The following is a 57,671-nucleotide window of genomic DNA, read 5'->3' as shown; positions in this document are numbered from 1 at the left end:
ATTGGGATTGACATCTGCACTTTGTGCCGGTTTCTTTTCCGTGTTCAATGCAAAACTCGCTGAAGAAGTTCCTTCCTCCGCCATCACACTTCACGAAATGGGGATCGGATTGGTCTTTCTTTCCGGGATGCTTTTGTACAATGGAAAGCTGGACGGGAATCTTTTCAAGATGTCGGGTAGTGATTTTGCCTGGCTTTTGTTTTTAGGAATTTGTTGTACCTCCTTCGCATTCATTGCCACCATTGAAGTGATGAAGAAACTGGGTGCTTTTACGGTTTCCTTAAGTATCAACCTGGAACCAGTGTACACGATTCTTCTGGCTATCCCGATTTTACACGAGGATGAATTGCTGAATGGAAACTTCTATGCCGGTTCTGCCATGATCATTTTGGTGGTGATTGCCAATGCGATCTACAAATCCAGACAGCGCGAGCGCGAGTTGAAAAGACTTAATTCATAATCCACAAAGGCTTCCGGATGCACTGTGTTTTTCTTTACCGCTGATGCACTGATTTTTTGCTCGGCTACCGCACTCGCTTCTTGGTTTTACCAACTACAAATTTCATAATTCACAAGAAAAAAGGCGACTGGTAAGCGCCTTAATATCTGTGCATCTGTGGGAATTTAGTTACACAGGTGTCCAAGAAGAATGGGTTTAGGGTCACCTTCCTAAGAACAAACGCCACTCTTTTGCCTGATGCTCATTCATCACACGTGGAAATTTATTCTGAGAACCCAGTTTCCCGCGCTCTTCCATGAATTTATAGAAATTTTTTACGTCCGTCTGATAAGAAATGGGCAATTTCAAGGTGTCATATTTCCGGGCAGAAGCATAATCATCATTGAGTTCACACAAAAATTCATCCACCGTTTTCATAACCAGATCCGTGTTTTCCAAAGGGGTTTCTGTCCCGAAACACCAATAATGGCGCTGTTCTCTTGCATCAGCATACAGGCAGAATTCCGGAATAGCGACGTTCAGTTTTTCCCCTGTTTTCATGATCGCCATATTGATATTGTCAAGCGACAAGTGTTCCCCGACTAAACTCAGGTATTGTTTGATTCGACCACTGATACGAATTTCACGGCGTTCCAAATCCACAAATTGTACGAGATCTCCCACCAGGTAACGCCACAAACCTGCATTCGTTGAAATCACTAAGGCGTAATCCTCTTTTTCTATTACCTCATCTACCGTTAAGGCCTTTGCTTCCGGTTTCAGATTTCCATACTCGTCAAAATTATCGCGGTTGAACGGAACAAATTCAAAGAAAATACCCGACTTAAGAAGCAGCTGCATCCCATTGCTTTCTGCTCTTTTCTGATAGGCAAAATATCCTTCGGAAGCCAAATAGGTGTTGAGAATGTGAACTTTTTTGCCACACACTTTTTCGAAGCGTTTCAGATACGGTTCCACATATACTCCACCGGATAGATACAATTCCAGATTAGGCCAAATATCATGGATCGAATCTACCTTATATCTTTCGATGATGCGTTCCATAAGCATGATACACCAGCTTGGAATCCCGGCGATCGTGCTGATATCCCATTCCGGTGCTTTTTCCACCATCCGATCCAGCTTCTTATTCCAGTCCTTGATAGCTGCAGTTTCTGCATCCGGTTTCGTCAATGGAAGCAATACAACAGATGTATGCTTTTTCAAAATTCCGGACAAATCTCCTTCGTAGTGATTTCCCTTCTTTTCCGGTTTGGAGGAGCCACCAACTGCTATCAATGATTTTTGATAAAATCCGTCTGATAAATTCAAGTCTGCCGTTGCCGTAAATTGCTTCAGTGTATTTCTTTGAAACGAACGGATAAACTGTTTTGTAACAGGAATTCGTTTACTCGGCGAGCCGGTTGTTCCGGAAGAAAGTGCAAAATATTTAATCTTTCCAGGCCAAATCACATCTGCTTCCCCATCCAGGCAGCGGTGCAACCAGGTTTGATAGAACTGATCGTAATCGCGGATCGGAATTGCTTTCTGAAATTCTTCCACCATGTTTTCCGAGTCCAGAATGGACTGAAAGTCATAGTGATAGCCAAATTTTGTTTCTTGAGCAAATTTCAAAATCTTTGAGAGAACTTTTATCTGATCTTTGAAATCAAGTCCCTTCAACGCATTTCTACGCGCCGAAAACTCGGTAGTCTTTTTAAGTAATTTCCCGATTATTGGCATTTCCTTTAATTTTTTTAGTAACCACAAAAGTAGTCGAATCCAAGCAAAAGTGAGAAAAAACAACGACTTATTGTTTTATTAACGTCTTATTTTTAATATTGATTTAAGAAATGGATTCTTGCTTCTAAAGCTTTGATTACATTTGCACTACTATATAAAACCCACAAAAGCTCCTTATGGAAAAAAAGACCATTATTGTTCCCCATGATTTTACACCAGTTGCAGAAAATGCTCTGAATCATGCTATTAATACTGCTAAAAGGACTGGTGCTGAAATTTTGCTTTTACATGTTGTGGCAAAAGAGAAGGCAGTTGGTGAAGCTGAGGAAAAACTGAATGCTGTTGTTGAACAACATAAAAATGAAATAAAAATTACTCCTTTTATCCGCGTTGGAAATATTTTTGATGATATCGGTGACTTTGCATCCGAAAATCATGCTGAATTGATTTTCATGGGTACTCACGGTCAAACCGGATGGCAATACATCACCGGAAGCAATGCCTTGAAGGTTATTACACATTCAACGGTACCTTTCATTGTCGTTCAGGAAAAGCCGATCAAAGAAACGGGTTATGATGATATTGTCGTTCCTTTGGATTTGAACAAGGAAACAAAACAAAAGTTGGTGTATGTGGCAAACATTGCTACTTACTTCAAGTCGCGTGTGCATATCATCACTCCGGATGAATCAGATGAATTCCTACGTCACCAGGTAAAGGCGAATATCCAATTTGCAGTGCGTTTTTTCCATGAAAGAGGAATTGATGTGACGACAAAGGTTGTTCCAACGGGTGGATTTGATAAAGAGGTGGTGAAACACGCTGTTTCCCTTGATGCGGATTTGATCGCTATCATGAACCTGAACCGAAACAATATGTTGGGAGTTATCACAGCAAATCACGAGCAGTACATCCTGACAAATGATGCACAAATTCCCACACTGATTGTAAACCCTGTTGCCGGAAAATACGGAAGCAGCGTTTTATTCAGCTAGACATAAGATTGATTGATTAAAAAAGCACCGACACTTCGACTCCGCTCAGTGATTGGTGCTTTTTTGTTTATTGTCTTAAAAAACGATAGACATATCCACCAACCCGGTCTTCCTGAAGCCACAGGGTATCCGCTGAACGATTTAACATAAATCCATAGGGAATCCCACTCAGGTCCATGATCCACTTATTCGTTCCCAACGTTGCAGATTCCTTAATTGCATAGAGGTAGATTCCACTGTAATACACCGTATCATTTCGTTTCCACTCGATGTTCTTATAATCTATGAGATTCAGGATCTGATTGTTTGAAGAGCTTGCCGTATCTTCATAAAAGGTGGAATCCTTCGCTGTAGAAATCCAGGTCCATGTTCCTTCAATATTATTGTGTGGTACAAAATCCTCTTCCTTTTTACACGCAATCAGCACCAATACAAGTACTCCCCAAAAACCGATTTTCATTGTCAAATTTTTTTCAAAAATAAGCTTGTTTTTTTATTCCACCTAACCGAATGGTTCGGATCAATCTTTGTATTCATTCCGAGCCAATCGCTCTTCCACTTCCTTCAGGTTTTGCATTTTCTTCGTTTGTCTGCTGGCAATTGCCGTCGGAGTGAAGTATTTATGCATATTCAGGAATGCTACCTGCATATTGTCCCATTGGCGATCACTATTTATCTTTCCATGTTCACGTAGCTCTCTTCTCAATCTATCGGCAATTTCATGGAAATCATCTCTTCCCAGGTAATCCAAATCCGCATCACAAATAATCTGCTCCAATTTGTTTTTGGGTTGATGCGGGATCTGGGTCACGAAGATCAATTCCTTAATCTGTGCAATGTGTTGATCCGAGTATCCGTACTTCGGAAGGATCTCTTCTGCCATCCGTGCTCCAACTGGTTCGTTCTTTTCATAGATCTCAACAAATCCGGCATCGTGATAAGTTGCTGCGGATTTCAATAGGAACAGACCTTCATCGGTTACACCCTCCAAAAGTGCATAACGCTCCACAGCACGCACCACATCTTTGGTATGTTCGATACTGTGATAATGCAGCATGGGGGACAATCCTTTCTCCAATACTTTGATGATATGACGTTCTGCTTTATAGTAATTGATACTACTATATAAGTGAAGGTTTACAATTTGCTGAAAACGCTCATTCGGATAAAGTCCTTCCCCATTGATCGATAATTCAGGTTTGATGCGCTCAACCGTAAACATTTCAATCAACCCTTTACTTTTCGTTTTTACCTTTCCGCGGTAGGTGCATTCAAAATAAGGTTCGATGAGCTTAAACGTCGATCCGGAAATGGTCACTCTTCCAGGTTCTCCCATCATTTCCATGCGCTGTGCCTGGTTCACGGTAGCTCCCCAGATGTCATACGCCAATCTTTCCGAACCAATCACACCGGCGGTCACTTCTCCTGTATTGATTCCCAGCCGCAGTTCCCAAAATTCTTCCCCTGTTTTTAGTCCGTTGCTCTTCAGGGTGTTCATGTATTCCTGAATCTGAAGTGCAGCTAAAACAGCATCGATCGGGTTTGTATTGTTTCTAACCGGAACCCCACCGGCACACATGTATGCATCACCAATGGTCTTGATTTTTTCCAGGTTATTCTTTACAATGATCTCATCGAATTTTCTGAAATACACATCCAGCTTATTCACCAGATCTGTTGGTTTCATGTTTTCGGCAATCTTGGTAAAACCGACAAAATCCGTAAACAAAACAGAAACCGTCTTGTAAGCACGTGCGGATGCTCTTCCTTTTGTCTTTAACTCTTCCGCTGTCGATTCCGGAATAATGTTTCGAAGGAGTGTCTCCGTTTTATCCTTTTCAATCTGAAGCAATCTCTTTTGCTCTTCAACTTTGTGTTTCTCTTGTTCAATGACTTTCTTCTGAGATTCGATCTTCATGTTTTGAGCCCGAATTTCTTTCGTCCGCTCCACAATCTTCATTTCCAAACGCACCTGGTCCCTTCGGGCCAAATCGATTCGTGAGCGAATGAACGTAATGATCAAAAGGGTCAAGACGATTAGAACAATCACCCAGAACCACCATTTCCACCAAAAAGGTGCGGCAATTTCGATGCTCATTTGGGAGCTTGCCTGAACCCAATTTCCGTCTATTCTTTTTACGTAAACCCTCAGGACATAATTACCCGGTGTCAATGAGGTAAAGTGGATTTCACTGGAAGAACCTAAAAACACGGACCCTTCATCCAACCCTTCCAATTCGTATTTGAATTGAAGCAGATCCCGATTGATCAGGTCTGTCGGTAAAAAGCGAATGGTGAAACTCCGCTCGTCGTATCCTAATTTGATGTTCGGCTGATAGGAGAAGGCATCTCTAAACGGAGCTTCCTTGTCACCCGGCTTCAGCCATTGGTCATCAAAGCGAAATTTTAAAAAGTTCACATATACTTTTTCTTTCAATTCCTGGAGATTTTCAGGATTGAAAAAATTGTATCCTTCAATTCCTCCGAAGTACATTTCTCCTGTTCCGGATAGCAGGTAAGCGCCGGTATTGAACTCATTGCTCATCAATCCGTTCACTTCCGAATAATTGGTACACCGTTCCAGCACGGTATTGAATCTGCAAAGTCCTTTGTTCGTGCTCAGCCACAAATTTCCCCGTTCATCCGGAAGGATTCCGTAGACAAAATTGTTGGGTAATCCCTGTTTACGCGTATAAGCAACTACTTTACCTGTTTTCAAATCCAGCTTGAGCAGCCCGGAACCTGAAGAGCCCAGCCACAGGGTGTTTTCATTTTGCTGGTAAATGCTTGAAATGACATCCCTGCTTGCTCTCAGGATGGATTTGTTGTTGGGATAAGGGACGATTTGCTCCTTTCCGTTTTTGTCGAATGTCAGCACGTTAATCCCACCGACACCTGTTGCAAAATAGTAATCTCCGTTCAGTCCTTTGTAGGATACGCGGCAAACACCTGCTCCGATGCTCGTCTTCGGTTTTTTCGGATTATAAACAAAGGGCTCAAATGTACCTGTTTTGATATCATACAACAGGACTCCGCCTTTCGTGGCGATAAAATACTGTGATTCTTTATACGGTGTGATCTTGTAAACCCTTTGAAAGCTTGATGGATTGGCAATTCCTTTGTAATTGATCTTTTTAAAGGCTCCTTTTCCACCCTGGATTTTCAATTCATATAATCCATCATTAGCTCCGATCAAAAAGTGTTTATCTGTTAAATGATAAATCGAAACAATGCTCTTTTCGTTGAAATCCTGCGCTTTTGAAATGTAGTAATGTTTGAATTGTCCTGTCTTTTTGTTCAGCTCGGAGATGGCAAAATCTGTTGCTATATAAATTTTGGAAAAGTCATCGGATTCGGCAAATCCCCAAACACTTTCTGAAGGAAGACCTATGCTCAGGTTGGATGATGTTCCAACACCAAAGAAGGAATAATTTTTAGGATTAAAACCGCTCAAACCGCGTAACGTTCCGATCCAGATCGTTCCATTTTCATCACAGAACAATTCATTCAATTCATTGAATAAAATGGCGTTTTTTTGGAAAATGTCTTTCTTACTGAATGTAATACGGTACCCGTCTTTGGAATTGTCCACACTTATCAAGCCATTGTTGACCGTTGCTATGTAAAATTCGTTGACCGACTTCACATACACATCCGTGAACTCTTCAATCCCGTAATCTTTTCCGATGAATTTCAGGAAGGGGAACAATTTTTGGTTTTGTGTGTCGAAAAGCCACAGTCCTTCATTGCTGGATAGAACAAAACTGTTCTCGGAAAATCTCTCTACATCCGAAACCAACCAAGTCTTTTGGATGTTTTTAGGAGCAAGGTTTTTCCATCTTTTTGTCTTCAGACTATACAGATAAACTCCCACATCCTCAAACGAAACGATCAGCTGGTCATCCGAAACAAACTTGATATAGTGAATCCGTTTGGAAGGGATCTCACCTGTTAAAAAGGAAACTTTTTTGGTTTTTCGGTCATATTTTGCCAAGCCATTGGTAGATGAACCCAACCAGATATTCCCATGGTGGTCTTCTGAAATACTTTCTATTGAAAGGTTATTGTCATCTGAAGCCAGAAGCGATCGGAAGGTTTCTTTTTTGGGATTGTAAACAGAGATTCCATCTGCCGTTCCGAACCACAATTCACCAAACCGGTCTTTCAGACCACAGTGGATATAGGAGCTTTCAAGTCCTGGAGTATCATCGGAAGTAAAGACTTCAAATTGCTGTCCGTCAAACCGGTTCAATCCATCTTGTGTTCCTAACCACAAGGTTCCTACCTCATCTTGTACAATAGTCGTCACCGAACTCTGCGAGAGTCCATCGTTAATAGAAAAATTTCTAAAACGATACGAGACTTGACTTACCGCGCTAGTAGTAGCAAACGCAACAACAGCTCCAATTCCTATTAATCGAACGAGCATAGAGTACTTTATTTCGTTTATTTCAACGAATAATTCACCGAAAAAGTTTCATTCTTAAAGCATTACGCTTTCTGATCTGCATTTCCTCCTTTCGAAGCCGCTGCCGCAGTCATTTCCATATCGCGGTCAAATAAGTAAAGACCCCCTTTATCACCGCCGATCAGACGTAATTTATCAAGAATACTGCGAGCCAATGCTTCCTCTTCCAATTGTTCGGAAACATACCATTGCATAAAATTGTGCGTCGAGTAATCTTTTTCCTGCAGACAAGCGTCTACCACATCATTGATACTCTCAGAAACACCTACTTCATGCTCCAGCAACAATTCAAAAACGCGCTCCAAAGAATCGTATTCTCTCGGCGGTTCCGGAATTGCGGGAACAACAGCTACCCCTCCACGTTCATTAACAAACTTGATCAATTTCAACATATGGAACCGCTCTTCATCTGAATGAGTGTACATAAATTTCGCTGTACCGTTCAACCCTTTTGTTTCAGCCCATGAAGCCATCGCAAGGTAGTATTGAGAGGAAGAAGATTCTTTTTGAATTTGATCATTTAATGCCACTTCAATTCGCTTATTCATTGTTGTAAATTTTGTTCTGTTTCTATCAAAGTTATCATTTTAAGCTTAAAATAATGTATTACAACCGTAATAATCGCCTATTTTTTAACTCCGGGGTGTAATCCGTTTGTTGATTTCCAGATTGGTTGGTTTTCAACTTTAATTGTAAGCGTACCCAAAAGCTTATTTTTTAGCATTTTTGGAAGGTTCTTCGATCAAAATTTATTGCCGATTCAAATCCACTCTTTTTCGATATCCATATCAGCAGGAGAATAATTGATGTATTGAACAATTCGTGGAGAATGTGCCAAATTGGGACTGCTTCCATGTGGTAAGGCATGATGCCAAATAATAAAATCCCCTGCGTTGGCAGCAATCGGTTTTGCTCCGAGCGCATAAAAATCCTGTGTCCTCGGATTTTCACCTTCCGGTAAATTCGTTAACCATTGTTCTATTTTGTTGTGAAATCCGGGTACCAATGTAAAAGCTCCTTGATCCTCGGATGTATCGGTAAGGTATAAAATTCCCTGTAAGCCAAACGGCATGGGTTGCTTCAAACTTACATCCCAATGCATTGGAAAACCTTGATAAGTATACGTTTCTGTCACTGGTGGATTAAACCCACAGCGGTCCGTATTAAGCCACAAATCGGTTCTATTCCACAACTGTTCATACACTCTGCGAATTTTATCTGATTGACGGTTTTTTTCCAATATCTCATGCTGAAATAGTTGTACCATTACGCCTTGTTTCGCCGGATGGGTTTTATACCAGGTTTCCGGATGATCCAAATCTGCATCGATAAAGTCACAAATTACTTTAACTGCTTCCTCACAATCTGCTTTCTGAATAACCTGACGAATTATCAAATATCCATTTTGATCCCAAAACCGCAAATCTTCATCGCTGAGAACTTGTTCTATTTCTCTTTTTTTGGTTTTACAGTCGTTTAGTATATACGAATTGAATTGTCGAATATTCTTTTCCGGAATAATACCACCATTCAATTCAAGAATCCAATCTTCAAATTCCTGCAAAGTTGGGTCAGACACATAAAGGTGCCTAATGGTTTGTTCCAATCCAAGATTTAATGCGGCTAATAGCGTATCATCCAATGACCATTCATCCGGAATTTCTACGTTATTCAACTGTCGGTTTTTGATTGCTTGTTGTTTTTCCCAATAACGCTTCAGGTGCATAATTCCTAAGCGACTTGTTTCATGAGAAGCAGAAAGTTGTACATTCATGTGAATATGGTTTTTTACGAATTTAGCAATTACATCTGCACAAACCCTCGATAAACAACCGAAATCGTTGAATGTCATTTCGTATTTGTATTTTTACATTACAACACGAATTATGGGCAAAAAAGGACCAAAAAAAATCAAGGATAAATCGACCAAGAAACTGAAAACCGGTCTGTATCACATTATTCGAAAATTATTTGAGCAACATCCGGAAGCTCTTTTGAACTACAAACAGGTTTGTACCTTGTTGCACGTACACGAAAGTGAATCGCGGAAATTGGTTGTTGCCCTGCTTCGTGAATTGGAAACAGAAGGATTCATCCGTAAAAGCGGTCATGAAACCTATATCTTTTCCAATGAGACAGACACGGTTGAAGGGGAACTGGAACTCACACAACGTGGCTCCGGATTTGTGAATGTTGGAAAAAATGAACCCGATATTTTTATTGCTCCTCACAACTTGGGTCATGCAATCCATGGAGATGTGGTTCGCGTTTCCCTAATGAAGAAAAGTGGAACCCGACCGGAAGGAAAAGTACTGGAAGTTGTTTCGCGTGAGCGAACGCAGTTTGTCGGAACCATCCACATGCTTGATAAGCACGCATTTTTAATTCCCGACAATAGCAAAACGGGTGTGAAGATTTACATTCCGCTTGAAAAACTGAATAAAGCAAAGAACAAGGATAAGGCTTTGGTGAAAATCACCGTTTGGCCCAAATCTGCTGAATTTCCTTTTGGGGAAGTGATCCAGACTTTGGGTGGAAATTCCATCCACGATAATGAGATGATCTCGATTCTGATCGGTCAGGGAATTCCGATTGAATTTGAAGCCGATGTGATGAATGAAGCCGAGCAAGTAACCCTTGAACTGGATCCGGTGGAAGTCGCGAAGCGACGCGATTTTCGCGATATTCTGACTTTTACCATTGACCCGGTCGATGCGAAGGATTTCGATGACGCGCTCTCGATCCGGAAAATGGAAAACGGTCATTTGGAAATTGGTGTCCACATTGCAGATGTGAGTCAGTATGTGAAACCCGATTCTGCCATGGACAAGGAAGCATACCGACGAGGAAATTCCGTTTACCTGGTGGATCGGGTGATCCCGATGTTACCGGAACAACTTTCAAACATGGTTTGTTCGCTTCGACCGAAAGAAGATAAGTTTACTTTTTCAGCGGTTTTCGAACTGGACGAAACGGGAAAGATCTACAACGAATGGTTTGGTAAAACGGTTATTCATTCCGACCACCGATTTGCATACGAAGACGCGCAGGAAATCCTGGAAGGAGCTGAAGGTCCGTACAAGGAAGAATTGCATACTTTAGATAAAATCGCAAAAATCTATCGAAAAGAGCGGTTTAAGCAGGGCGCGTTGATGATTAACTCGGAAGAGATTCGCTTCAAGCTGGATGAAAACAAGGAGCCTGTTGACGTGGTTGTGAAGGTTTCGAAAGATGCCCATCAGCTGATTGAGGAGTTCATGTTGCTGGCAAACAAGCGCGTTGCGATGTACGTTGGAATGCCGCAAAAAGGAAAGGATCCTGTTCCGTTTGTTTACCGGATTCACGATAAACCGGATCCGGAGAAAATCGCGATGTTCGGTTTGTTTTTGGATAAATTCGGATACAAACTTGAATTCACCAGTCCGGAAAAAGCAGCTCAAAGTATCAATAAATTGTTGAACGATATCCGTTTGAAAAACGAATTCAGCATCATTCAGCAAATGGCAATTCGAAGCATGGCGAAAGCAACGTACGACACCGACAACATCGGTCACTACGGGTTGGCTTTCCAGTATTATACGCATTTCACTTCACCGATCCGTCGCTATGCCGATTTGATGGTTCACCGCATTCTGTTGGAATGTCTGGAGAACAGACCGCATAAGTACAATAACGCATTGGATGATATCTGTAAACGCATTTCACGCACGGAGCGCAAGGCTACGGAAGCGGAACGCGAATCCAACAAGTACTTCCAGGTGGTGTTCGTTCACGACAAGATCGGGGAAGAATTCGATGGAATTGTTTCCGGTTTGGCAGATTTCGGGTTGTTTGTACGTATGACGGAAAACGCATGTGAAGGAATGGTTGCGATTCAGGAACTTCCGGGAGACCGTTATTCATTCGATGAAAAAACGATGACGATTGTCGGGCAGAAAACCGGGAAAACCTTCCATTTCGGGGATAATGTGCGCGTAAAGATTTCAGAGGTGAGTCCACGGAAACGTACGATTGATCTGGAGTTGGTTTCGGTAGCGGAGTGATAAACACACACATTATTTAACCACGAGGGACACGAAGAGCACGAGGTTTTTTTGTTGAAGAGCGCAGAAGTTTGGTTTGCATTGTTTTTTTGTAAGTGTTATTATTCTATTCCAATATTGTGAAATTACACTAAGTGATTAGCAAAAGTGTGGAATAAGGATTACAAAAGCGTTTTGAGAATCTTTGCAATGTTTTTTGCATCATCCACTCCTCGGTGATGTGTTCCTTCCAGTTCGATGCGGAGATGCTGCAATGCGCCATCCATTCCTTTTTCATGTCCCAATTTGTTCTTCAATGCAAAAAGTGTCTTCACATTGATATGAGATGGTCCAAGTGGATACCCGACACCCAACTCAGAGCATTGACGTTGAATGTGTTTCAAATCGTATGCACCGAAACTTGCCCACGCCCTGCTTTGTCCTTCGTATTCTTTTCTGATGATACCACACGCTTCTTTGAACGAAATTCCTTCCTGTCGGATCATTTCCGATGTAATGGTGGTTAACTCCGTGCAGAAATCACTAACCTCAGAGCGTTCAGGAATAACAAGGATTCCCCTATTGTCGGAAATTTCTCCGGTATCGACATCCAGTAAACAAATCCCGAATTCAATAATATCGTTGGTCATACCCTGAGGAGGAGCCGTATTCCAGCAGGTTGCCTCAATGTCGATTACGATAATTTTGTCTAATTTTTTTGCCATGTTGTTTTATTTTAATGATTAATTAAACACGACTTTCTGACTAGAAAATTATTTGGCAAAATGAATGATTTAGATTCAGTAGTCGCGGTTGTTCCGGTAACCCGGATGTATTATTTTGGGCAAAGCTAGTAATTAATTAGATACTTTGACTTCGTTGATGCAGATAATCCAAATCAATCCGTCCGCAATAGACTTACAGTCGCTGTGTTTTCATTTGACTTGATACATCAATATAAGGTAAAGCATTCCCGATATCTGCATTTGGTTTATTTGATCAAGATTATTATTTGCAGACATACTCGTTTCATTAAACAAAAAACCCTGACCTCCAATATGATGGAATCAGGGGTTTTTATACTTATTTTATCTTGATCGGTTCTCTTACTTTTTCACATCAAACCGATCCAAGTTCATTACTTTCGTCCATGCGGCGATGAAATCGCGAACGAATTTTTCTTTTGCGTCAGCACTTGCATATACCTCAGCTAAAGCCCGGAGTTCGGAATTTGACCCGAAAATCAAGTCGGCGCGAGTTGCTGTCCAAACCGTTTTTCCGGTTGTGCGTTCTTTCACTTCGAAAACTTCTTTCGTATCGTCAACAGCAACCCATTGATAATCCATGCTGAGCAGATTGACAAAGAAATCGTTGGTTAATTTTCCGGGCGCTTGTGTAAATACTCCGTTTTTAGAGTCGTTATAGTTTGCGTTCAATACCCGCAATCCTCCAACCAATACGGTCATTTCCGGAGCTGTAAGCTCTAATAATTGTGCTTTATCAACCAATAACTCTTCGGTTGAAACGGTGTATTGTTTTTTTGTGTAATTGCGGAATCCGTCTGCCATTGGTTCTAAAAACTGCATAGAATTGACATCTGTTTGTTCTTGATTGGCATCCATTCTACCCGGAGTGAATGGTGCTTCTACGTTAAATCCTGCGTCTTTTGCTGCTTTTTCCACAGCTGCTGTTCCTCCTAATACAATTAAATCGGCTAATGATACTTTTTTCGCTCCGCCTTTTGCATTGAAATCTGATTGGATTTTCTCATACGTTTTCAACACTCTTTCCAATTGCTTCGGATTGTTTACCTCCCAATTTTTTTGAGGTTCAAGACGAATACGTGCTCCGTTTGCTCCTCCCCGTTTATCCGATCCGCGGAAAGTAGAAGCAGAAGCCCAAGCTGTTTCGATCAATTCTTCAGATGTCAAACCGGAACTCAAAATAGTCGTTTTTAAAGCCGCAATATCTTTTGCGTCAATTAATACATGGTTCAAAGCTGGAATCGGATCTTGCCAGATAAAATCTTCTTTTGGAAACTCGGGTCCCAAATAGCGTGTTTTTGGTCCCATATCGCGATGTGTAAGCTTAAACCAAGCACGTGCAAATGCTTTGTCAAATGCTGCCGGATTCTCCAAAAATCGTCTGGAAATTTTTTCATAAACAGGATCAAAACGCAAAGAAAGATCCGTTGTAAGCATCGTAGGTTTATGCGATTTAGAAGGATCAAAGGCATCGGGAATGATGTTCTCCCCGTTTTTTGCCACCCATTGGTGAGCACCAGCCGGACTTTGTATCAATTCCCACTCGTTCTCGAACAAATTCTTAAAAAATTGATGACCCCATTCCGTTGGTGTTGAGGTCCAGGTAACTTCTATCCCGGAAGTAATGGCATCGGCTCCTTTTCCGGATTTATAATCACTTTTCCATCCCAATCCCTGTTCTTCGATACTTGCAGCTTCCGGTTCATGACTTACATGTGTTGCCGGACCAGCTCCATGCGTTTTTCCTAATGTATGCCCACCGGCAATTAAGGCAACTGTTTCTTCATCATCCATTCCCATACGAGCAAACGTTTCACGAATATCAATTGCCGCCTTCAGCGGATCCGGATTTCCATTTGGTCCTTCCGGGTTTACATAAATCAATCCCATTTGAACTGCTGCCAATGGATTCTCCAGGTTTCGTTCTCCCGAATAACGCTTATCGTCGAGCCACTTGGTCTCCTTCCCCCAATATACATTGCTCTGAGGTTCCCAAACATCTTCTCGCCCACCAGCGAAACCGATGGTTTCAAACCCCATCGATTCTAGGGCAACATTTCCTGTTAAAATCATCAAATCGGCCCAGGAAATCTTACTTCCATACTTTTGTTTTATCGGCCAAAGCAATCTTCTTGCTTTATCCAAATTTGCATTATCCGGCCAACTGTTCAAGGGAGCAAAACGCTGTTGCCCTTCTGAAGCGCCTCCACGACCATCGCCTGTCCGATAAGTTCCTGCACTATGCCAAGCCATACGAATAAACAAAGGTCCGTAATTTCCAAAATCTGCAGGCCACCACTCTTTTGAATCCGTGAGTACTTTCTGAATATCCGTCTTTAGTGCTTTATAATCTAAACTTGAAAATGCTGTGTGATAATCAAACGTTTCACCCATCGGATTAGACAAGGAAGACTGTTGTCGAAGTACGCTCAAATTCAATTGATTTGGCCACCAATCTTGATTGGTTGTTATACTTTTAGTTAAAAGTCGTTCTGAACCGGAACCGCCCAGATTCTGTTCAGGATTTTCATGGTTGAAGGGACACTTACTCATCGTTTCTAAATTATTTTGTCCATTAATAAGATGTACAGGTAACAGGCAAAAAAATAGTACAATTTCATTTGTTTTCATAATAATTTTGTTTTTGTGTTACCTGACGAAGGTACGTGAGAATAACCCTTAGAAAAAAATTATTATTTTTATAATCTCATAGATTATATTTATAGGTGTTGGGAAAAGATTCTATTATCCGAAGTTGGTTTCGGTTACGGGGTGAATTTAGAGTTTCCCACAGAACGCTTACGCCTTAGCTACAGCGTTGGCGCAGGAACAATCTATTTGTTGGGAAAAAACCGGTTTTCCAAGCAGTAGAATGAGTATAAAAACAACCTGTTTCATAGAATTTTGAAGTAGAGATGCGATTTGGTATCCGATTTCATAATTAAGCGTCCTTTTGTTCTCTGGTCTTAACGACAAATTTCATTGAATCGTCTTTTGAATCAATTAATTGTAATTCTATCCTGCTTTTTTGAAAGTCTAAAATAAGAAGTTGAATAACATCGTTCGTCAAATGCCATTTTCCTTTTGTTTTAAATTCCACAAACGGTTCTCCCGAATATGTACTCCCAAATTCCTTCAAAAGAATCGTATTCGTTCTGAGCTTCATACTACGCCCACAACCTCTCCTATCTTTCTTATATAGAACAAGGGTGTCTCCATTATGAAGTGATGACAAATCGGACGCTGGACACCAATGCCCTGATTTGATAACCCGTTTCGAAAAGGTTAAACTCCTGTTTTGTGCAAATAAGGAATTTGCCGCGACTAAACACGTTACCAACAAGAACATTCTCTTTAATTTCATTTTGAATTTCAATTAATTACCCCATTTCCGGTATTCGCATTTCGCCCTGAAACCGGTGTAACTATTGATTAAAAAAGAATCTGTTCTTAGTACATAATCCAGGACAGAGCAGGAATCTATAAAACTCGCTCCAAAAAATGTTCCTTCCAAATCTGTCATTTCCCGGACATTTCCTTGCAAATGAGTGATCTTGTCTTTTTTACATCCACAGCTGAATACCTCTTTTGTCGGGTGGGGTGAATAAGGATAAACTTCTGTTTCCCGACGATTCTCCATGCAAACTCTTCCTAAATCACTTACATCACAGTGTTTTTTTCGGCACGAATGCGAATTTTTTACATTCAGGGAATCTGCAAAAATGATTACTTTCTGATAGGTGATCGGATCCGGAAGCGAATAATGCGGATAAAACCCGAAATGTGGATTCGGTTGAATTCCATAGTATTCTCCTTTAAAGTATTTTTCGATAGTAAAAACGGAATCTGCAGGAACATCAGTTTTATAATCAAAAACGCCGAATTTGACCAGCATGTATTCCATTACCCGGTCAGATCTCCATTTACAATAATCGACCGCTTGCCGGTATGAAATACCTACCACAGGGAAATCGCGGTATACTGGGTCTCTCAAATAAAAATCCACCTGTTGACTATATTTTCCGTCCAAGTTTGTCCAAACGGTGGTGTCCGGCAAAATTTGTTGATATTCTTTTGAATCTCTTCCATAAACCCGTTTAGTCCAATACAGGTATTCCAGCCAGTGAAAGTTGGTTGCTTCCGTCTTATCGAAATACTGGTTTTCCGATAATTCGATTGTTCCCGGCGGAGCCGGAAGATTTTCAAGTTTTACGTCTTTTCTAAGTTTGTAAGTTCCGCAGGAAGCTATCACAATACTCAACAGGAAAAGCAGCAGGTTGTTTTTTCTCATTTACTTTATTTTGGTTCTAAAAGGATGATCATATATCCTTTCCCATTATTCGGATGTTTCTTTGTATATGAATCTACATCTTTGATTATTTTCGGTTTGAAACCTTTTTTCAAAAATTGAATTCCTGCACCAGGACATTTTGGTGTACAGCCAACAAATGAACTAGCATCAAAATAACCATCCGATTTAGTAATAATCGTTGACGTTTTTTTGTTTTTTACAAATAAGGTGACAGTCACATCACTAAGCGGTTCATTGGTTTCGGAAGAATAAATATATCCTGTATCTCCAACGATTCCTTCGCAACCTAAAGCAAGAAATGCAATTACAAAAACGCCTATTTGTTTTACACCATTCATTCTTTTATCTCATTAACTCCATCATGTTTTCCGGCTTCGCTAATTCTGTAAACCCAAACTTGCGATACAACTCCTGTGCATCGGAAGTTGCTAAACGCCACACTTTGACATTTTTCAACAGTTCGTTTTCCAGAATGTATTTCATGAGTATTTTCGAATAACCCAAGCCCTGGTGTTTTTCGTCAATGAATACATCGAGTAAATAAGCAAATTGTGCGTAATCCGTTACAACGCGTGCATAACCAATTTGTTTTCCATGAAGGAAAATACCGAAATTCAGGGAGTTGTCCACACAGGTTTGCATCGTTTCCAAACTGCGGTCTTTTGCCCAATAAGTCTGAGCTATAAACCGGGTAATGTATTCGATATCCAGCTGGTGCTTGTCGGAAGTAATGATCAGATTTTCCATCTTATGAATTTACCACTGACAAGTTTAGCACAATATCCATAAACCGCAAAGAAGCAGAGACCGCAGAGTTTGACTCTTATTCTTCCTTTGCGGTAAAATTTTTACTGATGCTACTAATGAATGAGTTGTAGCGGTTTTGTAACAACTGTTCCGTCCTTGTAAGTCAAGGATAAGTAGTAGATCCCAGCCTCCAAATTCAGATTGGTCAGTGCAAATCCCATATCTGTCTTCACCGCATCCAGTTGGATTTCCTGTCCTGAAATGGTTCTTAAATTCAGCTGTTTCACCGTTTCATTCGGTACATAAACCGCGAAAGAACCGGTATTCGGATTTGGAAAAATGGAAACCGCCTGCTTGTCATACGCCTCTTCAATTCCTAAGTGATCTATCAAATAATTCCCGGCAGCAAAGATATTCGGCAAGGGACCTATTTTCTCGGAAACAGGAAAAAGAGTTCCAGCCACCTGAGGTTTTCCGGTACTTACCAACAAGTCTCTTATTTCATTCTTCGATAAGGTATTTCCGGTAAAATTTTTGGAAAGTGATTGCAAAAGCGTCACTGCACCAACAACTATCGGGGATGCTCCGGAAGTTCCTCCAAAATTATTTGAATAGGATTTATTCGGTCCTTCAGCTGCATAAGCTGATCCATAACCTGTTGTAACTACTCCTTCTCCATTTCCCTGTAAATCGATCCGACTTCCGTAATTGGAAAACCACAAACGGGAACGGGACACATCGTCGATGCCAACTGCTCCGGCACCAACCATAATTGCTTCCGACCAGTTTTCTTCTAAAAAAGGATAATGTCCGCCATTGCCCACAGTGAACATCGGATCATCCAGGTTACGGTTTCCATTTCCGGCTGCCTCTACTACAATCAGTCCATTTCCGGAAATCAGTTGGATGGCATCATAAAAAGGTTCGTACCATTCAACCGGCGCATAACCTTCATCCGGTGTTCCTTCGAAAGCCATTGTCTGCTGTTCGATCAAAACCACGTCACCTCCACCCAGCTCACTTAAGGTGTTAATCAATGCTTCTTCCAGGTAGTAAGCCTGATCAATATAAGCTCCGGCAAAATACAACTGGCTTTGATAAGCAATTCCCGTTGTTCCAATACCATCATTTAAGGATGCTATTTCACCCAACACCGCCGTTCCATGATTGTTACCAAATCCCGGATCTTCCGGTTGAGGTCCTACAATAATCACAGGAGGTAAATCCATATGATTTGCATTGAATGTATATTCCACATCACACACTTTAACTCCTGCTCCATAGATTGAATACGCATTCCAAAATTCCTGCACATGAATTCCTTGTTCCTGATCAAACAAATAAAGCTGAGAAGGTTGAAGATTTGGAACTACAGGAGCACTCAACTTAGGAGGAATACTCACATATTTTATAGCTGTCAACGTTTCCAGTTTTCGTTTAACTGTTTCCAAATCCACTTCATTATTCACATGGAATTCGAAAATCGTATTCGGATCCGAAAGATTCTTTTTCAGGTTCTTTTTTGCTTTTAAGTAGTAAGTCTGCAACAACTCATTTGAAATGGAGTAGAATGGCTCCCAATGTCCGTATTGTTCCAGATTGGATACATCCGGATAAGGTGCTTCACCTGAAAACAGTTTGCCGGATTGTGCCTGAACTTTTGATCCATCCTGAAACTTCACATGCAAAATGCGGATCGACGGATTTTGAGCAGATGCGATACTGATGGAAAAAGATAAAATGGAGAGTAAAACAAATTTCATAAGCAAGTTATTTTAAATCAATGCTACAGAATATTTCAATACCATATCGATTTAAAACGCGTATACTACAATCTATTGAGGGAAAGGTATTTAAGAAGCCGTGAATTGATCACTTGCTAATTAAAGCATCTTGATTCGGTTGGTCAATTCATCCCGGTATGAGCCACCGATTGGAATTAACTTGCGATCATTCTCCAATTGTAAATTCGGGAAATCAATCGATGCGATTTTATCCAGGCGAACAATGAAAGAACGGTGAACACGGATAAACTGGTCCGTACCCAATTTCGTTTCAATATCCTTCATCGTGGAATGAATCGTATACCGCGTTTCATTGGTGTTGATAACCACATAATCCTTTAACGCTTCAATGAAATAAATATCATTCATATTTAATTTCACCAATTTGCTGTTTGACTTTACAAAAATGAACTCATTGAAGGAATCTTTTTCCTTGTTCTCAACCAGGGAATAAAGCATGTCACGTTCGCGTTCCACCTCTTGTTCCTTTTTGTGTTTGTAAAGTGCCATTTCGATTGAAGTATGCAAATCAATCTCTTTGAACGGCTTTAGAATGTATCCGTAAGGTTCGGTAACTTTCGCTTTTGACAACGTAGCTTCATCCGCATAAGCAGTCAGATAAATAACCGGAATCGAATATTGGTTCCGAACAATTTCTGCTGTTTCGATTCCATTCATTTCGCCTTTCAACATGATGTCCATCAGGACAATATCCGGTTGATTGGCTTCTAATAATTCAAGGGCTTTTTCACCCGATGGAGCTGCACCAACAACATTGTATCCAAGCTTTTTCAAACTGGATTGGATATCCTTCGAAACAATGAATTCATCTTCTACAACTAATACATTAGCCTTCGTCATTCTTTTACAGCTTTGGAGTCAAAAGTAATTAAATTTGAGATTTAATCACCATGTGTTCTAATATTTAGTAGACACTTAACTTTCGTTCGTCTATTCGAATATAAACTTTAACTATGAATTGTGCAAATTAGTCTTTAAAAGGAAGGTAATCTAATAAATAGAATAAAAAGATTTTATAAAAGACTATTTACTATATCTATTAGGGGTGTTAATTCGTGTAAAACTTTTGTGTAAAAGATTCGTTTTTTAAACTTATGAGTCATTTTACCTGATTTATTGACACTGGTTTTGTTCCTTTTGGACTTCTATTACAATAGTTTACGTAGATATGAACAAATCGGGTGAAATTGTTAATGTGGATAAAATAGTTTCTTTTCTGTCTGTTAATCTGTGTTTAACATGGTGATAAAATAACGATAACTCAGTCAAACTTTATGGTGCTCAATTCAAAAACTTGTACATATGCCTAAATAGTTGGATTATCCTAGAAATAGTTATGGATTCTTTCTAACAGATATTGACAATTTTAGATTCAATCGTGTGTAAAACTACTTTTGGTAATCCGATTAAAACCAGGCCTTTCAGGAAATGGTTTTTTTCTTATTGTTAATTGATTGTTCCATTTGTTGATAAGGTGTAACTTTGACAAAACATTCATTATTATGTCTCAAATCATTCCTATAGGAGCGGATCACGCAGGGTTTCAATTGAAATCAGAAGTTATAAAACATTTAGAATCATTGGGTTACCAAGTAAAAGATTACGGATGTTATAGTGAAGATAGTATCGATTATGCAGATTTCGGTCACCCGGTTGCTAATCATGTGGAAGCAAATGAAGGTTCAAAGGGAATCGTGATCTGCGGAAGTGGGAATGGTATCAACATGACTGTTAATAAACATCAGGGAATTCGTGGCGCACTTTGTTGGAAGAAGGAGATCGCTCAATTGGCGCGCGAACACAATGATGCAAACATCCTGACATTACCTGCCCGTTTCGTTTCAGTGGAAGAAGCACTTGAAATGGTGGATATTTTTTGGAATACTGCATTTGAAGGCGGAAGACACCAAAAGCGTGTTGAGAAAATTGCCCTTTAATAATGTAGTAGTGATCATGGACAATTGAAAAGAGGTGTGTTTATAATCTTTTCAATTGCTCATTTTATATTTTCAATCTAAAAAGTATGAAAACCATTTTCAGTATTTTAGTTTCAAGTGCCTGGTGCGTTTGTTTTTCCCAACAAGTCGATATAGCCAAAAAATACAGCGCCTATATTAATGAGGTAGATTTGAAAAAGAATCTAACTATTTTGGCTTCCGATAGCTATTTGGGAAGAGAAACAGGAAAGGAAGGTCAGAAAATGACTGCTGAATTCCTGAGTGCTTACTTTCAAAAGTTGGGTTGTTCCTTTGCTCCTGGAATGACAGGTTATGAACAGCATTTCGACGTAATTGAAAGCACTCCTGGTGGAACGATGTCTTTGAATAATTTGGCATTGGATTTCAAAAAGGATTTTATCTATTACGCTTGTAAATCAAAAACGAATTTGGAGAACATACCTGTTTATGGTGTGGACCAATTGCCTAAGGTTGGAGAAACCCCCTGTTATGTGATTTATGTAATGAAAAGCCTGGAAGTTCGTAAAGAAGTTTCGGTCTTGAAAAAGCAGTTATCTAAAAATGTAAAAGGAATTATTCTTGTATCGAAGGATTACAGCACACTCTATGAGTACATGGATCATTATGTAACAACCAAAACCATGTATTTGGCAGATGAAAAGAAGAAGGAGGAATTTCCCATTCTCTTTGTCAGGGATTCTTCCATGCTTTCGCTAAAGAATAAGTCGAACAATTACCTTTTCGGAAAAGGGAAGTTCAAAGAAACCGAGCATCCGAAGCCATTGTTTATATTGAACGGACAATTGAATACGCAGCAGGAAAAATTGACGAGCTCAAATGTTCTTGCCTATATAGAAGGAAGTGATCCGGTCGGTTCAAAAGAGGTGGTGATTATAACTGCTCATTATGATCATATCGGGGTAGATCATGGAGTTGTATACAATGGAGCAGATGATGATGGAACAGGAACGGTTGCATTGTTGGAATTGGCTGAAGCTTTTATGGAAGCAAAAAAGAATGGTCAAGGACCGAAACGCTCTGTTTTGATCATGCCTGTATCCGGAGAAGAGAAAGGATTGTTGGGTTCCGATTATTATTCTTCACATCCCATCATTCCATTGGAGAATACCGTTGCAGATCTGAACATTGACATGATCGGTCGAAATGACATTGGTCATGAAAAGGATACCAATTACATCTATATAATCGGTTCGAATATGTTGAGCAATGACCTGCATGATGCAAACGAACGGGTAAATACAAAATACACGCAATTGAAATTGGATTACAAGTTCAATAGTTTATCAGACCCGAATCAGTTTTATTACCGTTCGGATCATTACAACTTTGCAAAGCACGACATCCCGGTTATTTTCTACTTCAGTGGGGTTCATGAAGATTACCACCAGCCGACAGATGATGTGGAGAAGATCATTTTCTCAAAAGTGGAAAAAGTTGCCAGATTGGTTTTCTTTACTGCTTGGGAAATTTCGGATGCTTCGAAACGGATTACTTTGAACCGGTAATACCCAAAAGAGATTCTATCAAAGCATTTGTTTTATTCACATATTCCGTATAAACCTCACCGGTTCCGGGACCATTGAATCCTGTGTGAATACGTTTTACCTGACCATCTCTTCCTATATAGATAGATGTTGGGAAAGAAATAACCTCATTGAGCATTTTAAATTGTTCGGATGCAATTCCTTTAGAAGCTTTACCGCCAACCAAAAAAGTGAAATCCAAATTTTTACGCTCCTTTAATGTGAGGATTTTCTTTGCCTGATCTTCAAAAGAATCTGCAGTCTCATACCCGATTGAAATTATTTCCAATCCTTTTGAATGGTATTTATCGTAAAGCTCCTTATAGTAATTGGTTTCATCCATACAATTCGGACACCAGGTTCCCATAATTTGAATGATGACCACCTTCCCTCTTGTTTCTTGATTCGGGAACGAATAATCGATGCCAGTTACCGTTTTCAAATTGAAGCTGAATGAAGGATTGTCTTTTTTCAGTACAGTGATTGAATCCGGATCTCGCAATTCATAATCCGGATTGTAGGTTGCCACGAAATCTGTTGAGTAATGTTTTCCACTGTAAAAGTAACCTTGCACCCGGTGATCTTTTAAAGTCCCATTCAATAGAAAAGCATGCGAACCATCAAATGCTGAAAGATAGAATTTGGAACCTTCGATAGTTCCTTCCAGAAATCTGTAGTCTCCCGTTTCTGTTCTAAACGTTCCTGTAAGATGGTTTTGATTTTGGGTAATAATTCCCAAAGCATTTTCTTCATCAGTTGTTTCAGGAGAAAAGTGTGTTTCCCATTTCCCGTTCAAATCTCCAATGGGAGCCTCTTTTTTTCGCGGTTTTTGGTTGAAATTGGCGAAAAAAGGAATTTTATAGTTTGCACCTTTATTATAGTTAAACCAAAACCCTCTGATTTCTTTCTTCTTATCCGTGATAAAGCGCAACTCAGAGTCGAAGCTTGGGAAAGGCAAGATAGTGGTATCTCCTTTTCTGATCCCGTTGGTCAATTCAATTCTTTCCTCGGCATTGTGAACAACCAACAACAACCTTTTTTGTTTTTTTTCAACGCTTAAATGAACGGGTAATTGGGTTGTTTCATTTAATTGCAAGTAAGCGGAATAGGATCCGGGAAGGAGTGAAATCTTTTGGGAATGTAGAGATGTTATTGACAGGACAATCAGTAACAAAGAGCCAACGCTTGTTTTCATGGGGGTGCTAAAGTACCACTAAATTAATTTTTTATTTTGAAGATGTTTACCTCGTGCAACCTTTTTTGGTAGTTTAGAGTCTATTGATACAGCAAGTGCTATGGATGATTTAACATTGGTAAATGAATGCGCCAAAGGAAATTCAAAAGCACAGCGAGCGTTGTTTGATAAGTTTGCTCCCAAGATGATGGCTGTTTGTCAGCGTTATCTGAGAAATACACAGGAAGCTGAGGACGTACTACAAGATGGTTTTGTAAAGGTTTTTCAGAAGATTGTGGATTTCAAAATGGAAGGATCTCTGGAAGGATGGATCAGAAGAATCGTAGTGAATACGGCTTTGGACACCATCCGAAAGAATAAGAAGCTATTGGATGATGTTCAAGTTGAAGAAGTTCAATACAAGGTATCTTTTACAGACCATCAATTTGATGGAATGGATTTGGCTCAGTTGATGAAATTGATCGACGGAATGCCGGATGGATATCGGATTGTATTTAACATGTTTGCAATTGAAGGTTATTCACATAAAGAAATAGCGGATACATTGGGAGTGACGGAGAATACCTCCAAATCTCAATACTCGCGTGCACGAGCTTTTCTACGCACTCAATTAGAACTATTAGAACGTGATTGAAAAAGATAATATACAAGAACTGTTTTCGAAGGCTTTTGAAAACCAGACCTCTGCGGTAAGACCGGAGTTGTGGGCTGGTGTTCAGGCGAAGATGGCCGCTGCAGGTGTTGCTTCTACAGCAACCGTTGCAACCAAGGGGCTTTCTGCTTTGACGAAATGGATCATTGGCTCAGCTGCAGTGGGAACTGTGGGTGTGGTCACTGCTGTTGTTGCTTTGAATTCAGGTGAGGAACCAACTAAAACAAAAAACGATTCTCCTAAAGAGATTTCGCAAAATGTGAACGTGACGAGTCCTGAAGAAAAGATGACAGAACAGTCTGCTAATAAAGGTGAGAATACTTATTCCGCTCAACCGGAAGGAAGTCATTCAACGGAATCGGCTAAGGATATTCCTTTCACAAATCCATTTGTAGTTCCTCCTGTTTATGATCAGAATGAGAACACTCTAATAGATAAGAAGGAAAGCCCTAAATCCGATGATAAAGGAATTTTAACTGATAACTCAAAAGCAGGATCAGCAGATAAGAATGATACAAAAAGATCACCGGCTGATAAAAAGGATCATACGAATGAAGCAGTAACTGAAACTCCGGTTAAACATCCGGAGAATACAAAAGAACCTGTTTTTGTAGAGCTGGAATCCAAGGTTAGTAAATTTCCTAACGTATTTACACCGAATGGAGATAGAAGCAATGATATCTACTTCGTGGAAGCTGAAAACATCAATGATTTCCAATTGGTGATTATTGATCAGAATAATCGTGAAATGTTCCGCTCAGGTACTCCTGGGGAACAGGAAGGATGGAACGGAAGAGATAAATCCGGTGATGAAGCTCCAAACGGAAGCTATGCTGCAATCGTAACAGGAAAAGATCAAAACGGAAAAAGCTTTAGGGACATTCAATTGTTCGAATTAAGACGCTAATAATTACACGTATACTGAAACATAAGAGAGAGTCCTGCATATATGCGGGACTTTTTTGTTTTATGTTCCCGCAGAGGAACGCAGAAACATAATTAGAGAGATTAATTCTTTTCAGATATATCATAAATTTCATTTGAAATTTGCGAAATTCATGTGATCAGGGGGAAAATGATGGAGTATTACAACATCTTGTAGAAACATAAAATTCGCGCATGATGTGAGGCTTTCTGAGGTCTTGTCTCCTGCATGTTCGGGAAACCGGAGTGATGCTTTTGCTTAGTTTATATAAAAACAAAAAAGCTTTACGTAATGCGAATCTTTTTGAGGTCTCGTCCGGTCCACGATAGCTATCGGGACGAATCGGAGTAATTGTTTTGCAAATGATATAAAAAATAAAAAGCTTTCATCATTTGATGAAAGCTTTTTAAGAGGTCTCGTCCGGATTCGAACCGGAGTAGACGGTTTTGCAGACCGTTGCCTAACCGCTCGGCCACGAGACCGTATTGTGGAGGCAAAAATAGTAATTTTTTATTTAACGTCAAGTAAAACTACCAAGTTCCTGTCTCAATTATGATCGCTACGTTGTCTACATCACCGTTAATAGGTGGACAAATTTTAGTGACCTTCACTCTTAAACCGATTAACCCTTTGATTTCTTGTTCAATACGTGAAACAATCCGTTGTCCTACATGCTCAATCAGTTTGGAACGGATCGCCATTTCTTGTTTCACGACTGCATTGATATGAACGTAATCAATCGTCTGACTTAGCTCGTCACTCAATGCAGCTGCTTGAAAGTCGGTTTTCATGTGAACATCTACAATGTAGTTTCCACCAATCTTTCCTTCTTCCTCTAAGCAGCCATGATAAGCATAAAGCTTTATTCCGTTTACTTCAATGGTATGATTCATCCTAGTTTGGTCAATCCGTCGTTCATGCGAGTCAAGCATTCTTCTTTTCCAAGATATGCTGCAATTTCAAACATAGATGGTCCTGTTCCGGCACCAGTAAGGAGTAATCTGAATAAAGGAAGAACAGCTCCGATACCCAATGATTTCTCTTCTAGAAAGGATTTAAACGCAGCTTCTATCGTAGGTGCATCGAAAGGAGAAACAGCTTCCAATTTATTCTTCCATTCAGTCATTAATGACGCGGAATCCTCTTTCCATTTTTTGGAAACAGTTTGTTCGTCGTATCCAACCGGTTTGTTAATCAAGTAGGATCCTTCTGTCATCATGTCTTTGACAAAGGTTGCGCGCTCTTTCATCAACTTACAGAAAGCTTCTAATCTTTCTTCGGAATCCGTCAGGTTAAATTGTTCTTTTAATAGACGTGCCAGTTCCTTTTCGGAAGTGTGCTTCAAATATTGTTGTTGGAACCATTTTGTTTTTTCCGGGTCGAATTTCGCTCCTGCTTTCCCCACTCTGTCTAAAGTGAATGCCTGGATCAATTCGTCCATAGAGAAAATTTCCTGTGTAGTTCCCGGATTCCATCCTAAAAATGCCAGCATATTGATGAATGAGCCAGGGAAATATCCGTTCTCACGGTACCCGGAATACAACTCTCCTTCAGCCGTTGTCCAGTTCGCAGGAAACACAGGGAAACCTAAGCGGTCACCGTCTCTTTTTGAAAGTTTTCCGTTTCCATCAGGTCTCAGCAACAAAGGCAAATGTGCGAATTGTGGTGCTTTCCAGCCAAATGCCAAATACATCATAACGTGCATCGGTGCGGATGGTAACCACTCTTCTCCACGGATTACGTGGGATATTTTCATCAAATGATCATCAACGATATTTGCCAAATGGTAGGTTGGCATTCCATCACTTTTGAATAAAACCTTGTCATCCAGGTTGTTAGTGTTTACAACGACCCATCCTCTGATGATATCTTCGAAACGAATATCTTCATTTCTAGGCATTTTGAAACGGATCACATAAGGGTCACCGGCTTCCAATCTGCGTTTCACTTCATCTGCAGGAAGTGTCAACGAGTTTTTCAGATTTGTGCGTGTAACACTATTATATTGCCAGTTGGGCATACCCATCTGTTTCGCTTGTTCACGAACTGCTTCCAATTCTTCCGGTGTATCAAAAGCGTAATAAGCCTTATCATTTTCTACCAGCATTTCTGCATATGGACGATACATTTCCTTGCGCTCACTTTGAACATAGGGACCATATTCTCCTCCTATTCCTGGACCTTCGTCCGGGATGATTCCACACCAACTCAAGGAGTCCATAATGTAGTCCTGAGCACCAGGAACAAAACGGGTCTGATCGGTATCTTCTATTCGAATAATGAAAGTTCCATTATTGTGTTTAGCAAAAAGGTAATTATAAAGTGCTGTTCTAACACCTCCCATGTGTAAAGGTCCAGTTGGGGATGGTGCGAAGCGAACACGTACGTCTGACGAACTCATGCTTAATTTTTTCAGCAAAAGTAATCATTTATTAACCCAGATTGAGCAATTATGCTTAATCTACCCGTAAGGCTGACGAATAAATTGTCTGGGTTAATCCTGATACAAAATTGCAGAAGGCAATTTTTTCGTCAGTCAGTGAATAGATAATTTCTATTCATTGATAAAAGATTAACCTTTTTTAAGGCTTAAGTGTACAGAATACTGAATTTGAGGGAGATGTTCTGTTTGAACTTTTCTACTTTAGTGAGTTATTCGAATTAGAATTGTTTTTATGTCAGCTTTTGATCGCTTAATTGAACAGATAGATGCCTTTATACGTAAGTATTACAAGAGTGAGATCTTGAAAGGTGTTTTAATCGTAGTTGGCTTTTTATTGGCCTCTTGGTTAACCGTAAGTGTCTTGGAATACTTTGGTCGTTTCCCGAGTTCCGTACGATTTATATTATTGATTTTGTTCCTTGGGATGAATAGCTATTTATTGGTGCGTTATTTTGCGCTCCCGATCATGCGCTTGTATTCTTTTGGGAAGCGGATTAATAGAACACAAGCTGCGCGAATTATTGGTTCCTTCTTCCCGAATGTTTCAGACCGCTTATTGAACACTTTGCAATTGAATGAAATTGTGAATGAGGATGACCGGAGCTTTGAATTGATTCGTGCCAGTGTTTCACAAAAGTCAAATGACTTGTTAGCTGTTAAGTTTGAGGAAGCTGTGCGATATGAAGAATCAAAGAAGTATCTCAAGTATGTGATTCCTATCATTTTGATTTTTGGATGTATTGCTGTCTTTGCTCCAAAATGGATCACCAAGGGTTCTTCGAATGTGGTGAACTTCTCGCAAGCTCAAGAGGCGCCCTTTGATTTCAACCTGGTAAATAAAAAGGATAAACTTCGTGAAGGAAGCTCCTACAATGTGGAAGTGGATATCACAGGATTGTATGTTCCGGAACATGTCTTTTTGGTTTCCAATCGCGGACGATATAAGATGAATAAGGTTCGGAAGAATCGGTTGGCCTTCCCTATTGATAACTTGAAATCAGACTTTGTATTCCATTTTGAAAGTGAAGGATACGAATCAAAAGAGTTTCAAGTTAGGGTGCTTGGAAATTCTTCTTTGGGAAAGGTGGTGGCTACTTTGCATTATCCAAAGTATTTGAACAAGAAAGATGAACGCTTGTTAAACATAGCTGATTTGGATATTCCGGAAGGAACCAAGGTGGACTGGAATGTGGAAGCTAGAAATGTGAGTTGGTTCAAGGTCTTCAGTAAAGGTTTTTCCAGACAATTTGATGCATCTAATGGAAGTTTCCAATCCATTTATAAGGAAGACGGGTCTATCAATTTTGTGTTGAAGAATAAGGATTTGAATGTGTTGGATACTTCCAATATTCAAGTGCATGTGATTAAGGATGCCTATCCTTCTATCCTGGTTTCGGAAAGCGTTGATTCCATTAAGACTTCCGTAAGGTTGTTCGAAGGATTAATTTCCGATGATTATGGATTGACATCGCTTTACTTCATGTATACGATTCAAAAAAAGAATGGACCGGAGTTGAAGCGTAAAATGTTGGTGGATAAATATTCCACAACAAGTGATAAATTTTCATTTGCTGTTGATTTCAGTCGCGATAATATTGATGTGGAAGATAAAATCTCTTATCACTTTCAGGTGTTTGATAACGATGGTGTGAATGGGTCAAAGAGTACTTCTTCTCAGAATTTTGTTTATGAATTACCGACACTTACGAATTTGAATGAAAAGCGAGACGAGGTTCAGAAAGAACTGAAAAACGCATTGACGGATGTCTATAAGAAAACAGAACAGTTTCAAAAGGATGTGAACAAGTTGCAGAAATCGCTGATGAATAAATCAAAGAGTGATTTTAAGAATATGGAGCAGGTTCAATCCTTGAAACAACAACAGCAATCCTTGCAGGAAGAGTTGCAATCGATCAAGGATAAATTGGATGCAAGCAATGAAGAGAAGAACAAACTGAGTGAGCAAGATGAGGAACTTCTGAAACAACAGGAACTGATCGAGGAATTGTTGAAGGAAGTCATGGATGATGAGTTGAAGAAATTGCTGGATGATCTGGAGAAGTTGATGGAGAAGAACGACCAGCAACAAATGAAGAATGAAACCGAGAAACTCGATGCTTCAAGTGACGAGATGAAAAAGCAATTGGATCGAACAATGGAGATGCTGAAGCGTTTACAGGTGAATGAGAAAATTGATGATATAGAGAAGGAACTTGACGAGCTGGCCAAGGAACAGGAGAAATTGGAACAAGATATAAAGAATGAAAAAACATCTGAAAAAGATGCTTCCAAGAAACAGGAGGAATTGAACAAGAAGTTTGATGACTTGAAGAAGGACATGCAAGAGATGCAGAAGCTGAACGAGGAGTTGGAACGTCCAATGCCTATGGACTCATTTGAAAAGGAGCAACAGGAAATTACGGATGAGATGAGTGGTGCGAAAAGCAAACTGGATCAGGGCAAAAAAAGTAAAGCCGGCGAGAATCAGAAGAAAGCAGCAGAGAAAATGAAGGAGTTGTCAGACCAAATGAATAACCAACAGGAGTCTGCAAACAAAAAGCAGGATGAAGAGGATATGAGTTTGATCCGTTTGTTGTTGGAGAATCTGATGTCTTTGAGCTTTGATCAGGAGTACGTGATGAACCGGTTTGTAAAGGTGAAGGATATGGATCCTTATTATAACAAGTTGGGAAGAAAGCAGCGAAGCATCATTGATGATAATAAGTTGATCGAAGACAGCTTGATGGCTTTGGCAAAACGTCAGACAAAGATTGCTCCTTTCATTGACAAGGAATTAAAAGACATCCGTTCCAATTTCGGGTTGATCACGAATGAAATCGGTGAGCATAACAAAAGAGGAATGCAGCAACATCAACAATATGTAATGACAAGTTATAATAACCTGGCGTTGATGTTGAATGAAAGTTTGCAGTCAATGCAGCAACAGGCTCAGCAGCAAAAACCTGGTTCAGGTTCATGTGACAATCCTGGTGGAGCTGGAAAAAAACCTAGTGGTGGACAAATGTCACCTGGTGATATGAAAGAGATGTTGAAGAAACAGCTCGAGCAAATGAAGAAGGGTCCTAACCCTGGAGGAAAAGAGCCTGGTGATAAACCGGGTCAGGGAAGTCAGGGAATGCCTGGACTGGGAAACAAAGAAGTTGCAAAAATGGCAGCACAGCAAACTGCAATTCGTCAGCGATTGGAGCAAATGAGAAATGAAATGAATAAGGAGGGAACTGGAAAGGGAAATCAGTTGAATCCTTTAATAAAGGAATTGGAGGAGCAAGAAAAGCAATTGATCAACAAGCAGTTTTCTCCGGATATGATTCGTCGTCAGCAGGACATCCTGACTCGTTTGTTGGAAAGTGAGAAAGCATTGAAAGAAAGAGGCTTCGAAGAGAAAAGAGAATCTACTTCCGGAAAAAGTATCAATTATGGTAACCTTATTCGATTTGATGAGTATAAGCGTAACAAGCTTGGACAAGTTGAGTTGTTACGTGCCGTTGATCCTTTGTTGACAAAGTACTATAAGGACAAGGCAGGGAAATACTTCAATCAGTTCTAGCATTCGTAGAACATTAAATTAAAAGAATGAAAGAAGGGTTTACTTTAATTGATTCGTTAAGCATTCCTTCGGAGTTGAATAATTTACCTGTTGTTGAGTCGATGATTGACAAAGCTTGTCAGACTGTTGGAATCGATGAGGATATGTACGGTAATGTTTTGATAGCGGTAACAGAAGCTGTTAATAATGCGATTATTCATGGAAACTCGTTGCATGTTGGTAAAGAAGTGAAGTTGGAGTTTTATGAAACGAGCGATGGTTTCGGTTTCAGAATCTGTGATGAGGGAAGTGGTTTTGACCATCTTCATCTCCCCGACCCTACTGCTCCTGAGAATATTGAGAAAGAGAATGGACGCGGCATTTTTCTAATGAGAAATTTGGCAGACGAGGTGATGTTCAATGATAGTGGAAACGAGGTGAGTGTTTTTTTTAATAAGTGATGGTAGAAGTTTTTTTTGAAGATATAGAAGAAGTTCCGGGTGTAAATCCGGAATTTTTGTTTGCATGGTATTCAAATGTTTGTGAGGTCGAGGGAAAGGAACTGGGCGAGATCTCAATCATCTTTTGTTCTGATGAGCATTTGCTTCAAATGAATAAGGAGTACTTGCAGCATGATTATTACACAGACATCATTACGTTCGATTATTCGGAAGAGAGTTTGGTGTCTGGTGATTTATTTATTAGTGTGGACCGTGTTCAGGACAATGCTGATGAATTTGATGTTCTCTTTCAAGATGAGTTGCATCGGGTCTGTGTTCATGGGTTGTTACATTTGTGTGGTTACAAAGACAAGTCTGATGAGGACGAGGCAGTGATGCGCTTAAAGGAAAATGAAATGTTGGTTTTGCGGGAGTTCCACGTGAAACATATAAAAGACTGAAGCGTTCCGCACAAACAGATTCAAATGTTAATGTTACGTAAGTTTCACGTGGAACATTTGAAGGCTTAATGGGATGATAGTAATTTTGTTCCACGTGAAACATGAAATAGTATGTTGAAGAATTATGATGTCATTGTGGTGGGTGGTGGACATGCCGGTTGCGAGGCTGCGAATGCAGCTGCAAAACTGGGGAGTTCTGTGTTGTTGATTACAATGAATATGAATACGATTGCTCAAATGAGTTGCAACCCGGCAATGGGTGGTGTGGCGAAAGGGCAGATTGTCCGTGAGATTGATGCGCTTGGAGGTGGGTCCGGAATTGTTTCGGATTTGTCTGCGATTCAGTTTCGAATGCTGAACCGCTCAAAAGGTCCGGCTATGTGGTCTCCAAGAACACAGAATGATCGGATGAAATTCGCTGAGGAATGGAGACTGTTGTTGGAGCGAAATCTGAATGTTGATTTTTGGCAGGACATGTGCAACGGGTTGATCGTTGAAGGAGGAAGAATTGTTGGTGTTCGCACTTCGATGGGAATTCCGGTATATGGAAAAGCTGTTGTTCTGACGAATGGAACCTTTTTGAATGGCTTGATCCATTTGGGTGAAAAGCAATTTGGAGGTGGACGAATTGGTGAGAAGGGTTCGACTGGAATCACGGAAGATTTGGTTGCTTTGGGTTTTGAATCCGGAAGGATGAAGACCGGAACTCCACCAAGAATTGATGGACGCTCATTGGATTACTCCAAGATGGAGATTCAGGAGGGCGATGAGAATCCTAGTAAGTTTTCATATGGAAATACAGAAGCATTGAAAGTTCAACGTGCTTGTCATATCACTTATACCTCTCCCCTAACCCATGACTTATTGCGTGAAGGTTTTGACCGATCACCGATGTTCAATGGTGCTATTAAAAGTAGCGGACCAAGATATTGTCCCAGTATTGAGGACAAGATCAATCGTTTTGCAGATAGAGATAGACATCAGATTTTTGTGGAGCCTGAGGGCTGGAATACTGTTGAGATCTATGTGAATGGATTTTCAACGAGTTTGCCGGAGGATGTTCAGTTGCGTGCGTTACAATCCATACCAGGATTTGAAGCTGCAAAGATGTTTAGACCGGGTTATGCGATAGAATATGACTACTTCCCTCCTACGCAACTAAAGCATACGTTAGAGACAAAGTTGATTGAAGGTTTGTATTTTGCCGGTCAAATAAATGGTACGACTGGATATGAAGAGGCAGCTTGTCAAGGTTTGATGGCTGGAATAAATGCTGCTTTGAAAGTTCAGGAGAAAGAACCGCTTATTTTAGGAAGAAGTGATGCTTATATCGGAGTTTTGATTGATGATTTGATTACAAAAGGTACTCAGGAACCATACCGTATGTTTACTTCCCGAGCGGAATACCGTATTTTGTTGCGTCAGGACAATGCAGATGTGCGCTTAGTTCCTATGGCATTTGAATTAGGACTGCAAGACCAGGAGGCATTGGATCGAGTGAATAGAAAGGTTGCTGCAGCAAAAGAATTAATAGGTGCTTTAAGAAAAGAAGGTGTTAGTCCGGAGATTGCAAATCCTATTTTAGAAGGTGTTGGAAGTGCCCCCCTTTCTCAGCAGATTAAATTGTCTTCAGTTATAACCAGACCACATATTACAATGGAGCATGTGCTTGAGATGAGCGAAGAAGTTCGTAAATTGGCAGACAGGTTACACGTGGAACATGAAGATGCTGTTGAGCAGGCTGAAATTCTATTGAAGTATGAAGGATACATCGCCCGTGAAGAAGAAGTTGCTTTGAAATTGTCGAGATTGGAATCGGTTTCTATTCCGAATGCGATAGATTACAGTTCTATGAAGTCATTGTCTTTGGAAGCAAGAGATAAATTAAGTAAGGTTAAGCCGGTGACCATTGGTCAGGCATCAAGAGTTAGTGGGGTATCCCCTAGCGATATTTCTGTTTTATTAATTCATTTAGGAAGATAGTTTCACGTGGAACATTTAAACCAATTAACTTGCCCCTCTTGTGGAGCAGACACATTCAGTACGTATTTGACAGTAACCGATCATTTTCTCTCAAAGGAAGATTTTAAGCTGGAGCTTTGCAATTCATGTCATTTGTTGTTTACAAATCCGAGACCATCAATTGAACACATTGGTGATTATTATAAATCCGAAGATTATGTTTCACATAGTTCTACGAAGAAGGGATTGGTGAACAGGGTTTATGGATGGGTGCGTTCTTATACGCTGAAGAAGAAGATTTCCTTGTTGAAACAATTGACCGATGGCAAACGCTTATTGGATATCGGTGCAGGAACAGGGCACTTTTTGGCAAAAGCAAAAGAATCCGGATATACTGTTCTGGGATTGGAGCCTGATGAAGATGCGCGCAGAGTTGCTTTGGCTGAGAATGGAATTGAGCTAAAAGATTTGAGTTTGTTGCATGATCTGGATGAGTCGTTCGATGTGATTTCGATGTGGCACGTATTGGAACATGTTTATAATTTGCAGACAGATTTGGATAAGATAGTTTCTTTAGTAAACCGGAATGGTGTTCTGATAATTGCTGTTCCGAATTATACTTCTTTCGACGCACAATACTATAAAGAGTTTTGGGCAGCTTATGATGTTCCACGTCACTTATATCATTTCTCTCCAAAATCAATTATTCCCTTAGTTGAATCAAAAGGGATGAAATTTGAGCTTATGCTTCCAATGAAATTTGATAGTTATTATGTTTCGATGCTGAGTGAAAAATACAAAGGTGGTTCGATGCTAAAAGCGATGAAAATTGGATTTTTGTCAAATCAGAAAGCAAGGGAAGGTTTGTCTAGCTCTCAGATCTATATTTTCCGCAAGAAATAGCATTTTTAAGCCCTCTGAAGGGCTTTTTTTGTGTTTGAAAGGGAAACACCTTGGGTGTGGTGAGATTTGTCAGGAAATCAAGTGAAATTTTTAACTTTTTCGCTCGTTTTTTCGAAATCTACTGCTTCGTATCTGCTTCGTGATCATTGTCCGGACAGAAAATGTTTTTTGCTTTTTATTCCTCCTCTTTCAATGCTTCTTCCTGTTTGCGATTTATTTGTTCCAGGTATAATTTCATCAATTCTCTCAAGAGGATGTTTTCTTGTTTTAATGTATCGATGAGAACCTGAGTTTTTTTCGATTCTGATTTGAGAGAATCTAGTTGGAACTTTAAACTATCAATTCTCAACTGAATTTTTATTAGTTCAATGGAATCTAGTTCAATCTGTTTGTGATGTGAATCTATCTGACTATATCCGCTGGTAGAAGTGAGGAGGATTAGGCAGAAGATTGTTTTCATTGCTAATTAAGTTTTTATTTATTCGGCTCGATCCAATCACCATTTTCGCGAATCAGATCGATTAGCGCGTCCACGGCCTCTTCTTCCGGAACATTTTTTCGTACAACCGTTTTTTCTTTGTAGAGATTTATTTTCCCGGGGCCGGTTCCAACATATCCATAATCTGCATCTGCCATCTCTCCCGGACCATTTACAATGCATCCCATGATCCCGATTTTGATTCCTTTCAGGTGGGAAGTTCGCTCACGGATTTTTCCGGTGGTTTCCTGCAGGTCAAAAAGAGTTCTTCCGCAAGATGGACAAGAAATGTATTCTGTCTTCGATATGCGCGTTCGCGTTGCCTGAAGAATTCCAAAAGATAAGCTGTTCAAATCGACAAGAGATCTGGGGGCTGTTATCCAAAGACCGTCTCCAAACCCATCTATGAAATGAATACCGGCATCTGAACTTGCGTATAATTGAAGTGTTTCGAGTTCTTCCTGGTCGTAGTTGGCTTTCAGAATAACAGGTACAAGGTTATTTAATTCCGCCAATTCATATTGAAATTTGCGAATAATTTGTGTTTTTTGCTGTTGTTTTGTTTCTGCAACGTAAATGATGTTTTCTGTCGGGAGTTCTGAAGCAGCGTAATTGCTATCCAAATCAATATATAAGAAAGCAGTTCCTTCCGGTTTGTTTTCCCGATATTCTTCTAGTGTACAGAATGGATATGCATCGCTTCGCTGCTGTTTTTTCCACGTTTCATAATTTTGAACCAAGCGGATCGTTCCTGGAATTTCAAAATCAATGGTTTGATCTCCCAGATAAACCAGATCGGCTGCCTGGTCAAAAATATTCCATTTATCTAACTGCTCGGAATAGGAATATCCAAATCCGAAAAAATTAGTTGAAACTATGTTTGTTTTTTTGGATAAGTCCGCAAATACAATTGAAGTATTACTTCCTCCAATGTTTATTAATGATTTCGTTTTCCGTTTATTATGATTGAAATAATCAAACTGAAAATCTGACGAATAATTTAGTTTGTAATCTGTATTTTTTTGAAATTTTTGAAGCAATTTTTGAGCTACTGGAATTTCAAATTCCGGATCTTCCGTAAGTGAAACGCGAATTGTATCCCCCAACCCATCTTCAAGTAATGCACCAATTCCAACAGCAGACTTGATTCTACCGTCTTCTCCATCTCCGGCTTCGGTTACACCAAGGTGCAAGGGATAATTCATTCCCAGCTCTTTCATCGTTTTTACCAAGAGACGGTAGGCCTGTACCATCACCAAGGTGTTACTTGCTTTCATGGAAATGATCAATTCATGATAATCATTCTTTCGACAGATGTGAATAAACTCCATGGCAGATTGTACCATTCCTTCCGGTGTATCCCCATATCTACTCAGAATTCGATCTGACAAGGAGCCGTGATTGGTTCCAATCCGCATAGCTGTTCCGTGCTCTTTGCAAAGCAAAACCAAAGGCGTAAACTTCTCTTCAATCCGAAGTAATTCTGCCAGGTAACTTTCTTCGGTGTAATCTATTTCTTCAAATTTCTTTTTATCTGCATAGTTCCCCGGATTTACACGCACCTTTTCAATCAGTTTTGCTGCGATTTCAGCTGCGTTTGGTGTAAAATGAATATCAGCCACCAGCGGAGTGTCATAACCTCTTTTAACAAGCTCGTTTTTGATTGTTGTGAGGTGTTCAGCTTCTTTTTTGGAAGGCGCAGTCAAGCGAACCAATTCACACCCCGCATCAATCATCCGAATGGATTGCTCCACAGAACCGGCTGTGTCCATCGTATCGGTAGTCGTCATGGATTGAATGCGGATTGGATTTGTTCCTCCAATTGCAATGTTTCCGACTTTCACCTCTCGTGTTTCAAAACGTTCACGATTGAATAAATGGTTGCAGAAATTGATTTGATCCGACATTTTTATGAGATTGTACTATGCAAAGGTACGCAATGAAATTTTACTGGTTTATCTCTTGCACGAGCATTTCAATTAGATGGGGCGCTTCTTGTTTCAAATAATAGTTTCCTTCGAATTCTTGGTAGTCCGAATAAACTAAATTTGCATGAATCAGTTCTTTGATGTGTTTTGAAATAGTTGATTTGTTCAGAGTTGTGATACTTCTGAAAGTGTCATTTGTGGCGTGATGATTTTCAAAAAGATATTTCAGAATGGTTATTCTGGCTGGATGACCCATTGCTTTTGCAATCTGCGCTAGTTGTAAGATTTGATCTGAATAAGGATAGATTTTAGTTGTACCCATGGTTTCTACTTTCTTATTTAATTTATGAAAAAAGTAGATTTGGGACAAGACTTTTTTTGTTAAAAGATGAATAGTGAGCGTTTATAAATAGTTTTTTGTAAGCCCCTAACTCATTAAACATGCGTCTGAAACCCTTATCCATGGCTCGGTTCGCTATTTGGCAAATTAGCAAATTAGCGAAGAGTAGCGTTTCAGAGATGAATTAGCAATGGGAAAATGTTTTGTTAGTTTAACCTCAATTTGCCTCGCACTATCTGATAACTGAAACTAAAAATGGAATCAATAGCTTCCTCCTTATAAATCCCCGCTTCCCAATCAAAATTCTGCATCACCAAGTATTGTAAAATCTCCTTATTCAATTCATCGTTTCGCGATTTGACAACTTCCGCCCAACCGACTACCTTTCCCATGCAATTAATAATGACACTGACCATTCCCCGACCTTTGAAATCTGGATGATTTTTTAAGAATGTAAGGTCGTTGTTCAACATTTCGATCAATTCCTCTTTGTTAACAGAGCATTTGGGTTCTGCTTCATCGGGATTTCCATTATAAAGCTCCAAAACAAATTTTGTGGGAATACACATCCCTTCCACCTTTTTTCGAAGCAGTACTTTTTTTGTTTCGGTTTTTGGAATGGAATCTTGCCCAAAAGAACAGAAGGAAAGGATAAATGTTAGGAAAATCAATTGATTTTTCATGTTACAAAATTAATTCTTAAAATCTAAACTTTCCGAATGATGAACCTTTCTAGTAAAGAAGATACAGTTATTGGGAGTTGGTTCAGCAGATGTATAAAACAGAAAGTAGTTTTCATAAAGACCTGAGGTGAAATCACTTTCCTGAAATTCAATCGTTCTTAGTTCTAAACCGTTTCCTCGATTATTCATCATCGTTCCTTCAGCATAGTAATGATAAATGGAACAGATACACCCTTTTGGAAAGTAAGGATCTTCCGAGAGATATGAAATCATTGTTTGTTCGTCATTGAATGGAGTCAATTGATTGTGAATATTTCCGGAAAGAGTCAAGATCTTATTGGTAGGATGAGATAATGCCTGTTTTTTTATTTCAAGATACATAATAGAATCACGTGAAACATCGGATGAAGTAGCGTTGTCGTAAAAAAACAAGTGGATCCGCGGTTCATTCATACAATATTGGATAAGATTATACCAAGCGCTGCTATTCCGACCGTCTTCATTGGGTTTAGAAAAGAAACGACTTTCCATTAGGGTTTTTTCATTAGGTTTTTGAAGAAAGTCTTTCATTTCTTTTTCCGGAATTTCCAGACCAACAGAAACGCTCTCCTCGTGAACAAGGATTAAACGTGCAAGTTGTTCCGTGATTTTTGCCGGCTCTTTTGTCCCATGCATTTCCCCAACAGCAATAAAACGGTACTTTTCGAAAGGTGCATAAAGAGAAGAGTTGACAGATAAATTGGTGCCTACAGGAAGTGCATTATTGACAATATATTCTTTCCAACCTTGTGAAAAGATGTTGGGTGATAGAAACAAAAGAAAGGCGAAGGTGATTGTTTTCATAAATTCCAGTTAAAAATGAATTGAGACTGACTATCCAATCATTGGATAGAACATCTTTTTCGGGCAATTATCATCATCTGATTTTAGGTTCTGCAAAATAACAAAAACAAGAATTAAATAACGGAAACTAGGCAGATTTTTTCCCATAATGCACACTCCCACAGCAATTCTTGAACTTCTCCCCGCTATCACAAACACATGGATCATTCCTCCCGATTTGCGTTCGCTTTTTAGCAAGTTTCCGATCTGCCATTTTCTGATTGAACATCTTTTCCAATAACTCGTATAGCTCGGGATGCTTTTCTTCCAGAAGTTTAGGTCGCTCAAAAAAATACTCGCTGATCACCGATAAGAATTCCGCCCGATTCGTTGCTCCATAAGGATTGATGTCTGACTTTTCAGCGTAGATTCGTTCCGTTTCCTTGCTAATCTGTTCTAACCAGGGAAGCGCATATTGTTTGTCCATCAGTACTTTTGGAAGTCCGTCTATTTCACCATCCGACTTATCAATCAAGTGAACAAACTCATGAATGGCAGTGTTTTGTTTATCCGACTCGTTTTTGAACCCGAGATTTAAGGCCTCTTTCGATAAGATCATAATGCCTTCCATACTCTGATTACCCACCATTCCCAAGATCCTGCGATCGGAATCTCCTTCAAATTGAAAGTTCTCGTCGAACATGTCAGGATACAGCAAGACTTCATGAACAGTGGTGTATTTCCAGGAATCAAACCCGAATATGGGAATGATGGCACTTGAGGCTACGAGTAATTTGTCTCTCAAATGAACCTCTGTTTTGACTCCGGTGATCCTGCAGTTTAGCAGGAATTCCTGTACTTTGTTTTCAAAGCGTTGTTTTTCCGTTTCATCTAAAGAAGCATAGAAAAGCACTGCCTGATTCAATATAGATCTCCATTGTTCCGGAAAAGGTTCACGTGGAACCTGCCATTTCGTATGTGCAGCTTTGTTGTAGGAAAACCATCCGAAGCCGATGAGTAAGCTGATGAGGATGAAAGCGATGATGACCATATCAAAGGATATTGATGAAAATTAGACTAAAATCGAACTTAAAAGTATCAATTTTACTACCTTTCCACCATGCATTTTGACGAATTGATCCATTTTTGTTTTCAGCTTCCCGGAGCCACAGAAACATTTCCTTTTGATAAACGCACACTCGTGATCAAGGTTCAAGGTAAGATGTTTGCCTTGGTTGACGTGGAGAATCCTACTGGAATCAACCTGAAGTGTGATCCGGAAAAAGCAATCGAATTGCGTGAACGCTACGATGGAATTCAAGCGGGATATCACATGAGCAAGAAGCATTGGAACACGGTTTCATTGGAAGGATTGGTGGATGATAAATTGATTAAGGAGCTGATCGTACACTCTTACGAACTAGTGGTTTCTGCCTTACCAAAAAAATTACGCGATGAGCTTAAGAATTGATAAATATGTCTGGTTTGTTCGCTTGGCTAAAACCAGAACACTAGCTACCGAATTGGTCCAAAAAAACAAGATAAAATTGAACAATAATCCCATTAAACCTTCCAAGGAGGTGAAAATTGGAGATACTCTTTCAATCATCAAGAATAATGCTACGTTTAGCTACAAAATCAAGGATTTATTGGATCGGAGAGTAGGAGCAAAGCTGGTTTCGGATTATTTGATAGACATTACCGATCCATTGGAACTGGAGAAATTCAAAACCTATCGGGAAGCACAAAATGTGTATCGCGAATACGGAACGGGTAGGCCTTCCCGAAAGGATCGCGATAATTTGGATTCCTTTTTTGAATGGCTCGAAGACGAGGAGGAGGGAGAAGATTAAGGAAAATAACAACGAACTTACTATTCATGTCAAAACCACTATACGTTCTGGGAACAGGACTTTCGCACAATGGATCTGCAGTCTTGCTGAAAGATGGGGTTGTTTGTGTCGGAATAGAAAAGGAACGCATCACCCGCAAGAAACATGATGGAGGAAATGATACGGATGCCATTCAGTATTGTCTGGAGGCGGAAGGAATTACATTAGCAGATGTCGCCTTGGTTGTCCAAACTGCCAATTTTGAAATTCCGAACCGGGATAGGTTCCACGGGAAACGGGTGTTTGCTGAAATGGAATATCCACCGTTAGTTACTATTTCGCATCATTTGGCTCATGCTTACAGTGCTGCTGGAACTTCTGATTTTGATGCGTGTGTGGTGATGGTGATCGATGGCTGCGGAAGTCCGTATGAACAATGCATGGATTCTTCAGAAGGTGTTATTCTCCCTGAAAACCTGGCGCAACTGGCTCGAAATCAATTGTGGTGCGAAAAGGATAGTTTTTATCATTTTGATGGTCAGAAATTGACCCCGCTTTTAAAAGATTTCAGCCCCATTGAAAAACAGACAGATATTGGATTGAAACTCCCGACAACCAAACATTCCATCGGTGGATTTTATGCTGCAATCAGTCATTATGTCTTTGGAAACATGGACGATGTGGGGAAGTTGATGGGTTTGGCTCCTTATGGAAAGGAAGGGTTGATTCAACAGGAAGCTTTTGAGTTCAAGGATGGATCCTTATTGGTTCGGGATGATTGGAAGAACGAATTGACAAACCCTTCTACCGGGTATCCTTTTTTCAAAGAAAACTTTCAATATTACGCGGATGTGGCTTTTTGGGCACAGAAACAAGTGGAAAAAGCTGTTTGTTGGTGCTTTGAAGACCGTTTAAGACGATTTCCTCATGCAAATGTCTGTTATGGCGGAGGAGTGGCTTTGAATGCGGTAGCGAACGCCTTTTTGCTGAATGATGGAATCCTGGAAAACTTTTATATTGAACCTGCCGCCGGAGATAATGGCCTGGCTTTGGGCTGCGCCTATTATGGTTGGCTGGAAGTTTTGAAGAAGCCAAAAGTGAAGCATAACGAAAACACCTGTTTTGGGAAAAGTTATTCGCGAAGAGAAATCATGGATTCCCTGAAGGATAGTCCCCAAAATTGGAAAGTTGAGGAACTGAATTCGGAAGAATTAGTTGAAGGTGTTGCACAATTTTTAGCTGCCGGAAAAACCATTGGTTGGTTTCAGGATCATGCTGAATTCGGTCCGCGGGCACTGGGTCACCGAAGTATTCTGGCTCATCCCGGAATCGAAGGATTGGGAGATCATATCAACGCGAATATCAAGTTTCGGGAGGATTTCAGACCTTTTGCTCCAGCTGTTTTACCTGAATTTGCTTCCAGCTATTTTCGATCCGGAAGGAAAAGTCCGTATATGATTTTAGTCGACCGAACCAAGGAAGAACACCTGGAAAAACTCCGAAATGTAACACACGTGAACGGAACAGCTCGTGTTCAAACAGTCGATAAAACGTGGAACAATTTGTTCTTTGAACTGATTCAGGCTTTCGAACGACAAACAGGATTGGCCCTTTTGCTCAATACGAGTTTCAATAAAAAAGGAATGCCCATTGTGGAAACACCCGAGCAGGCGATTGCATTATTCGAAGAGTCGGCACTCGATATTCTGGTGCTGAATCAGGTAATGATTGAGAAGAAATAAAGGCAGAAGTTTACCAGCCGCCACCGCCACCTCCGCCGCCGCCGCCGCCGGAAAATCCACCACCACCGGAAAATGATCCTCCGGAAGAAGAACTTGGAGGAGTGGAAGAGGAGGAGATGACCGAAGAAAAAGAATTTGCGTTGAAGTGAGAGAATCCGTACATACCCATTCCCAGGTACCAATATCCGGTCATTCCATATCCTGTTTGCAATTCAACCGGATTGAATTGACCTTCCCATTCTTTAGCCAATCCCAAGACAATGGCAAAGGGCAGAAGCCGCTCGAAAGTCTCAAAATTCAGGTCCGGCGGATTGTTAAACTGAATGCGTTTTTTATCAGCGTATTCGATGAATAATTTCAAACCCAGGATGTGGTCCATGATTTTTCTTCCTTCGGGAGTGGGCTGCTCGAACAGATAACCGAAAAGTATCGTGAGTCCAAAACCCAAAGCAGCCATAACTCCAATGATGATGTATGAACCACCGAATAGGAATTTGATTCCAAACGCCGCAAGGATAAACAAAAACAAAAAGAGGTATTGTGTTCCGTTAATTCGCGAATTCAATGTGCGGTATTTTTCCTGATGACTTTGTGCGATATTGGTTTCCAAATCATCCATGCCTTTTTTTATGTTTGCATTGAACGTGTTTTCGTAGAAGGAAAAAGAATCTCTATTGGAGAAAAAAGCCTGATATACTTGGTTTTCAGCAGAAGTTAAGTCTTTCTTCGGATCCTCCGTTTTAGTGAAAGTAAATTTCGTTGCGCCCGATACACTTTCCTGCTTGATCTTCATCCAGCCTTTCGCTCCCAGAGAGGCAATCTGTCCGGTGAACGCAGTGGATGTGACTAAGCCTCTGTTCATAACCGCATACACATCTGCCGGGGAAAATCCTTCCGGAGCATCGTATTGCGGCATAATGGTTCCCGGTTTTGGATCGCGACCGTATTTTGACCACAACCAGGTATTCCGGATAAGTAAGAAGATGATCATGAAAATCAGTAGAACCCACAAGGCGTGACTTTTTAGCCAATACATGAAATTCTCAAAATCCGTAGGGTAAACCAGATGTTTTTTATCCCAGGAAACAGAAAAAGTTAATCCCTGGTTAGCGAAAAGCGCTTGGTTCGTTTTAAAAAGCAATTCATTCGGATTGACAGCTGTAACCGTGTAATTTTCGCTGGTATCGCCTTGTGAACCGGTATAAGCAATGTATTGTTTGAATTTAATTCCCGGAGGCAATAACACGCGAGCAGTTAGCGTGTCAACGGTGAATTTCCAGCCGTTTCCATTTGTATTCCAATAAAATTCATCCACCTTGTCCAAAAAACGCAAAACGTGGTTCACTTTATAGCTTAGATCATAAGTGTACTTTCCGGGCTCAAGACTTACATTTTTATTTCCAAAGTAAATGCGTATTCCATTGTCCATGGATTCGGTGTGATAATCTTCTTCCTCCCCATCGCGCTTAATGGAAACCAACGAAAAATCAACGGTGGTTTGACCTCCTTCGTAATCATAATTCAATGGAATGTCGCGGTAGATTCCATGATTGATATCATAGCCATCTGCATAAATAGTGATGCGCTCTGTAATCAGCATCGAACAATCCTTGTTGATCTGATACGTTCCGTCAAAGCGGATTATATGAGCATATTCCTGTTCTTCCTGTGAAAATGTTCCACAGGAAACAAGAATGAAAAGTGCTATTAAGAATTGTTTGATCATGATGTCGGGATGTTTTGTTGTTCGTTTGTTGCCTGAACATATTTTTTGCTGGAATGTCCGAAAGCGTTGCTGAAAAAGCTATATGGAATTTGAGAGATCATACGGTTGTAAGCTTCCACTGCCCCATTGTAAAATTGCCTGGAGTACAACAAATGGTCTTCCGTTTCGCGAATTTGGGTCATCAGTTTTTCAAAGTTCAGATCGGCTTTCAAATCCGGGTTTGCCTCCTTAATAACGTTGATTTTGTTTAAAATTTGCGGAAATTGATCGTCTGTTGACCAAATTGAACCTCGTTTCTCAGCCAGTTCTTCCAATAGCTTCGCTTCATGACTGGCATAGCCCTGTGCAATCTGAATTAGTTTTGGAATCAATTGATAGCGCTTCAAGAGTTGTGCATCGATATCTGCGAAAGAAGCTTCAACCAAGTTGCGTGCACCGATCATGCGGTTGCGAATAACGATAATTGACACGGCGAACAGGAGTATGATCCCGACACCTAATGCAAGGTAAACCATGAGTTTTTTGCTGAAAATTAGTAATAGTATTTGGATAAAAGTCTCATTCCTTCAATCCGCACTTTTCACAACCCGCTTGTTTTTTGCGTTTGGAACTCAGATAGAATCTGCGAATAAGGTAAAAACCTGCTGCCAGAATGGCTATGATCACTAAAGCAACCTGCATTACTTGAACAAAATAAATGTGATGTATGCTCCAAGATACGCCAAAACTCCCATATATCCAACTTGAATAATGGGCCATTTCCAGGATTTCGTTTCGCGTTTCACAACGGCTAGAGTAGCCATACACTGCATGGCGAAAACATAAAAGACCAGAAGCGAAAGTCCGCTTGCCAAGGTATAGGTCGGAGTTCCGTCATCGCGCTTTTGGATCTTCAGTTTATCAATCAGTTGCTTTGGATTGTCATCCACTTCATGCACGGAATAAATGGTTGCCAGAGATCCAACGAACACTTCGCGCGCAGCAAAGGAGGTCAGGAGTGAAATGCCCATTTTCCAATCGTATCCCAAGGGTTTGATGACCGGCTCAATGAACTTGCCAAGATGTCCCATGTAGGAGTGTTCCAATTTCACAGAAGCGATTTTACTTTCGTAATCTGCCGTGGATTGTTCTGTTTGAATGTTCGGAGCTTGAACCAACCTGGAATACTTTTCCATGTCATTTCCGGGACCGAAACTGGCTAAAGCCCATAGGATTATGGAGATTGCCAGGATGATCTTCCCTGCATCGAAAACAAAGATTTTCACTTTTTCAAATACTTCGATACCCACATTTCCCCATCGAGGACTTTTGTAAGCCGGCATTTCCAAAAGAAATACGCTGAGTTCCTTCTTTTTTCGAAAGAACTGTTTGATGACAAGTGCAACCAGCAAGGCAGAAATGACACCAAGCAAGTATAACGCGAAAAGAACCAAGCCCTGTAAATTCAGGAATCCGAAAATCCGTTTGGAGGGAATGACCAAGGCGATTAGCAAGGTGTAAACAGGTAAACGTGCGGAACAGCTAATGAGCGGAGCAACCAGAATGGTCGTCAAACGCTCTTGCCACGAACTGATTGTTCGCGTAGCCATAATTCCCGGAATAGCGCATGCAGCACTTGATAGAAGCGGAACGACACTCTTTCCGTTCAGTCCGAATGGACGCATTAATTTATCCGTAATGAACACCACGCGTGCCATGTAACCCGTTTCTTCCAGGATGGAAAGCATGAAAAAAAGAAGGGCAATTTGAGGAATGAAAATCAATACACCGCCAATGCCTGGAATAACTCCGTTAATAATCAAGGAAGTGAATACACCGTCAGGCATGATTGTTCCCAACCAGGACGCAAGGGATGAGGTTCCCAGATCAATCCAATCCATCGGATAAGACGCAAGGGTGAAAACTGTTTGGAAGATTACCATTAGAATGATTAGAAAAATCAGGTACCCGAAAACCGGGTGAATCAACCATTTGTCCAACTTACTGGAAAAAGGAGCATCCGTGACCTTTTTGCTCACGACCTTACTCACAATTTCTCGAATGCGCTCAAACCGTTCGTTCGTGTCTGCTATTTGACCGGGGAGGTCATTCATTGCTTTTAGTGAAGATGCATTGGTTTCACGTGAAGCAGAATCTTGCGCCATCCATTCCTTCAGTTCCGGAAGACCTGTCCCGATTCGCGCATTGGTGCGGATAATTTTCGTTCGAGGAAAAGCTTGTTCCAGAACTGGAATGTCGATTTCAAAGCCATTGCGGGCAGCTACATCGGTCATGTTCAGGACCAAAGCTGTTTCCAAACCAAGATCGTAAATCTGAGTAAATAGTAAAAGGTTACGTTCTAGGTTTGTGCTATCCAGAACGACAATTGCTTTTTCCGGAAAATTGGGGTTCTCAGGATTTGAAATGACGTTATAAACAACCTCTTCATCCTTACTTCGCGGATAGATACTGTATGTTCCCGGAAAATCGATCAGCTCGAGTTCTTTCCCATTAATATTCAAAAAGCCGGAATGTTTGTCGACGGTTACTCCCGGGAAATTTCCAACATGCTGTCTCAGACCGGTAAGTCGGTTGAACAGGGAACTTTTTCCTGTGTTGGGATTTCCGAAAAGAGCGATTTTTTTCATCTATTCGACTTCGATAAGGTTTGCTTCAGAGAGGCGCATGGAAAGTGTATATCCACAAATGTCTACTGCAATTGGATCCCCGAATGGCGCTCTGAATAAAACTTCCAGCTCTTTCCCCGGATAAATGCCCATTTCCAACAACTTTGGCTTTAATTCGCTTTCCATAATACCAAGTACTCTGGTTTTTTTATGCAAAGGAATCTGTGCAAGTGTTTTCATGTAACTAATTTCTCTGTTGATGAATTTTGAGTTGCAAAATTAGCTGAAGCAGGCGAGAGTCGGAATACCTTGTTTGTGGTATATCTTATTGGTCGGATTTTAAATCATTCAGGATTTGCTGAACATCGTTTTCAGTAGCGGTTAGCTTGTTTTTGCAAATCTGGATCAGAGCTGCTGCGCGCTTCACTTTTTCAGACAGCAGGTCTACAGAAATCTCCCCGGATTCAATGTCAGAGATGATTTGCTGCAATTCCTCGTATGCCTTTTCGTATGATACTACTTCTTCTTTCACCAGACGAATTTACGGAAAATTCTTCTTCACTAATGAATATTTGTACTCAACTACCCGAACCTTTATTTACCGCAGATTCTCTGATAAATTGCTCACCTAATTAACACAGGTAACTTGTAAATCTTTGCGCTCTCTGCTTCTCTGCGGTTTATAAATGGCATCTTAATTTTAACCGCAAAGAGTGAAAGAACGCAAAGACCTGAATTGTAATATCATCAAAAAGCGATCAACTGAAAATTCGCACACCTCATATTTTTAAAGCGACTTTTTAGTGCTACCTGTTTAAAGTAGATAAACCCCACAGGTAAGCGCCCTTATAATTTGTGCATCTGTGAGAAAGGAAAAAATCACTTCACTTTCGCCTTCAATTCCTGTGCTTCCGTAACAATTTTCAATTCATCACCGGATGCAGCTTGGTTTTTTGCGGAAAGTACCCCTTTTTCATTGGTGACGATTGCATAGCCTCGTTGCAAGATGACCGTCGGATCCATCAATTTTAAGTGTATTTCCGATTGTTCCAGCTTCGTCCATTCCATTTCGAAGGTTCTTGGCAAGATGCGAATCAATTGAGTTATCTGTGTATTGATTGTTTGTCGTGCGGAATTGGAAGCGGCTTTGGTGTGAACCTGAAGGAAGTTGACACTGTTTTCCTGCCTGTTTCTCTGTGTTTCGATGAGGTAAAAGGAAGAAGAACGTATTTTGTTACGAAGTTCTGTTAGGATCTGATTGGAATGGGTCATTTTATGCTTGACCTGAAATTCGAAATCCTTCACCATTCCATGAAAAGTATTCTTTTCCAAGAGTAAAGCAGCTTGAACTTCCTGCTGGAAAGCCCGTGTTAATTGGTCAAACTGGTTTTTTGTTCCTTGCAGTAAATGCTGGATTTGTTTGGGTAATTTCATTAAAGCTTCATCTAACGGCGCGTCCAATTCCTCGAAAATGCTCAACAGAAAATAAGCCATGTCGGAAGGAGTAATTCCATTTCGGAAGGCAATCAGTTCGCAAACGGTGAGATTGGTGGAATGCCCGATTCCTGTCAGAACAGGTAAGGGGAAAGTCGCAATGGCTTTTGCGAGTTCGTAATTGTTGTAACAATGCATCCCGATTTCACCACCACCACCACGAATGATCACTACCGCATCAAAATGCTGCTGCACTTTTTGAATACGCTTCAATTGGTCCTGGATGGATTTGATTGCCGTATCTCCCTGGAGTGTCGCTTCGAACAGGAAGGTATTGAAGTGGTAGCGTTTCGGATGACCGTTCAAAAGGGTTACAAAGTCGGAGTAACCTTTACTGTCTGCTTGTGAGATAATCGCCAGTCGTTTTGGAACCAATGCCATTTCCAGGTTCTGGTTGCTGTTCAAAATTCCTTCTTTATTCAGCCGTTCGAGAGTTTCCTGCCGTTCGCGCTGTAATGCACCCAAGGTATAATTCGGATCGATATCGATGATCTCCAAGCCGATATTGTAGAGTGGGTGATAGGTAATTTTTACATGAAACAGGAGCTCCATTCCGTCGTGAAGTGGTTCTTTGACAATCTCAAAGAATTTTTGCTGGATGCGCTCGAAGTTCTGTTTCCAGATGGTTCCACGCATTTCCACTACGATGGATGCATCTTCTTTCTGGACCAATTCCGGATAACAATGTCCTTTTCGGGTTTGATTCAGCTTATGCATTTCAGCCGTTACCCAATAGGTGCGCGAATAGCGTTCCGCAATAGTCTTGCGAATTGATTCTGCTACTTGTTTGAGTGTAAAATGCGCTGGAGTTTCCATGAATTAAAGGTAGGGAAAAGGATTGAGATGGTTGTTCCTGCATCGGGATTAGACGATCATAAGATGGATAGACATGTGTCTATTTGCTCAGTAGCATCAGCGGATTTTCTGATGCTACTGAGTTGAGATTTATCTATTGCTTAAAAGTTGTTGGAGCCTTATCCAGTTTGGTTTGAAGGAATATGAGGGCAGTTTCCTCATTTTTCATAAACGGTTTTTCCTTCCCGTCCTTTTCAAGAATCAACTCAACGGTTTCTGTCAGTATTCCTTCTTCGTAATTGTAACTCTGAGTAATCCGAAACTTGTTATAAGGCAAAAACTTGCTTGGTTTCGGAACATACATCGTCAATTCGGAAACGCGGAATTCCACATCACTGGTTCCTGTTCCATTGCCTATAGAAGACTGTATCACGGATTGAACTTTCGCATCCTGCAAACTTTTGTAAAGGACTTCAAAATACATGGTTTGATCGCGTTCCCCGGCTTTCCCATCGTAATCAGGGTGAATGCGGTGAAGTGATTTGACCGATTTCCACTGATTGTCATATCTTTTCTGAATAACGTCAAATTGGTAATCATAGGTTTCTGCCCTGACCCATTGTTCGTTTTCATAACGATATGCTTTGCTGATTCCATTCCAGATAATAGTGTAGGCGTCGTCAAATTCGAGTTTGGTACTGGGAGGGATGATGCTTTGTTGAGCTGCAGTGTAATTTGCCAATAACAGGAATAGGGCAGAGCTTGCTGAGATAATTCTTTTTTTCATGCTGAATTTTTTAGTGAAAATCTACTTGTTTCAGCAAAGATCAGGAAGTCAAGGGAGGAAGAAATTGACAAATGTTACAATCGTTATTTACCGGCAATTTTTTTTCTTAATCGGCTCAAACTTTCTCTTTCCATCCCAAGGTAGGATGCGATGTGATAAAGGGGAATTCTATCAAATATCAACGGGTGATTCTCCTGTAAATCCAAATAACGCCGTTCTCCGTCTAAGAACAAAAAGCTTTCCACGCGTTGAGTAGTGAGTTTATAGGATTGTTCGGCCATGATTCTTCCGAAACGCTCCCAATTCTGGGATTGATTGTAAGCTTTTTGAAGGGCTTCCAGATTGAAAGTAACGATTTCAACGTCTTCTAAAGCTTGAATAGCATACTTACTGGGTTTTCCCTCCAAAAAACTGTCATAATCCACCACAAAGTCATTTTCGAAGACAAAATGGGTGTTGATTTCTTTTCCATCGGATAAGTAGTACGTTCGAAAACTGCCGCGATTTATAAAACCGATTTCCTGACAGGTTTTTCCTTCATTTAGAAAATGTTCCTTAGCGGAATACTTTTTTATTTTCAGGTAAGGTTCAAACAAGGCACAATCTTCTTCCGTAAGAAAGGAGACCTGCTTTAGCCAGTCTTTGAATGGTTTAAAATCGTTCATGGTCTGGTTTTTAAATGGAGCTGTCTGAAGCTTCTTGCGCTTTACTTTCGTGAATCAATTTCAGCATATTGGAATTGAATGACGGAAGATTTGTCTCTAAAGCGGAGAAAAATTCTACGTCCGTGCGCTCAACAATGATCAATGCTTTTTGCAAAACAATTTCACCGCTAGGGGTCAGTTTGATGATTTTGGCGCGTGTATCTGTCTGATGTTCCTTACGTGTGATAAATCCCTTTTCTTCCAGAGTTCTCAATACTTTTGATACCATCATTCGGTCAGCATTACCCTGATTGGCAATATCGGTTTGTGTCACGGCATTGCTTTCCCTTGAGAGCCAACCCAGTGCGGCCAACAAGACAAATTGGGTGTGTGTCAGATCAAATGGATCTAGAACGCGCTTCAGTTTCCGTTGCCACAACATGGTCAATTGCCCCAATAAGTAACCGGGGCTATCATCCGGGTTTTTAAAATGAAATTCAATCTTTTTAGACATACTCTTGTTTCAGCATTTGTTGGGAAATCAGATCAAAATCGTGCTGATTGATTTCAAAGAAACCAAAACGAAACGGATAGCCCCAACTTTTTTTGTTCTGAATAAAATCCAGTTCATTGATCAAAGGTAAAATAGAAACAGCCTCGTTTTTAAAAAATTCGATATTTCGTCTGGACGGACAAAAATCTTCAGACATCTGAAAGGAGTAGGTTTCCTCATCAGCAACCTTTCCGATAGCTGTAAATTCCTGACATTTATCCGGTTTGTTCATTGTTTGCTTACTGGAATAATAGATGATGAAATCATCCTTTTTCATTCGTTTCAATGGTCCTGATTTTCCATGACAAGCTTGGGCAAACCCTTCAGCAAGACCTTTTTTCACATGGTCTTTGGATGCTACGATAATCCAATATTTCGTTTTTCTCTCCATAACGGTTTCCTATTTTGCCTCCAAAAAAGTCAGTTTATAGCCGTCCGGGTCTTTCACGTGAAACGCTCTTCCAAAAGGGGTTTCTATTATCGGACCGGAAGTAGTTATTCCATTTGCACTGAATTTCTCTTTCAGTTCGTCAACATTTTGATTAACGGCAAACCAAAGAGCCACACCGAGACCCAGCTCTTTTCCCTCAAGAGGTTCAAGGGGTGTGCGAATGGCAAAACTTGCTTCTCCTTGATTGTATTTGAAAACACAGGCTTGTGGGTTCGTATCGCCGATTTCAAAACCCAGTTTTTTTTCATAGAAGTCTTTTGATGCTTCCAAATTGGTCACTTGTAGTGATACAAATGTTAATAGTCTCATTTGAATAAATGTTAATTGTTGTCGCAAATATAGTATACACGACAACAATATGAAACTATTTTTGGAATTTATTTCATTCGCTGCACCAAAATAGTTTGTTTGTATCCGTCAACGGTTTGAACACGAAGGAATAGGGATCCTGTAAAATCAATGGGTGGTGTTAATTGGATTTGTTGATCGTCCAGTACTGTTTTCTCAATGAGAATCTCTTTCCCCATTAAATCGTAGCATTGAATAGTCACTTCGTTTAACTGGATGCTTCGTAGAATAAAGTTTCCTGAAAAAGGATTTGGGTAAGCTTCCAGGGAAAGTTCCTTGTTCTCATCAAGGGATAAATTGGTGTGACAAGTGATTTCAGATGTAAGCGAATCCTGGAGCATCGTAAGAGAAAGGGGCGAAAATGTGTAGTTTTCGGGGGTAAAAGAAACCGTTGTCGTAGTGTGTTGAATGATCGTATCTACGTAAGCATAATTTGCCGTTTCCGAATTGCAGGAGGTATAATTGGTGGTGTCTATACGTTCCAACACCGTTGCAAACTGGGTGCCTGTCCAAATCCCGGCTAACTTAGAAAAAAAGAGTGCTCCGGAAGAATGTTTGAATAAATCCCCCCGGTTGTAATTGAACGAATGAAAAGCATCGAAGGTTTCCGTTTTTACCAAGGCTCCGTTTTCCTCAAATACCGAAAGATAGGTGAGTGGATGGGGAACGGTACCATAACCTAAAACCAGGATTTTTCCGTTCACGGATAAGATACCGGAAGAGTTGCTTCCGTAATTGGGAGGACTGGGACCCACCAGGTTTAGTCTTTTGACCCATCCGGATGGTTGATTGTTCTCCAATTTATGCAGAATGGAATTTAAGAATATTCCTGAGATGATGTTTCCGGTGTAATAGGTGTTTCCGTTAAAGACCATAGCAGATTCCGGAAGGAATTTGGCTGGGAACTGAATGGCCTGATAGACCCCAATTTGATCCAGCGACATATCAACAGCATTGGTGTCTTTTGTAGCAATAAAGTGAATTTCGTTGTTCGCATCTTCGTAAAGTGTTGTCGATTTCTGAAGGTCGTTGGTGTGGAACCAGGTTGCTGAGTTGATATTTCCGAATGGAATTTTCCCGAAACCTGCAGAACGGCTTGAATCTGCAGCCAGGAAATCAAATGAAACAACCAACTCCTGGTTGCGAATGAGGCTTCTGATATTCCGTACCTGGGGTTCATTTGGGATATCCAGTTTGTGGGCGGAAAGTACGGTTCCGTCCTCACCGAAGTGCATCAAACGCAGGCTGCTTTTTCGCGATTGATCAATATGAGAATAGACTAAGTAAGTCTGGTTTCCTGTGCTTTTCAAACTGGCGGATAACCACACGGAATCACCTTCTCCGATAGAAAATTTGCGATCCCACTGCGTATTTCCAATTTTGTCCACGCACCAAATGCGCATGAAATGTTTGATCCCGAAAAGAGAATCTGCTTCAAAGCGATACTGCAGGATTTTCCCATTTTGTAATTCGGCAAAGTGATTCTTTTCTGTTCCGCTTCCGGCAAAATCTGTCTGCAACGAATAACGGATATCAAAAGAAAGATCGGTTTGGGCGGAAAGATAACTGGTTCCGAGTAACAACAGCAAGGCGGAAAGAAGTGTTTTCATCAGTTGATTGTTTTAAAAACAGAACGCTAAAATAATTCAATCAGTTGGTTTACTTTAATTTTTGTCAATCATTAACCCTCCAAGGCGGATTCAACCGATTCTCTCCCGCAAAAAACAAGATCAATTGATTTCCATCCGGATCTTTCAAATAAGCCTCGCGCCAAAGCCACGATTGATCTTTCGGAAGTTCATCAAAGACAATTCCCTTTTGGAGCAATGCATCAACCCTTTCATCCAGGTTATCACATTCAAAATAAACTGAAATTCCGGCGCCTGTTGGCAATTCTTCTGCCAAATGAACAGAGAAGGTCGAAGTTCCATCCGGACATTCGAACCGCGCATAGTGGTCCGATTTCACGATCAGTTTCAATCCCAAAGTTTGGTAGAAAACAATCGACTTTTCAATGTCCAGGGAAGGAACCGTTATTTGGTTTAAGTTCATTTAATGGATCTTAGGATTTCAGATTTTAAGACTTAAATTTAGTTTTAAAATCGAAAGTACTTTTCCTCAAAGTCTTTCTGAAGTACATTTACTTCTGCATCTTTATTTTTAGCAGTATTTGCGTGTTTCAGTTACTACCAAAATTTCCACCACGGTTTAATTTTTGGGTCATCTTGATTGAATTTATACGTTTGGCTGTGTTTTCTTTTCCAGCTTTCTCTTTCCATTTCAATAGTCCCTTTGTCTTCAAATGTAGTCCAACAGTCGAATGCTGTATCAGCCTGCCCTATTGATATTATCTTGTCTTTATGTGTCATAATACCTAACCCGTGTTCTTCCTCCCATTCACAACCGAATTCATAACCAACATAAGCATAGTTTTCCTTTTCTGAATTCAATACATGAATATTGGAAAGACCGATAACAGATGAGAAGTCTTCTATTCTTTCAATTGAAGGAGTTAAATCGTCATATAATGCTGTTAGTTCCGGCAATTCATTTTGAAGTGCTGAAAGCAAAGATTTTTTTATATGTTCTTGATTTTCAAATAGAAAATTTAAGGCGTTTATTTGGTCGATGCTTGATATTTTAACGTAATCAATAGCATTGCCATAAATAAAGACTTTTAATTCTCCAGTAGCGAATTGTTTGTCTTTTGCGCAATAGGGACCTTGACGACTTTGAAAACCTTTCCAAGAATCCAGGACGATACTTCCTTCATATAAATCACCAATTATTGTATTTGGTTTTAGATTGAGTATATTCTTCATCTTACAGTTTTCCACCAAGTGTTTTCCGCAAATTTTGAAGAATTTCTGCGAAAGCGATTCCCGTAAGCAATTTCAAATCCTTTAGAATTTCTAAAAAAGGGACGGTTATTTGGTTTAAGTTCATGAGAAATTTGCTTTGCTGAATTGCTTTCAAAGATAGGGAAAATGGATTTCGACTACTTTCTGAAACCCATTTTTGCTTATTTGCGACCGTTAAAATGTTCCATCGTTTTGTAAACACCCAAGACTTTTCCTACGAACCAGTCGAAAAAGCGAAATGGAAGGATTCCTTGTGCAAGTCGCACAAAATGAACAGACCAGGGCATGCTCACATAAATCTTATTGCGCTCAATTCCACGAATAACCCTGCGAGCTACTTTTTCCGGTTTCAGAATAGGAATAATGGATTTCACGCCGTCAAACATTCCGGTATTGATGTAATAAGGCGTAACGGTAGTCACACCCACGTTTAGTTTGAGTTGCTTCATCTCTAGGCGTAAACTATCCGACCAGCCAATAACCGCCCATTTACTGGCCGCGTAAACCGACATTTTAGGATTCGAAATCAGACCGGCAGAAGAAGCAATGTTGCAAATGTGTCCTGAATTTTGTCGCATCATTTCCGGCAGAAATGCTTGTGTAACGTACATTGGAGCATTGGTGTTGACATTCATTGTGCGAACAATATCCTGCTGCGTATGTTCGTGAAAGAATTTTCCTACGACAATTCCTGCATTATTGATGACCACATCCACAACTCCGACTTCGGCTAGTACCTGCGCTCCGACTCGTGCTACTTCTTCGGAATTTGAAACATCTACAATGTATGAATGAATGGTTCCCAAATCGCCTAATTCGATCATCGTTTGCTGAATTTGTTCGGAATGAATATCCCAAATAATCAATTCTGCACCTTTTTCCAATGCAAGTTTTCCCATTAATTTCCCGATACCTGAAGCAGCACCCGTTATGAGAACGCGTTTATGTAAGAAAGTTTTCATCAGCTTTACGTGTTTAAACAAATATAATGCACGCATAGCAATTTTACAAATAAAACCAAATAGACTAACAAATTGAAAACGAGGTGTTTTTCAATTGTTTTGGTGGATGGGGTTAAATCAGTTATAACTTAAACAAAATTGGTTGCGCATTGATCAACCGTTTTCAAGTGATGTCTTTCTAAAAAGGCTGAATTGAAAAGCTCGTTGTTATACGAAAGAATATGTACGTTCCCGGAATTACAGATGTAAAATGAAAACCGGTTCTTATCGTCAAAAAAGAAGATGAATTCCGGAGCACAGGTATCGATTCGCTGCATCCAAAAAACGATCGGAATGAATGTCTCCAAATCCTGAATTCCGATTTTGAATCCTTCATCATAATAATCGGTCCCAACAATTTGTTTTAAGTCCGAATAAGCCTTTTTTAAATCTGAATGGTCCGTTTCCAAATTTCCAAAAAAGTTCATTTTGAGATGACCAAGAACCATTAAATCAGTTACATCCAGATTTGCAAACAGTGCTGTTAATCTTCTGGAAAGCTCTGCCGGATAAGTTTTCAGTTCGGAGTAATCAAATGCAAGGACGGTGTGGAGAGATTCATGGTAGTCAACGGACTCCTCAAGAAGATCAAATTGGGAAAGATAATCGTTTCGTTCTGCCTCACTTTCGAATAATTCTAAATCGTCATTGTGATAAATGACCTTTTGGATTTCAGAAACTTCTGAAGCACTGGTTTTATGCTGATTGAAGATGGTTTTTCTTTCTGTTTTCTCGATCATATCAAATTGTTTGGTTTGATTCTTTTGCCATTTCCCAAACTCCTTTAACTGCCGGAAATAAAGCCCACTTGTCATTAAATTTCCCAATCCCAAACTTAAACTTCCAGGTTCCTTTCACCAAATTGTTTTTGAGTTCGCCGGAATAGTAAATGTTCCTGTGAGGTTTTTGCTCCTCAATCCGATTTCCTTTTCTATCAAGTGAAGTATGAACAGGCATTTTCTTGATAAATTCGATTTGGTTTCCCTTGAGTCTGCCTTCAATAATTCCGTTTCCACGGGTTCCGCCTGTTTTCAGGTCATCTTCAACCGTTCCGGAGAAATTACTTCCGTCAAATAGCGTGATTTCAATCCTGAAGCGGGTTTGCTGATTTCTTCGATCTTCAGGAATTCGTTTGCTTTGATGTTGATATGCTCCGTTCCAGATTCCAATCATCTCAATGGCGTTTGAAGATCCATTTCACCTTCGAAGAATCAGTTGGTTTCATATCCGTGCAACTTGCGCCTTCACAAAATCC

General features: G+C 40.2%; 55 protein-coding genes and 1 tRNA gene (2 of these 56 cut by a window edge). 15 read left to right on the top strand and 41 right to left on the bottom strand.

The annotated features are described in order from the left end of the window. Positions 1 to 460 carry the 3' portion of a DMT family transporter gene (locus AAG807_RS02680; protein WP_341900544.1) on the top strand. 446 nt of this gene lie to the left of the window's left edge, so the window shows 460 of its 906 coding nt (coding positions 447–906); its start codon lies beyond the left edge, outside the window; its stop codon occupies positions 458 to 460. 201 nt (positions 461 to 661) lie between these two features. On the opposite strand, the gene AAG807_RS02675 is transcribed toward AAG807_RS02680, so the two are convergent. Beyond that, the gene (locus tag AAG807_RS02675; RefSeq protein WP_341900542.1) at positions 662 to 2,182 is read right to left on the bottom strand and encodes a GH3 auxin-responsive promoter family protein; all 1,521 of its coding nucleotides are present in this window, start codon (positions 2,180 to 2,182) and stop codon (positions 662 to 664) included. 176 nt (positions 2,183 to 2,358) lie between these two features. Here AAG807_RS02675 and AAG807_RS02670 point away from each other — a divergent pair, with 176 nt between their 5' ends. Continuing rightward, complete coding sequence (locus tag AAG807_RS02670) at positions 2,359 to 3,177, top strand: universal stress protein (RefSeq protein WP_341900541.1); 819 nt, start codon at positions 2,359 to 2,361, stop codon at positions 3,175 to 3,177. A gap of 67 nt (positions 3,178 to 3,244) precedes the next feature. Here AAG807_RS02670 and AAG807_RS02665 read toward each other — a convergent pair whose 3' ends face one another. From AAG807_RS02665 to AAG807_RS02650, 4 genes are all read right to left on the bottom strand, one after another. Continuing rightward, complete coding sequence (locus AAG807_RS02665; RefSeq protein ID WP_341900539.1) at positions 3,245 to 3,637, bottom strand: hypothetical protein; 393 nt, start codon at positions 3,635 to 3,637, stop codon at positions 3,245 to 3,247. Positions 3,638 to 3,697: 60 nt separating this feature from the next. Continuing rightward, positions 3,698 to 7,606 carry an adenylate/guanylate cyclase domain-containing protein gene (locus tag AAG807_RS02660; protein ID WP_341900537.1) on the bottom strand — a complete coding sequence of 1,303 codons (3,909 nt, stop codon included), beginning with the start codon at positions 7,604 to 7,606 and terminating at the stop codon, positions 3,698 to 3,700. 62 nt (positions 7,607 to 7,668) lie between these two features. After that, positions 7,669 to 8,193 carry a ferritin gene (locus AAG807_RS02655; protein ID WP_341900535.1) on the bottom strand — a complete coding sequence of 175 codons (525 nt, stop codon included), beginning with the start codon at positions 8,191 to 8,193 and terminating at the stop codon, positions 7,669 to 7,671. Positions 8,194 to 8,405: 212 nt separating this feature from the next. Further along, positions 8,406 to 9,419 (bottom strand): phytanoyl-CoA dioxygenase family protein, encoded by a 1,014-nt coding sequence (locus AAG807_RS02650; RefSeq protein ID WP_341900533.1) that lies wholly within the window; start codon positions 9,417 to 9,419, stop codon positions 8,406 to 8,408. 112 nt (positions 9,420 to 9,531) lie between these two features. On the opposite strand from AAG807_RS02650, the gene rnr reads away from it, so the two are divergent. Next, entirely contained in the window at positions 9,532 to 11,688 is a 2,157-nt protein-coding gene (gene rnr, locus AAG807_RS02645; protein ID WP_341900531.1) for a ribonuclease R, read from the top strand. A gap of 161 nt (positions 11,689 to 11,849) precedes the next feature. Here the strand turns inward: rnr and AAG807_RS02640 are convergent, their stop codons facing one another. The 7 genes from AAG807_RS02640 to AAG807_RS02610 form a co-directional block, all read right to left on the bottom strand. Then, entirely contained in the window at positions 11,850 to 12,392 is a 543-nt protein-coding gene (locus AAG807_RS02640) for a 3'-5' exonuclease (RefSeq protein WP_341900530.1), read from the bottom strand. 381 nt (positions 12,393 to 12,773) lie between these two features. Beyond that, entirely contained in the window at positions 12,774 to 14,984 is a 2,211-nt protein-coding gene (gene katG, locus AAG807_RS02635) for a catalase/peroxidase HPI (RefSeq protein WP_341900528.1), read from the bottom strand. Between the two features lie 823 nt (positions 14,985 to 15,807). Continuing rightward, positions 15,808 to 16,722 carry an SUMF1/EgtB/PvdO family nonheme iron enzyme gene (locus tag AAG807_RS02630; protein ID WP_341900526.1) on the bottom strand — a complete coding sequence of 305 codons (915 nt, stop codon included), beginning with the start codon at positions 16,720 to 16,722 and terminating at the stop codon, positions 15,808 to 15,810. Between the two features lie 5 nt (positions 16,723 to 16,727). After that, on the bottom strand, positions 16,728 to 17,081 hold the full coding sequence (locus AAG807_RS02625) for a hypothetical protein (RefSeq protein WP_341900524.1): 354 nt from the start codon (positions 17,079 to 17,081) through the stop codon (positions 16,728 to 16,730). A gap of 4 nt (positions 17,082 to 17,085) precedes the next feature. After that, positions 17,086 to 17,490: a GNAT family N-acetyltransferase gene (locus AAG807_RS02620; protein WP_341900522.1), complete on the bottom strand. Its 405-nt coding sequence runs from the start codon at positions 17,488 to 17,490 to the stop codon at positions 17,086 to 17,088. A 113-nt stretch (positions 17,491 to 17,603) separates the two neighbouring features. Beyond that, on the bottom strand, positions 17,604 to 19,253 hold the full coding sequence (locus tag AAG807_RS02615) for a S8 family peptidase (protein ID WP_341900519.1): 1,650 nt from the start codon (positions 19,251 to 19,253) through the stop codon (positions 17,604 to 17,606). A 120-nt stretch (positions 19,254 to 19,373) separates the two neighbouring features. Continuing rightward, entirely contained in the window at positions 19,374 to 20,135 is a 762-nt protein-coding gene (locus tag AAG807_RS02610; protein ID WP_294859185.1) for a response regulator, read from the bottom strand. Positions 20,136 to 20,797: 662 nt separating this feature from the next. Between AAG807_RS02610 and rpiB the strand changes: the two genes are divergently transcribed. Then, positions 20,798 to 21,232, top strand: coding sequence for a ribose 5-phosphate isomerase B (rpiB, locus tag AAG807_RS02605; RefSeq protein WP_341900515.1), 435 nt, complete (start codon positions 20,798 to 20,800; stop codon positions 21,230 to 21,232). Between the two features lie 86 nt (positions 21,233 to 21,318). Further along, positions 21,319 to 22,779, top strand: coding sequence for a M28 family peptidase (locus AAG807_RS02600; protein WP_341900513.1), 1,461 nt, complete (start codon positions 21,319 to 21,321; stop codon positions 22,777 to 22,779). Here the strand turns inward: AAG807_RS02600 and AAG807_RS02595 are convergent. Next, entirely contained in the window at positions 22,763 to 23,992 is a 1,230-nt protein-coding gene (locus tag AAG807_RS02595; protein WP_341900511.1) for a TlpA disulfide reductase family protein, read from the bottom strand. The two genes, AAG807_RS02600 and AAG807_RS02595, sit on opposite strands and share 17 nt — an antisense overlap. Positions 23,993 to 24,092: 100 nt before the next feature. Between AAG807_RS02595 and AAG807_RS02590 the strand changes: the two genes are divergently transcribed. Next, a complete protein-coding gene (locus tag AAG807_RS02590; protein ID WP_294859189.1) occupies positions 24,093 to 24,626 on the top strand; it encodes an RNA polymerase sigma factor in 534 nt (177 codons plus the stop codon). Next, positions 24,619 to 25,551 carry a gliding motility-associated C-terminal domain-containing protein gene (locus AAG807_RS02585; RefSeq protein ID WP_341900510.1) on the top strand — a complete coding sequence of 311 codons (933 nt, stop codon included), beginning with the start codon at positions 24,619 to 24,621 and terminating at the stop codon, positions 25,549 to 25,551. Before AAG807_RS02590 ends, AAG807_RS02585 begins: the two co-directional genes overlap by 8 nt. Positions 25,552 to 25,980: 429 nt before the next feature. Here AAG807_RS02585 and AAG807_RS02580 read toward each other — a convergent pair. From AAG807_RS02580 to gltX, 3 genes are all read right to left on the bottom strand, one after another. Next, positions 25,981 to 26,051, bottom strand: a tRNA-Cys gene (locus AAG807_RS02580). 48 nt (positions 26,052 to 26,099) lie between these two features. Beyond that, complete coding sequence (gene folB, locus AAG807_RS02575; protein ID WP_341900509.1) at positions 26,100 to 26,462, bottom strand: dihydroneopterin aldolase; 363 nt, start codon at positions 26,460 to 26,462, stop codon at positions 26,100 to 26,102. Beyond that, a complete protein-coding gene (gene gltX / locus AAG807_RS02570) occupies positions 26,459 to 27,970 on the bottom strand; it encodes a glutamate--tRNA ligase (RefSeq protein ID WP_341900508.1) in 1,512 nt (503 codons plus the stop codon). Before gltX ends, folB begins: the two co-directional genes overlap by 4 nt. 274 nt (positions 27,971 to 28,244) lie before the next feature. On the opposite strand from gltX, the gene AAG807_RS02565 reads away from it, so the two are divergent. From AAG807_RS02565 to AAG807_RS02545, 5 genes are all read left to right on the top strand, one after another. After that, complete coding sequence (locus tag AAG807_RS02565) at positions 28,245 to 31,580, top strand: hypothetical protein (RefSeq protein ID WP_341900507.1); 3,336 nt, start codon at positions 28,245 to 28,247, stop codon at positions 31,578 to 31,580. A 26-nt stretch (positions 31,581 to 31,606) separates the two neighbouring features. Next, a complete protein-coding gene (locus AAG807_RS02560; protein WP_294859194.1) occupies positions 31,607 to 32,020 on the top strand; it encodes an ATP-binding protein in 414 nt (137 codons plus the stop codon). Next, positions 32,020 to 32,460, top strand: a complete 441-nt coding sequence (ybeY, locus tag AAG807_RS02555) for an rRNA maturation RNase YbeY (protein WP_341900503.1) — start codon at positions 32,020 to 32,022, stop codon at positions 32,458 to 32,460. Before AAG807_RS02560 ends, ybeY begins: the two co-directional genes overlap by 1 nt. A gap of 111 nt (positions 32,461 to 32,571) precedes the next feature. Then, positions 32,572 to 34,443 (top strand): tRNA uridine-5-carboxymethylaminomethyl(34) synthesis enzyme MnmG, encoded by a 1,872-nt coding sequence (gene mnmG, locus AAG807_RS02550; protein WP_341900501.1) that lies wholly within the window; start codon positions 32,572 to 32,574, stop codon positions 34,441 to 34,443. Between the two features lie 6 nt (positions 34,444 to 34,449). Beyond that, the gene (locus AAG807_RS02545) at positions 34,450 to 35,325 is read left to right on the top strand and encodes a class I SAM-dependent methyltransferase (RefSeq protein ID WP_341900499.1); all 876 of its coding nucleotides are present in this window, start codon (positions 34,450 to 34,452) and stop codon (positions 35,323 to 35,325) included. Positions 35,326 to 35,500: 175 nt separating this feature from the next. Here AAG807_RS02545 and AAG807_RS02540 read toward each other — a convergent pair whose 3' ends face one another. The 6 genes from AAG807_RS02540 to AAG807_RS02515 form a co-directional block, all read right to left on the bottom strand. Continuing rightward, the gene (locus AAG807_RS02540; RefSeq protein WP_341900497.1) at positions 35,501 to 35,785 is read right to left on the bottom strand and encodes a hypothetical protein; all 285 of its coding nucleotides are present in this window, start codon (positions 35,783 to 35,785) and stop codon (positions 35,501 to 35,503) included. A gap of 14 nt (positions 35,786 to 35,799) precedes the next feature. Beyond that, positions 35,800 to 37,710, bottom strand: a complete 1,911-nt coding sequence (gene ispG, locus AAG807_RS02535) for a (E)-4-hydroxy-3-methylbut-2-enyl-diphosphate synthase (RefSeq protein ID WP_341900495.1) — start codon at positions 37,708 to 37,710, stop codon at positions 35,800 to 35,802. Positions 37,711 to 37,750: 40 nt separating this feature from the next. Then, on the bottom strand, positions 37,751 to 38,053 hold the full coding sequence (locus tag AAG807_RS02530; protein ID WP_341900494.1) for a helix-turn-helix transcriptional regulator: 303 nt from the start codon (positions 38,051 to 38,053) through the stop codon (positions 37,751 to 37,753). A 224-nt stretch (positions 38,054 to 38,277) separates the two neighbouring features. Continuing rightward, positions 38,278 to 38,754 carry a hypothetical protein gene (locus tag AAG807_RS02525; protein WP_341900491.1) on the bottom strand — a complete coding sequence of 159 codons (477 nt, stop codon included), beginning with the start codon at positions 38,752 to 38,754 and terminating at the stop codon, positions 38,278 to 38,280. A gap of 9 nt (positions 38,755 to 38,763) precedes the next feature. Next, complete coding sequence (locus tag AAG807_RS02520) at positions 38,764 to 39,597, bottom strand: hypothetical protein (protein WP_341900488.1); 834 nt, start codon at positions 39,595 to 39,597, stop codon at positions 38,764 to 38,766. A gap of 127 nt (positions 39,598 to 39,724) precedes the next feature. Further along, a complete protein-coding gene (locus AAG807_RS02515; RefSeq protein ID WP_341900486.1) occupies positions 39,725 to 40,627 on the bottom strand; it encodes a zinc-dependent peptidase in 903 nt (300 codons plus the stop codon). A 69-nt stretch (positions 40,628 to 40,696) separates the two neighbouring features. On the opposite strand from AAG807_RS02515, the gene AAG807_RS02510 reads away from it, so the two are divergent. The 3 genes from AAG807_RS02510 to AAG807_RS02500 are packed head-to-tail and all read left to right on the top strand — an operon-like array spanning position 40,697 to position 43,150. Next, positions 40,697 to 41,047 (top strand): MmcQ/YjbR family DNA-binding protein, encoded by a 351-nt coding sequence (locus AAG807_RS02510; protein WP_341900484.1) that lies wholly within the window; start codon positions 40,697 to 40,699, stop codon positions 41,045 to 41,047. Continuing rightward, on the top strand, positions 41,031 to 41,429 hold the full coding sequence (locus tag AAG807_RS02505) for an RNA-binding S4 domain-containing protein (protein WP_341900482.1): 399 nt from the start codon (positions 41,031 to 41,033) through the stop codon (positions 41,427 to 41,429). Before AAG807_RS02510 ends, AAG807_RS02505 begins: the two co-directional genes overlap by 17 nt. A 26-nt stretch (positions 41,430 to 41,455) precedes the next feature. Next, positions 41,456 to 43,150, top strand: a complete 1,695-nt coding sequence (locus AAG807_RS02500; RefSeq protein WP_341900480.1) for a carbamoyltransferase C-terminal domain-containing protein — start codon at positions 41,456 to 41,458, stop codon at positions 43,148 to 43,150. A gap of 10 nt (positions 43,151 to 43,160) precedes the next feature. Here the strand turns inward: AAG807_RS02500 and AAG807_RS02495 are convergent, their stop codons facing one another. From AAG807_RS02495 to AAG807_RS02405, 19 genes are all read right to left on the bottom strand, one after another. After that, positions 43,161 to 44,876, bottom strand: coding sequence for a DUF2207 domain-containing protein (locus tag AAG807_RS02495; RefSeq protein WP_341900477.1), 1,716 nt, complete (start codon positions 44,874 to 44,876; stop codon positions 43,161 to 43,163). After that, the gene (locus AAG807_RS02490; protein WP_341900475.1) at positions 44,873 to 45,391 is read right to left on the bottom strand and encodes a LemA family protein; all 519 of its coding nucleotides are present in this window, start codon (positions 45,389 to 45,391) and stop codon (positions 44,873 to 44,875) included. The genes AAG807_RS02495 and AAG807_RS02490 overlap by 4 nt, the downstream gene beginning before the upstream one ends. Before the next feature lie 43 nt (positions 45,392 to 45,434). Further along, on the bottom strand, positions 45,435 to 45,557 hold the full coding sequence (locus AAG807_RS02485; RefSeq protein WP_341900473.1) for a hypothetical protein: 123 nt from the start codon (positions 45,555 to 45,557) through the stop codon (positions 45,435 to 45,437). Then, positions 45,557 to 47,503, bottom strand: a complete 1,947-nt coding sequence (locus AAG807_RS02480; protein WP_341900471.1) for a ferrous iron transporter B — start codon at positions 47,501 to 47,503, stop codon at positions 45,557 to 45,559. The genes AAG807_RS02485 and AAG807_RS02480 overlap by 1 nt, the downstream gene beginning before the upstream one ends. After that, positions 47,504 to 47,722, bottom strand: a complete 219-nt coding sequence (locus tag AAG807_RS02475) for a FeoA family protein (protein WP_341900469.1) — start codon at positions 47,720 to 47,722, stop codon at positions 47,504 to 47,506. 85 nt (positions 47,723 to 47,807) lie between these two features. After that, positions 47,808 to 48,014 carry an exodeoxyribonuclease VII small subunit gene (gene xseB, locus AAG807_RS02470; protein WP_341900467.1) on the bottom strand — a complete coding sequence of 69 codons (207 nt, stop codon included), beginning with the start codon at positions 48,012 to 48,014 and terminating at the stop codon, positions 47,808 to 47,810. A 347-nt stretch (positions 48,015 to 48,361) separates the two neighbouring features. Then, the gene (xseA, locus tag AAG807_RS02465) at positions 48,362 to 49,792 is read right to left on the bottom strand and encodes an exodeoxyribonuclease VII large subunit (protein ID WP_341900466.1); all 1,431 of its coding nucleotides are present in this window, start codon (positions 49,790 to 49,792) and stop codon (positions 48,362 to 48,364) included. 133 nt (positions 49,793 to 49,925) lie between these two features. Further along, positions 49,926 to 50,558: a hypothetical protein gene (locus tag AAG807_RS02460; RefSeq protein WP_341900464.1), complete on the bottom strand. Its 633-nt coding sequence runs from the start codon at positions 50,556 to 50,558 to the stop codon at positions 49,926 to 49,928. Positions 50,559 to 50,641: 83 nt separating this feature from the next. Continuing rightward, positions 50,642 to 51,223, bottom strand: coding sequence for a Crp/Fnr family transcriptional regulator (locus tag AAG807_RS02455; RefSeq protein ID WP_341900462.1), 582 nt, complete (start codon positions 51,221 to 51,223; stop codon positions 50,642 to 50,644). Between the two features lie 10 nt (positions 51,224 to 51,233). Beyond that, positions 51,234 to 51,716, bottom strand: a complete 483-nt coding sequence (locus AAG807_RS02450) for a MarR family transcriptional regulator (RefSeq protein ID WP_341900460.1) — start codon at positions 51,714 to 51,716, stop codon at positions 51,234 to 51,236. Then, the gene (locus AAG807_RS02445; RefSeq protein ID WP_341900458.1) at positions 51,709 to 52,146 is read right to left on the bottom strand and encodes an EVE domain-containing protein; all 438 of its coding nucleotides are present in this window, start codon (positions 52,144 to 52,146) and stop codon (positions 51,709 to 51,711) included. Before AAG807_RS02445 ends, AAG807_RS02450 begins: the two co-directional genes overlap by 8 nt. 9 nt (positions 52,147 to 52,155) lie before the next feature. Further along, positions 52,156 to 52,515, bottom strand: a complete 360-nt coding sequence (locus tag AAG807_RS02440) for a VOC family protein (protein WP_341900456.1) — start codon at positions 52,513 to 52,515, stop codon at positions 52,156 to 52,158. 68 nt (positions 52,516 to 52,583) lie between these two features. Beyond that, entirely contained in the window at positions 52,584 to 54,164 is a 1,581-nt protein-coding gene (locus AAG807_RS02435) for a T9SS type A sorting domain-containing protein (RefSeq protein ID WP_341900454.1), read from the bottom strand. A 64-nt stretch (positions 54,165 to 54,228) separates the two neighbouring features. Then, positions 54,229 to 54,606: a VOC family protein gene (locus tag AAG807_RS02430; RefSeq protein WP_341900452.1), complete on the bottom strand. Its 378-nt coding sequence runs from the start codon at positions 54,604 to 54,606 to the stop codon at positions 54,229 to 54,231. A gap of 134 nt (positions 54,607 to 54,740) precedes the next feature. Continuing rightward, a complete protein-coding gene (locus tag AAG807_RS02425) occupies positions 54,741 to 55,376 on the bottom strand; it encodes a hypothetical protein (protein WP_341900450.1) in 636 nt (211 codons plus the stop codon). A 200-nt stretch (positions 55,377 to 55,576) separates the two neighbouring features. Beyond that, positions 55,577 to 56,377, bottom strand: a complete 801-nt coding sequence (locus AAG807_RS02420; RefSeq protein ID WP_341900448.1) for an SDR family oxidoreductase — start codon at positions 56,375 to 56,377, stop codon at positions 55,577 to 55,579. A gap of 128 nt (positions 56,378 to 56,505) precedes the next feature. After that, on the bottom strand, positions 56,506 to 57,156 hold the full coding sequence (locus AAG807_RS02415; protein ID WP_341900446.1) for a hypothetical protein: 651 nt from the start codon (positions 57,154 to 57,156) through the stop codon (positions 56,506 to 56,508). A 1-nt stretch (position 57,157) separates the two neighbouring features. After that, the gene (locus AAG807_RS02410) at positions 57,158 to 57,589 is read right to left on the bottom strand and encodes a hypothetical protein (RefSeq protein WP_341900445.1); all 432 of its coding nucleotides are present in this window, start codon (positions 57,587 to 57,589) and stop codon (positions 57,158 to 57,160) included. Between the two features lies 1 nt (position 57,590). Beyond that, positions 57,591 to 57,671, bottom strand: partial view of a hypothetical protein gene (locus tag AAG807_RS02405; protein ID WP_341900442.1) — the end only. It continues 375 nt past the right edge of the window; the window shows 81 of its 456 coding nt (coding positions 376–456); its start codon lies off the right edge, out of view — the gene reads right to left on this strand; the stop codon is at positions 57,591 to 57,593.

The organism is Fluviicola taffensis DSM 16823, from assembly GCF_943372375.1.
GTDB lineage: Bacteria > Bacteroidota > Bacteroidia > Flavobacteriales_D > Crocinitomicaceae > Fluviicola > Fluviicola taffensis_A.
This window is presented reverse-complemented; position numbering and strand designations above follow the sequence as displayed.

Coding starts and splice junctions, on each gene's coding strand:
- AAG807_RS02675 (WP_341900542.1), bottom strand. CDS start 2,182: ATGCCAATAATCGGGAAATTACTTAAAAAGACTACCGAGTTTTCGGCG.
- AAG807_RS02670 (WP_341900541.1), top strand. CDS start 2,359: ATGGAAAAAAAGACCATTATTGTTCCCCATGATTTTACACCAGTTGCA.
- AAG807_RS02665 (WP_341900539.1), bottom strand. CDS start 3,637: ATGAAAATCGGTTTTTGGGGAGTACTTGTATTGGTGCTGATTGCGTGT.
- AAG807_RS02660 (WP_341900537.1), bottom strand. CDS start 7,606: ATGCTCGTTCGATTAATAGGAATTGGAGCTGTTGTTGCGTTTGCTACT.
- AAG807_RS02655 (WP_341900535.1), bottom strand. CDS start 8,193: ATGAATAAGCGAATTGAAGTGGCATTAAATGATCAAATTCAAAAAGAA.
- AAG807_RS02650 (WP_341900533.1), bottom strand. CDS start 9,419: ATGAATGTACAACTTTCTGCTTCTCATGAAACAAGTCGCTTAGGAATT.
- rnr (WP_341900531.1), top strand. CDS start 9,532: ATGGGCAAAAAAGGACCAAAAAAAATCAAGGATAAATCGACCAAGAAA.
- AAG807_RS02640 (WP_341900530.1), bottom strand. CDS start 12,392: ATGGCAAAAAAATTAGACAAAATTATCGTAATCGACATTGAGGCAACC.
- katG (WP_341900528.1), bottom strand. CDS start 14,984: ATGAGTAAGTGTCCCTTCAACCATGAAAATCCTGAACAGAATCTGGGC.
- AAG807_RS02630 (WP_341900526.1), bottom strand. CDS start 16,722: ATGAGAAAAAACAACCTGCTGCTTTTCCTGTTGAGTATTGTGATAGCT.
- AAG807_RS02625 (WP_341900524.1), bottom strand. CDS start 17,081: ATGAATGGTGTAAAACAAATAGGCGTTTTTGTAATTGCATTTCTTGCT.
- AAG807_RS02620 (WP_341900522.1), bottom strand. CDS start 17,490: ATGGAAAATCTGATCATTACTTCCGACAAGCACCAGCTGGATATCGAA.
- AAG807_RS02615 (WP_341900519.1), bottom strand. CDS start 19,253: ATGAAATTTGTTTTACTCTCCATTTTATCTTTTTCCATCAGTATCGCA.
- AAG807_RS02610 (WP_294859185.1), bottom strand. CDS start 20,135: ATGACGAAGGCTAATGTATTAGTTGTAGAAGATGAATTCATTGTTTCG.
- rpiB (WP_341900515.1), top strand. CDS start 20,798: ATGTCTCAAATCATTCCTATAGGAGCGGATCACGCAGGGTTTCAATTG.
- AAG807_RS02600 (WP_341900513.1), top strand. CDS start 21,319: ATGAAAACCATTTTCAGTATTTTAGTTTCAAGTGCCTGGTGCGTTTGT.
- AAG807_RS02595 (WP_341900511.1), bottom strand. CDS start 23,992: ATGAAAACAAGCGTTGGCTCTTTGTTACTGATTGTCCTGTCAATAACA.
- AAG807_RS02590 (WP_294859189.1), top strand. CDS start 24,093: ATGGATGATTTAACATTGGTAAATGAATGCGCCAAAGGAAATTCAAAA.
- folB (WP_341900509.1), bottom strand. CDS start 26,462: ATGAATCATACCATTGAAGTAAACGGAATAAAGCTTTATGCTTATCAT.
- gltX (WP_341900508.1), bottom strand. CDS start 27,970: ATGAGTTCGTCAGACGTACGTGTTCGCTTCGCACCATCCCCAACTGGA.
- AAG807_RS02565 (WP_341900507.1), top strand. CDS start 28,245: ATGTCAGCTTTTGATCGCTTAATTGAACAGATAGATGCCTTTATACGT.
- AAG807_RS02560 (WP_294859194.1), top strand. CDS start 31,607: ATGAAAGAAGGGTTTACTTTAATTGATTCGTTAAGCATTCCTTCGGAG.
- ybeY (WP_341900503.1), top strand. CDS start 32,020: ATGGTAGAAGTTTTTTTTGAAGATATAGAAGAAGTTCCGGGTGTAAAT.
- mnmG (WP_341900501.1), top strand. CDS start 32,572: ATGTTGAAGAATTATGATGTCATTGTGGTGGGTGGTGGACATGCCGGT.
- AAG807_RS02540 (WP_341900497.1), bottom strand. CDS start 35,785: ATGAAAACAATCTTCTGCCTAATCCTCCTCACTTCTACCAGCGGATAT.
- ispG (WP_341900495.1), bottom strand. CDS start 37,710: ATGTCGGATCAAATCAATTTCTGCAACCATTTATTCAATCGTGAACGT.
- AAG807_RS02530 (WP_341900494.1), bottom strand. CDS start 38,053: ATGGGTACAACTAAAATCTATCCTTATTCAGATCAAATCTTACAACTA.
- AAG807_RS02525 (WP_341900491.1), bottom strand. CDS start 38,754: ATGAAAAATCAATTGATTTTCCTAACATTTATCCTTTCCTTCTGTTCT.
- AAG807_RS02520 (WP_341900488.1), bottom strand. CDS start 39,597: ATGAAAACAATCACCTTCGCCTTTCTTTTGTTTCTATCACCCAACATC.
- AAG807_RS02515 (WP_341900486.1), bottom strand. CDS start 40,627: ATGGTCATCATCGCTTTCATCCTCATCAGCTTACTCATCGGCTTCGGA.
- AAG807_RS02510 (WP_341900484.1), top strand. CDS start 40,697: ATGCATTTTGACGAATTGATCCATTTTTGTTTTCAGCTTCCCGGAGCC.
- AAG807_RS02505 (WP_341900482.1), top strand. CDS start 41,031: ATGAGCTTAAGAATTGATAAATATGTCTGGTTTGTTCGCTTGGCTAAA.
- AAG807_RS02500 (WP_341900480.1), top strand. CDS start 41,456: ATGTCAAAACCACTATACGTTCTGGGAACAGGACTTTCGCACAATGGA.
- AAG807_RS02495 (WP_341900477.1), bottom strand. CDS start 44,876: ATGATCAAACAATTCTTAATAGCACTTTTCATTCTTGTTTCCTGTGGA.
- AAG807_RS02490 (WP_341900475.1), bottom strand. CDS start 45,391: ATGGTTTACCTTGCATTAGGTGTCGGGATCATACTCCTGTTCGCCGTG.
- AAG807_RS02485 (WP_341900473.1), bottom strand. CDS start 45,557: ATGCAGGTTGCTTTAGTGATCATAGCCATTCTGGCAGCAGGTTTTTAC.
- AAG807_RS02480 (WP_341900471.1), bottom strand. CDS start 47,503: ATGAAAAAAATCGCTCTTTTCGGAAATCCCAACACAGGAAAAAGTTCC.
- AAG807_RS02475 (WP_341900469.1), bottom strand. CDS start 47,722: ATGAAAACACTTGCACAGATTCCTTTGCATAAAAAAACCAGAGTACTT.
- xseA (WP_341900466.1), bottom strand. CDS start 49,792: ATGGAAACTCCAGCGCATTTTACACTCAAACAAGTAGCAGAATCAATT.
- AAG807_RS02460 (WP_341900464.1), bottom strand. CDS start 50,558: ATGAAAAAAAGAATTATCTCAGCAAGCTCTGCCCTATTCCTGTTATTG.
- AAG807_RS02455 (WP_341900462.1), bottom strand. CDS start 51,223: ATGAACGATTTTAAACCATTCAAAGACTGGCTAAAGCAGGTCTCCTTT.
- AAG807_RS02450 (WP_341900460.1), bottom strand. CDS start 51,716: ATGTCTAAAAAGATTGAATTTCATTTTAAAAACCCGGATGATAGCCCC.
- AAG807_RS02445 (WP_341900458.1), bottom strand. CDS start 52,146: ATGGAGAGAAAAACGAAATATTGGATTATCGTAGCATCCAAAGACCAT.
- AAG807_RS02440 (WP_341900456.1), bottom strand. CDS start 52,515: ATGAGACTATTAACATTTGTATCACTACAAGTGACCAATTTGGAAGCA.
- AAG807_RS02435 (WP_341900454.1), bottom strand. CDS start 54,164: ATGAAAACACTTCTTTCCGCCTTGCTGTTGTTACTCGGAACCAGTTAT.
- AAG807_RS02430 (WP_341900452.1), bottom strand. CDS start 54,606: ATGAACTTAAACCAAATAACGGTTCCTTCCCTGGACATTGAAAAGTCG.
- AAG807_RS02425 (WP_341900450.1), bottom strand. CDS start 55,376: ATGAAGAATATACTCAATCTAAAACCAAATACAATAATTGGTGATTTA.
- AAG807_RS02420 (WP_341900448.1), bottom strand. CDS start 56,377: ATGAAAACTTTCTTACATAAACGCGTTCTCATAACGGGTGCTGCTTCA.
- AAG807_RS02415 (WP_341900446.1), bottom strand. CDS start 57,156: ATGATCGAGAAAACAGAAAGAAAAACCATCTTCAATCAGCATAAAACC.
- AAG807_RS02410 (WP_341900445.1), bottom strand. CDS start 57,589: ATGATTGGAATCTGGAACGGAGCATATCAACATCAAAGCAAACGAATT.